Below are 56,226 nucleotides of genomic sequence, written 5' to 3' on the forward strand. Positions count from 1 at the left end.
TGCAGCACCTCGGGCGGCGGCACGGTCGCCGTCGGGTCGTCGGCGACGGAGAGGATCAGGAGGCGGGGGTCGCCGCCCTCGGCGCGGACCCGGCGGACGGTCTCCAGGAAGGCGGTCGAGTCGGGGACGCCGCCGCACTCTGCGGGCGTCGGCACGTGGTAGACGGCGCGGCCGAGCAGCCGGGCCTGCGGCACCCACCACGCCGAGCAGGGCCGGGGCACGAGCACGTCGCCGCCGAGGGCGGCGGTGAGCGCGAGCAGCAGCGGGGCCGCGCCCGGCGCCGCGCCCAGCTGTTCCCGTTCGGCGTCGAGGCCGCGCCGCCGCCAGTACCCGCACGCCGCTTCGAGCAGCGCGGGTGCCCCGCCGGGCGGTTCGCACGTGGCCCGGCCCGCGGCCCCCGCGACCATGGCGGCCAGCTCCGGCAGCACCGGCAGCCCGGCCTCCGGCAACGGTGGCCCGTACCGCACGGGGCCGCGCCCTTCGGGTCTCCGGGTGGTGCCGGGGGTTCGGGCCGTGGGGTCCGACGATGACCGCATGCTGCCTCCGTGCCGTCCGCTCGGTCTGCGCCTTCCTCCAGCGTCACACCTTGCCCGGGATCCGCGCGCGGCGTGCGTGCCACGTGCCGTGTCGCTGCCTCCGACGACGTGCGGTCACCCGTTCCCACGCCTCGGGGCTCTGCCCCGGGCCCCGCGCCTCAATCGCCGGCGGGGCTCGATACGACGAACGGGTCAGTCGGCCAGGGCGGTGAATTCGCGCTCCAGGCCGCGGCCGCGCCGCTGGACGACGGCGGACGCGACGTCCGACAGCTTTCGGTTCGTCGTCTGCGAGATTCGGCGCAGCACGGCGAACGCGTCGTCCGGATCGCACCCCAGCACGTGCATGACGATGCCGCAGGCCTGGTCGACCACGGGACGTGAGCGCAGGGCCGAGCCGAGCTGGTCGACCTCCGTGAGGGCCGCCTCGTAGGAGCGGTCGCGGACCATGCAGCTCGCGGCCAGGTCGCCGAGCGCGCGGACCGGGCCGTGCGAGGCGTCCTCAAGGGAGCCGGGGCGGAAGCTGTAGAGACTGAGCGTGACCGTGAGGTCGGCGCTGCGGAACGGGATGGTGACGCTGGAGCGCACCCCGGAGTCGAGCGCGAGCGCCCGGTAGTCGGGCCAGCGCCGGTCGTTCAGCAGATCGCTGGCGTCGACCGGGTCGCCGCGCTCCTCGGCGGCCGGGATGGGCCCGTCGCCGGAGCTGTCCTGTACGGAGACGAGGGCGGCGAGGTCGGGGTGGGTGACGGCGGTGGGCCGCTCGCCGGTGCCGTCGCTCGCGGTGGCCACGGCGCCGCAGCACTGCGCGGTGCACCGCACGGCCTCCTCGGCGAGTTCGGAGAGCCGCCGGGCAGGCAGCCCCGACTCCGGTGTCCGCGCGGCCAGTTGGGTCGGCATCGCCTGATACCTCCTGACGTGGGCCGCGTCCTTGTCCTGTTCGGCCTGCACGTACTGTCGCATCGGGTTCGAGCCTCCTTGTTGGTCGGCTTCCCGTACCCGGCTCCCGAAAACCGTGGGACGGGATACGTTTCTCAGCATGGCGCAGACGGAGGAATTCGGTGAAGAGCTGGCGGACTTCGTGCGCCGTGTAACGGAGTTGAAGGCGGCGCGCTCCGTCTCGACGGCGGAACTGCCCGCCGTACTCGACGCCGCGCTCTTCGAACTCGACCATGTGGCCGCCAAGTTGTGGCCACAGCCCTCGCGGGGCGCGGAGGCCTCGGGCGGCCCGGGGGTGAGCGCGCGCCGCGGCGCGGCGGCCGACCGACAGGAGCAGCAGTTGCTGCGGGCCGTCTTCCAGCGGCTGCCGCTGCCGGTGGCGCTCGTGGACCGCGAGTCGGTGGTGCGCCGCCTCAACTTCGCGGCGACGATCTTCACGGGGGTCCGCGCCGGATACGCGACGGGCCGCCCGATGACCGGTTTCCTGGCGCACGCCGACCGCGCCGCGTTCCGCTCGCAGGTCGCGGCGGTGGCCCGGGGCGAGGGGGACCGCGGCCTGTCCGTGCACCTGCAGCAGAATCCGCGGATCCCGGTCCGCACGGTCCTCACGGGCCTGCGCCCGGGCAACGAGCCGCGCACCACGGTCCTGGTGGTCCTGCAGCCCGCGGACGACGCCACCGTCACCCCCGCGTCGGCCCGGCCCACGGCGCCGGTCCCCGACCTCACGGAGGCGACCCGGCACGCGGCGCTCACCGACCTGCTGGACGCGATGACGCGGGAGCTGCTGGGTGCCCCCGTGGGCGATCCCGCCGAGTCGCTGCGGCGCGCCGCCCGCGTGCTGCACGGCCGGTTCGCCGACTGGGTGGTGGCCGACATGGGGGCGGCGCGGCTGGAGCGTACGGCGGTGCTCGGCGCGGACGACGAGGCGGTACGGGACATCGCCGCGCAGGACCCGCACGGCAGCCCGCTCGTCGTCGAGGCGGCGCGCGGCGGCGCCCCCACGCTGCTCGTGCGCCCGGAGGACCCGCGGGCCCTGGGCGACGACGCGTCGGGGGCGCCGGTGCTCGTCCGTGCCGATGTCACCTCGCTGCTGTGCGTCCCGTTGATCCCGGCGCCCGGCGAACCGGTGCGGGGTGTGCTCACCCTGTTCCGGTCCGCGGGCCGCCTCGCCTTCTCGATGGCGGAGGCGAAGACGCTGGACATGATGGCCCGTCACATTGCGTTGGCGATGCGGAAATAGCGCCGTTTCCGGGATTTCCTGGGGCTACGCGGCGTCCGAGAGGACCTGGTCGCGCAGCCGGTCGCAGCAGCGGCTGATCAGCCGGGACACGTGCATCTGCGAGATGCCGAGCCGCTCGGCGATCCGGCTCTGTGTCATGTCGCCGAAGAAGCGCATGTAGAGGATCTCCCGCTCCCGCTCGGGCAGGGCCGCTATGCGCGGCTTGACGGCCTCGCGGTCGATGACGACGTCGAGCGCGGGGTCGGCGTCGCCGAGCGCGTCGGACAGCGAGTAGCCGTCCTCGCTGCCGGGCAGCTCGGCGTCGAGGGAGAGCGCGGTGAAGCTCTCCAGCGCCTCGAGGCCGCTGCGGGCCTCGTCCTCGGTCATGTTCGCGTGTTCGGCGATCTCCGCGAGCGTCGGGGCGCGCCCCGAGATGCCCTGGGCGAGCTCGTGCTGGGCGAACCGGACCCGGTTGCGCAGGTCCTGGACGCGGCGCGGCACGTGCAGCGTCCACATGTGGTCGCGGAAGTGCCGCTTGATCTCGCCGGTCACGGTGGGTACGGCGTAGCTCTCGAAGGCGTTGCCGCGCTCCGGGTCGTATCGGTCCACCGCCTTGACCAGGCCGAGCGCGGCGACCTGGCGCAGATCCTCGTAGGACTCTCCGCGGTTGCGGAAGCGGCCGGCGAGGCGTTCGGCCATCGGCAGCCAGGCCTCGACGACGTCCTGGCGCAGTTCGTCGCGCTCGGGACCCTCGGGCATGTCGGACAGCTGGGCGAAGGCCTCGGCGGTGTCGGGGGCGTCGTCGTGCGGGTGGCGCCCACCGGGCTTCACCGGGTTCTCGGGTGAGCTGGTACGCGTGCGCATCTGGATCGCAACTCCCTCAGGGGGTGCCTTGGGTTCGGTGGTCACCGTGGGAGCCGCGCCCGCAAGACGAGTCGGACACACCCGGGGCGATCCTGCGGATCCGGTGGATACGGCGGGGCCGTATCCCTCCCACGGACGTGCCTCCTGTCCGAAGCACTGTTTCCTTCGCCTGCCCCTGGGACAGCGCCGCAAAACACGGCGTTGTCCTTACAAATGATGGGGATTAGCCCCGGTACGTGCGGGTACATGGGCGGGATCACGGTGCACCCGAAGACGAGATGAGGCCGGATTTCGATGGCCGATGTGGTGAGGGACGTCATGACGCCCGGCGTGGTCGCGGTACGCCCAGACGCCTCGCTGGTCGAGGCCGCCCAGTTGATGCGCGCGCAGGACATCGGAGATGTACTGGTGGCGGACGAGTCGCAGGTCGTGGGCGTGCTCACGGATCGTGACATCGCGCTGCGGGCCGTGGCCGACGGAGCCGATCCGCTCACGGTGAGCGCCGAGGCCGTGTGCACGCCGCACCCGGTGGCGATCGGCCCCGAGGACGAGGTGTCCGTCGCGGTGACGCTGATGCGGGAGTACGCGGTGCGGCGGCTGCCGGTGGTGGAGGACGGGCACGCCGTCGGAATGGTCAGCCTGGGCGATCTGGCGCTGACCCAGGACCCGGCGTCCGCGCTGGCCGACATCAGCGGCGCCCGGCCGGACTCCTGGCCGGACGAGTCACCGACGTGACCGCCGCCAACACCAACACCAGGACCAGGACCAAGACCACTGAACGTCATGAACATCCATAGCCAGCAAGGGAGTTGACCGACGATGCGTATCGCGTTCCTGGTGGCGCCGGAAGGGGCCGAGCAGATCGAGCTGACCGACCCCTGGCAGGCGGTGCGGGACGCGGGCGGCGAACCCGTGCTCGTATCGACACGGCAGGGCGAGATCCAGGCCTTCGACCACCTGGACAGGGCCGACAAGTTCCCGGTCGACAAGACGGTGGCGTCGCTCGCCTCGTCGGCGGACGGCTTCGACGCGCTGGCGCTGCCGGGCGGCGTGGCCAATCCGGACCAGTTGCGCACGGATCCCGACGCGGTCGCGTTCGTACGTGACTTCTTCACGCGGGGCCTGCCGGTCGCGGCGATCTGTCACGCGGCGTGGACGCTGGTCGAGGCGGATGTGCTGCGCGGCCGCACGCTGACCTCGTATCCGAGCCTGGCCACCGATATCCGCAATGCGGGCGGCACCTGGGTCGACGAGCAGGTGAAGGTCTGCACGGCCGGGCCGAACGTGCTGGTCAGCAGCCGTCGCCCGGACGACCTCAAGGCCTTCGACGCGGCGCTGCTTGAGCAGGTCAGCGGCGTCTGACGGGGCGGGAGGCGCAGGCCGGCCCGGCGGGGTAGTGCCGGGCCGGTGCGATATGACAGTAGGCCCTCGGGAGCGCCGTCGGCGATCCGCTCGGCGCGGTTGTTGTCCGCTCAACGAGGTAGCTGTCGGCCCAGCGTGTGCGAGGGCACGACGCCGTACTTGGCGCGGTACTGCCCGGCGAACCGCCCCAGATGACCGAAGCCCCAGCGGTACGCGACGTGGCCGACGGTCGTCGTGTCGGGGTCCGCGGCGAGCAGTTCGGCGTGCGCTCGCTCCAGGCGCAGGGTGCGCAGATACGTCATCGGCGGCATGCCCACATAGCGGCCGAACGCCTCCTGCAGCCAGCGCACGCCGACCCGGGCCTCGGCCGCGAGTTCCGTGGTGGTGAAGGGGTGTTCGGGGTGGGAGCGCATGGCGTCCATGGCGCGCTTGACGGGGGCGGGCCTCAACTTCCCCGCGGGTACGTCGAGTTGGTCGCGGTAGCGGTGGCCCGCCGTCAGCAGCAGGCCGTTGAGGACGGCGTCGCGCAACGGCGCGGCCACCATGGGGTGTTGGAGCAGCCGGGCGTCGTCGTGCAGCTCTCCGAGGAGTGTGTCGACGAGTCGGGCCCAGCCGTGGCCGCGGCCCGTCGTCAGGTCCATCTCGGGTTCGAGCGCGAGGGGCCCGCGGGGCGGGCGGCCGGTCAACTCCTCGACGCGGCGCTCCAGAAGGCTGCGTTCGATCTTCAGCGCGACGACCCGCGCGCCGCCCGGCCAGCGGTTCGCGTCGACGGGGCCGACGGGGCCGAGGACGGCGGCCCTGCCGGGGGCGGTGGCGCGGGTGGGCCGGGATGCCTGGCGCCAGCCGATGGCGGCGCCGAACGGGACGTTCACGTGGTACGAGCCCAACTCCTCGCAGCGGACGGCGACATCGACGCCGCACGACAGGTTTCCCACCGTGAGGCCGTCGCCGCAGTCGAGTACGTCGAACTCGGCGTCGAAGCGTTCTGGGCGTTCCAGGACGGCCAGCCGATTCGCGTAGAAGGCGTCCCTGATCGCCTCCATGGCCCGGTCGACATCGCTGGTCCGCAAGAACGTCCTCGCCACGCTCTCTCCTCACGCACGCCTGAACTCCCCAGCGTACAAAGACCGGGGCTCCGGGCGGGCGCAACGGGTCAGCGGGTGCGCTCGACTCGGCGTTCGTCCCAGACCGGGTCCGAGGTCTCGCGAACGTGGCCGTCCGAGCCGAAGACCAGATAGCGGTCGAAGGCGCGGGCGAACCAGCGGTCGTGGGTGACCGCGAGGACCGTGCCGTCGAAGGACTCCAGGCCCTCCTGGAGGGCTTCCGCCGACTCCAGGTCGAGGTTGTCCGTCGGCTCGTCCAGGAGGAGCGCCGTCGCGCCTTCGAGCTCCAGCAGGAGGATCTGGAAGCGGGCCTGCTGGCCACCCGAGAGCCGCTCGAACTTCTGCTCGGCCTGCGCCGTCAGCTCGTACCGGCGGAGCAACGACATCGCCGCCCCGCGGTCCTTCGCGTGGTCGCGCCACAGGATGTCGAGGAGCGGGCGTCCCTGGAGCTCCGGGTGGGCGTGGGTCTGGGCGAAGTGGCCGGGGACGACGCGCGCGCCGAGCTTCCACGCTCCCGTGTGGGACACCGAGTCGTCGCCCGCGAGGAGGCGCAGGAAGTGGGACTTGCCCGAGCCGTTCGAGCCGAGGACCGCGACCCGCTCCCCGTAGAAGACCTCCAGGGAGAAGGGCTTCATGAGGCCGGTGAGTTCGAGGTTCTCGCAGGTGACCGCCCGCACTCCGGTACGGCCGCCCTTCAGGCGCATCGTGATGTCCTGCTCGCGCGGCGGCTCCGGCGGCGGCCCCGCCTCCTCGAATTTACGCAGCCGCGTCTGCGCCGCCGCGTACCGGGAGGCCATTTCGTGGCTGACGCTCGCCGCCTGGCGGAGGTTCACGACCAGCTTCTTGAGCTGCGCGTGCTTCTCGTCCCAGCGGCGCCGCAGCTCCTCGAAGCGCGCGAAGCGCTCGCGGCGCGCCTCGTGGTACGTCGAGAAGCCGCCGCCGTGCACCCACGCGTCCGCCCCGCCGGGGCTCGGCTCCACGCTGACGATCTTCTCCGCGGAGCGGGCGAGCAGCTCCCGGTCGTGGGAGACGAAGAGGACGGTCTTGCGGGTCTCGCGGAGCTTCTCCTCCAGCCAGCGCTTGCCGGGGACGTCGAGGTAGTTGTCCGGCTCGTCGAGGAGAAGGACCTCGTCCGTGCCGCGCAGCAGGGCTTCGAGGACGAGGCGCTTCTGCTCGCCGCCGGAGAGCGTGCGCACCTCGCGGAACTGCGCCTTGTCGTACGGCACACCCAGCGCCGCCGTCGTGCACATGTCCCAGAGCGTCTCCGCCTCGTACCCCTGTGCCTCGGCCCAGTCGGAGAGGGCCTGCGCGTACTTCATCTGCGCGGCCTCGTCGTCGACGGTCATGATCAGGTGCTCGGCCTCGTCGACCGCCTTCGCCGCTTCCTGGATGCGCGGCGGTGACACCGATACGAGGAGGTCGCGGACGGTCGTCCCGTCGCGGACCGAGCCCACGAACTGGCGCATCACGCCGAGACCGCCACCGACCGTGACGGAGCCGCCGTGCGGCTGCAGCTCGCCGGAGATGAGCTTCAGGAGGGTCGTCTTACCCGCTCCGTTCGGCCCGACGAGCGCGACGACCGCGCCCTCGCCGACCCGGAACGACACATCGCCGAGCAGCGCCCTCCCGTCGGGGAGGTAGTACTCGAGGTGTGCCGCTTCCAGATGTCCCATGATCCCGCATTGTGGACGCCCGTGCGGGTGACGGGCAAACGAATTGGCCGGACGGCGTCGGGTGCGAGGCGGGGCGCGGGGTACCTGTCCCCCATGCATTCCCCCATGCCTGCCAACAGGCCATCGCCGAAGTCACCGCCGTCCTTGCGTGCCCGGCTCACCGCCCTCGACCTGCGCGTCTTCGAGTTCGCCGCGGACGCGCACTGGCCGGGCGCCGAGCGGATCCTGCCGCGGCTGAGCCGGTCGGCGAACCACGGTGTGCTGTGGTTCGCGGTGGGCGGGGCGCTCGCCGTGTCCGGGTCGCCGCGCGCCCGCCGGGCCGCCGTGCGCGGAGTGGCCTCGCTCGCGCTCGCCTCGGCCACGATCAACACCCTCGGGAAGCGTTCGGTGCGCAGGGAGCGGCCCGCGCTCGACCCGGTGCCGCTGGTGCGGCGCCTGAAGCGGCAGCCGTTCACGACGTCGTTCCCTTCCGGGCACTCGGCGTCGGCCGCGGCCTTCGCGACGGGTGTGGCCCTGGAGTCGCGGGGCCTCGGCGCGGTGGTCGCCCCCGTGGCGTTCTCGGTGGCGGCCTCCCGCGTCTACACCGGCGCCCACTTCCCCGCCGACGTCCTCGCGGGCGCGGCCCTCGGCGCGGGCGCCGCCTTCGCGGTGCGCGGCCTGGTGCCGACCCGCGACCAGCTGCCGTCGCCGGGCCGGCCCCTGGTGGACGACGTACCGGCGCTGCCGGGCGGCGAGGGCCTGGTGATGGTCGTGAACGAGAAGGCGGGCACCCCGGAGCGGATGCGGGCGCTGCGGGAGGCGCTGCCGCTCGCCGAGTTCGTGTCGTGCACCGGCGACGAGCTCGAACCGGAGCTGGAGAAGGCGGCGGCGCGGGCCCGCGCGCTCGGCATCTCGGGCGGCGACGGCTCCGTGAACACGGCCGCGCGGGTGGCGCTGCGGCACGATCTGCCGCTCGCGGTGCTGCCCGGCGGCACCCTCAACCACTTCGCGTACGACCTCGGCGTCGAGGACACCGGCGATCTGGTGCGCGCCGTCGAGTCCGGCGACGCGGTCGCCGTGGACGTGGGCCGCTTCGCCTCCGGGCACGGCTCCGGGATCTTCCTCAACACCCTCAGCCTGGGCGCCTACCCGGAGCTGGTGCGGGAGCGGCGGCGCTGGTCGGGGCGGATCGGCGGGCGGCTCGCCGATGTCGTGGCGGCGGTGCACGTGCTGCGCCGCGACCATCCGCTGAGCATAGAACTGCACGGCGAGCGGCGGCCGTTGTGGCTGCTGTTCGCCGGGAACTGCACGTACCGGCGAATGGGTCTGACGGCGGGCCGGCGCGCGAATCTCGCCGACGGGCTGCTCGACGTACGCACCGTGGACGGCGGCCGGCTGCCCGGTGTGCGGCTCCTCGCGGCGGCGCTGGCGGGCCCGCTGTCCCGCTCCCCGTTCCACGCCGCGACCCGCCTGACCCGGCTGCGGGTGGACGGCGTAACGCCCGGCACCCCGCTCGCGTTCGACGGTGAAGTGGCCGCGTGCGGCGGCGAGTTGAGGGTGGACAAGGCACACGAGGCGCTGCGCGTGTACCGCCCGTACACACTGCGCTGACCCACCCCTCCCGCTACCCCCTCCCTCCACGCGCGTCCACATTTCAAGACGGGGATCTCATTATGCGGCCGACCGGCGTACGGTGATCATCAAGCCCGAACGAGACGAAGGGAACCGGTCATGCCGCAGGAGACCGCCGTATACACCCACGGCCACCACGAGTCCGTGCTCCGCTCGCACACCTGGCGCACCGCCGCCAACTCGGCGGCCTACCTGCTCGATTCGCTCAAGCCGCACATGAAGATCCTGGACATCGGCTGCGGCCCCGGCACCATCACCGCCGACCTGGCCGAGCTGGTCCCCGACGGGCACGTCACGGGTGCCGACCACGCCGAGGGCATCCTCGACCGGGCGCGCGCCACGGCCGCCGAACGGGGCCTGACCAACGTCGACTTCACGACGGCCGACGTGCACGCGCTCGACTGGCCGGACGACACGTTCTGCGTCGTGCACGCGCACCAGGTGCTGCAGCACGTCGGCGATCCCGTGCAGGCGCTGCGCGAGATGCTGCGGGTGACGAAGCCGGGCGGGTTCGTCGCCGTACGGGAGTCCGACTACGCGGCGTTCTCCTGGTTCCCGCGGCTGCCCGCCATGGACGAGTGGCTGGACCTGTACGAGCGGGTCACCCGCGCCAACGGCGGCGAGCCGGACGCCGGGCGCTACCTCAAGTCGTGGGCGCTGCGGGCCGGTTTCGCGCCGGAGGACATCACCTGCTCCGCCGGTACGTGGTGCTACTCGACGCCCGAGGAGATCGCCTGGTGGAGCGGGCTGTGGGCGGACCGCACGCTCGCGTCCTCCTACGCCGAGCGCGCGACGGGCGGCGGGCACGCGACGCCCGAGCAGCTGAAGGCCGTGTCGGACACGTGGCGGGAGTGGGGAACGCACGAGGACGCGTGGTTCGGGATCCTGCACGGCGAGATCCTGTGCCGCAAGCCCCGTCAGCCGTAGGCGAGTCCAGGCGCAGGCGAGGCTGTAGGCGAGTTCAGCCGCGGGGCAGCAGCGGGCCCAGCGGTCCGAGGTCGATGTTCAGGTCCTCGGGCCGCAGCCCGTAGCGCTCGCGCAGCTGCTCCATGCGGTCCTCCAGGAGCATCAACGTCAGCCCGACCCGCTCCTCCTGCTCCTCCGTCAGGTCGCCGAGGTCGAAGCGGCGGATCGCCTGGCGCTCCATGAGCTGACGGAGCAGCTCGACGAGGGTCAGCACGAGTTTCATCAGGTCGCGCTCGACGGTGTCGGGGTCGAGTTCGATACGGCGTCGCTCGCGTTCACTCATGGTTCTCCATCTCCGGCCAGGGAGAGGGCACTTGGGCGTTGACCGAGCTGATCAGCGCGTTCAGGTCGATGCGCACCAGGTCCACGTCGGCGATCCGCAGGGTGACGTCGCCGGCGAGGACGACGCCGCCCGCGAGCAGCCGGTCGAGGAGGTCGACCAGGGCGATCTCGCGCCGCTCGACGACGGTCACGACGTCTCCCCCTCCCCCGTCTCCTCGTCGGCCGTGAACGAGTAGCCCGCCCACGGGCCGGTCAGCTCGACCCGCAGGTCACGCTCGCGGCCCTTCGTCGCGTCGACCCGCTCCACGAACTCCTCCGCGCCCGAACGCTCCACCAGATACGCGGCGTTGAGCACGTTCTGCCCACCGGCGCGGGAGAGTTCCGGGTTCTGCGGCGGGTGGATCCGGGTGTGCGTGGCGTACCGGGACAGCTCGTCGTGCAGCTCCTGCGCGAAGCGTTCGGCGCGCCGCCACCGGTCGTCGCGCGCGGTGCGCTCGGCGCGGCGGCGGCGAAGATAGTCGCGGCCCGAGGCGGCGGGCGCCGGGGCGGCCGGGGCCTTCGCCTCGGGTTCGGGCTCCTCGACGTACACCTTCACGCCCCACTCCACGCGCCCCGCGAGGCGGTCGAGTCCCCGGCGGAAGCGGAGTTCCTCCTGCTCCAGCATGAGCCGTACGCCGCTGTCGTCGTGGAAGACGGTGGCGAGGCGGAGCGGGAGCGGGCTGGTGACCGTGGCCAGGGCGGCGATCACGCTCTGGTGGGCGCGGGCGGTCTCGGTGAGCCAGTCGAGGTCCTCCAGGTGGGCGCGGAGCGGCGCCTCGGCGAAGTCCCGTTCCGGCACGGAGCCGATGACCGCGACGAGGCCGTGGTGCTCCAACTGCCGTGCCGGGCCCCCGGCCACGCCGGTGAGCTGGGCCTGGAGCGGCGCGCCGAGCGGGTGGCACACGGCGTACACGTAGCGCAGCTCGCGTGGTTCGTCGGTGGTCATGCCGACCCCCTCCGGTTCCGGTTCCGGTTCGCGGCGGGTTCCTCTTCCTCCCGGCCCTCGGTCCCGCCCTCGGTGAGTTCGCCGAGTTCGACGAGGCGTTGCTTCAACTCGGCGTTCTCCCGGGCGAGTTCCTTGCGGCGGGCTCCGGAGGACAGCGCCGGGTCGTCCTCCCACCAGTCGATACCCATCTCCTTCGCCTTGTCGATGGATGCGACGATCAGACGCAGTTTGATGGTGAGCAGTTCGATGTCGAGCAGGTTGATGCGGATGTCGCCCGCGATGACGATGCCCTTGTCGAGGACGCGTTCCAGGATGTCGGCGAGGTTGGCCCCGCCGTCACCCCGGTACGGCTCGGGGAAGCGGCTCGCCGTCGTCATCGGCGGGCTCCGACCGGGGCGCGCCGTCGCGGCCTGGACGGGGGCTCCTCGTCCTCTTCTTCCTCCGCCTCTTCCTCCGCCTCGTCCTCCGCCTCGTCCGCCTGGTCTTCCTCGGCGTACTCGGTGTCCTCGACGTCCTCGGCGTCCTCGGCGTCTTCTGCCTCGACGTCCTCGGCCTCTTCCTCGGTCTCCTCGTCCCCCTCGTAGGGTTCGTCGCCGTACTCCTCGTCCCCCTCCTCCTCTTCGCGCACCGCATCCTCGTGGTCGAGGACGACCTCGCCGTCGCGGATCTCGCCGCGCCAGCCGTCGCTCGCCTCGCCGCGCAGCGTCACGAAGCGGGCGAAGTGCTTGAGGTCGAGGCGGGCCCTGCGGCCCTGCGCGCGCCAGAGGTTGCCGGTCCGCTCGAACAGGCCCTTGGGGTAGTACTCGACGATCAGCAGGACCCGGGTGAGCCGGTCGGCGAGGCGGTGGAAGGAGACGACACCCTTCGTGGTGCCCTTGGCGCCCTCGGACGTCCACGCGATGCGGTCGTCGGGCACCTGGTCGGTCGTGTGCGCCTTCCAACTCCGGTTGGACCAGAAGACCTTGAGCTGCCAGTCCGACGTCGTGTCGTCAGCGCGGCCCGCGTTCTTGACGCCCTTCGCGAACGTGCTGAACTCCTGGTACTGCGTCCACTGGTCGTACGCCGTCCGCAGATCGACGCCCACGTCGACGTACTCCATGATGACGGTCGGCTTCGCGCCCGCGCCGCCCTTGCGCTTGCCCTTGCCCCTTCCGGCGCCGAGGCCCTTGAACACGTCGACGACGTTGTCCTTGAGCCGGCCCGCGCCGAGCTCCACCGCGCTGCGCACCGGCCCCTTGCCCTCGGCGAGCTTGCGGCCGCCGTCCAGTGCCAGCCGGGCGAAGCCGGGGCTGTTGCCCTCGGCGATGTCGTTCAGTTTCACGGTGGCCTCGCCGAGCTTGTGGCCCGCGCCCATCAGCAGCCGCTGGGCCTGGGCGGCGAGGTACTCCTGCAGTTCCGCCTTGAGGTGGTCGGCGGCCTCGCTGCGGGCGAAGCCGCCGAGCGCGGTCTTCGTCGTGTCAGCCACGGCTGCGGCCTCCCTTCGCCACGCGCGAGCCCGCGCCGACGGCCTGCTTGGCGGCCTTCTTCGCGGGAGCCTTCTTGGTGGGCGCCTTCTTGGTGGACGCGTTCCTGGTGGACGCGTTCTTGGTGGGCGCGTTCTCGGTGGGCGCGTTCTCGGCGGGCGCATGGTTCGTGGGCGCGGCCCGCTCGACCACGTCGTCCGCGTCCGGGAGGTCCTCCGGGGTGTCCGGGACGTCCTCCGGGGTGTCCGGCACGACACCTTCCAACTGGTCGCGCACACCCTGTGTACGGTCGTGCAGGCGCCCCGCGAGGCCCTCGACCTGGCGGTCGACCAGCGCGCCCGTCGCAGCCCTGCCGACTCCGCTCAGGTCCTCCCTCAGCTGGTCGCCGATCTCCTTGAACTGCGGGTTCTTGTCGAGCTGTTGGCGGACAAGGTCGGCCACGGCGCGTGGGCTCAGGTTCAGCCGCTTGCCCGCGACCATCGTGCCGACGGCGAGCGCCAGCTTCATCTTCTTCGTACGCCCTAGGACGTAACCGGCCCCTATCGCGAGGCCGAGCGCTGTTCGGTTCAAGGTGGTCCCTCCAGACGGTCGAGGAGCTCGTCCTCGACGCGGTCGAACGTTTCCTGATCGATCTCACCCGACGTCAACTGCCCTTCGAGGCGGGCGAGTTCGGCTCGTATGGCCGCCGGGTCGTAGTACTGGCGTTCCGCTTCGGCGAGCGCCTGCCGCACCGCCCACAAGGACCCGCGCACGGGAGCGAGCGGCAGCAGCAGCACCTCCGAGATCAGGCCCATCGGCGCGGCCCGTCAGTCGGCCGTGGCCGCGGGCTCGGCGGGGCCCGGTTCCACGAAGCTGTACGGGGGCAGGGGGCCGTTGACGGTGATGACGAGGTGCCCGTGGCCGGCGCGGACGTCCTCGACGGCGGCGAGGAAGTGCTCGGCGGCGTCCCGGTCGACGAGGAACGAGACGTTGGCGAGCCAGCCCGTACTCTCGGGCCCCGCGGACACCGCCGCGGCCGCGGCCGCGAGGCGCCGCTCGAGTTCGAGCGCGTCGGCGTGCTCGCGGGCCTGTACGGCGGCCACGACCAGCTCGCCGAGGCGCAGCCGGTCCTCGTAACTGCCGCCGCCCGCACGCCGGTTGGCCTCGGTGAGCGTCCGGATCTCTTCGTTGTCGACCATCACCTGGTGCAGCACGGCTTCCTCGTCGTGCTGCGCCTTGACGTTGTACTCGACCTTGCCGTCGAGCGCCCGCAGCCGTTCCCGGTAGTGGTCCGCGCGCTCGGCGAGCACCGCCGCCACCGAACGCTCGTCGGGGGCGAGGGAGCCGAACCGCATCGGCAGCACCGGTCCCCCGGCGCCCGCCTCGGAGAGCACGCTCTGGTGGGCGAGCAGGTCGCGGCGCTTGGGCCGCAGGTCGTCCGGGGACTCGCTGACGAGCGCCGCGAGCGAGCCCTCCTTCACGACGCGCACCTCGCGGGCCGGTTCACCGATCCCGCCCATGCCCTCGGGCAGGGCGGGGTGTTCGGAGCTCGCGATGCCATAGATGTACGTACTGCTGCTGCTCACTCCTGCTCCTCCTTACGGCGGCCCGCGGTGGCCCTGCGGCTGCCGCCGGATCCGGACGAGGACCGCTTCGACTCCGCCTGGCCCTCGTCGCGCGCCTGGTTGAAGGCGTCGGAGAGGGTCTGGGCGGCGCCGGACAGCGCGCCCTTGGACTTGCCGCGCGCGCCGGACTCGGTGATCTCGCCGACCAGGTCGGGCAGTCCGGGGTCGCGGTGCGGGCCCGCTTCCAGGTCGAGCCGGTTGCAGGCCTCGGCGAAGCGCAGATAGGTGTCGACGCTGGCGACGACCACCCTGACGTCGATCTTCAGGATCTCGATGCCGACCAGCGAGACGCGGACGAACGCGTCGATGACGAGCCCGCGGTCCAGGACGAGTTCGAGTACGTCGTACAGGCCGCTGGTTCCGCCACCGCCGCCTGTCTGTTGTGCGGGGACAACGGTCATGGAGGCCGGTCCTCCCTGTCTGTGTAGTACGCGATTGGGTACGCGAGTGGGTACGCGCGCAGGTGATCGCGTCGGTACGCGACTGGGTACGCGCTTCAGTACGTGACGCGGTGCGAGGCGGGGCGGGACGCCGGGTCTAGCGGCCGCCGGGCCTGTGGGCCGGTTCGGAGCGTCCGCGCTCGTAGCGGCGCAGGCGTCGGTATCCGGTCAGGGCGCCGTGCGGGTCCAGGCTCACCTGGTAGCTCGCCAGCAGGCTCATGGTGTCGGGGACCCGGGCCAGTTCGAGGACCTCGATCTCCAACTCCCAGCCGTCCTCGGTGCGTTCGAAGGACGACACGGTCTCGGCCGCCATGCCGGTGAGCTCCGCCAGCTGGGCGCGTGCCTCGCGCAGTACCTCCATGGGGCGCGGTGCGCCGCCCACCTCGGTGGTCTTGTCGTCGCCGGGCTCGCGCTCCGACGACCCTTGCGTCTTCTTCGTATTCGTCATGGCAGCCTCGGTCACCGGGTCTCCACAGACCCGCCGGACAAACCTCAACTCCCGCCCTCCGAAAGGAGTTTGCGCCACGCGGAGCCGAGCGAACGACCCTTGCCGAGCAGCCCTTCCCACGGGTCGGTGCGGGCCTGCTCGACCGCGTTCGCGACGGTCCAGTGCCGGGCCCCCACGGCGGGGGATCCGAGCTGCCGCCAGGTCAGGGGTGTCGCCACGGGGGCGTCCTGCTTGGCGCGGACCGTGTAGGGCGCGACGGCGGTCTGGGCGTAGGCGTTGCGCATGACGTCCAGGTAGAGGCGGTCGCCGCGGTCCTTCTTGCGGGCGGCCGTGGTGAGGGTGTCGGGGTGTTCGGCGACGAGGGCGTCGGCCACGTGGCGGGCGAAGTCCCGTGTCTCGTCGAAGTCCTGGCTTCTGTCGAGGGGTACGACGACGTGGACGCCGCGGGAGCCGGTGGTCATGGGGGCGCTGGGCAGGCCCAGGTCGTCGAGTTTCGCGTGCAGGAGGCGGGCCGCCTCGCGTACGGACTCGAAGTCGTCGTCGCCGGAGGGGTCGAGGTCGAAGACGAGGCGGTCGGGGTGGTCGATGTCGTCGGCGCGGGACAGCCAGCGGTGCAGGGTGAGGGCGGCCTGGTCGACGAGGAAGATCAGGGTGGCGGTGTCGTCGCACACGGTGTGCGTGACCGTGCCGCCCTCCTTCGGCACCTCTACCCGGTGGATCCAGTCGGGGTAGTGGTCCGGGGTGTCCTTCTGCATGAAACGGGGGCCTCCGGCGATGCCGTCGGGGTGGCGCTCCAGCATGAGGGGGCGTCCGCGCAAGTGTGGGAGCGCGAAGGGGGCGACGGCCTCGTAGTAGTCGGCGAGGTCACGCTTGGTGATCCCCGGGAAGAGGTGTTTACCGGGCCGATGAAGCTCCACGTGTCGCCTCCTCTGTTGCGTGTGCGCCGCACCGCGGTTGCGCCCCCGCGCCTCAATCGCCGGCGAGGCTGATTTTCGCCAGGCCCACTCAACCCCTTGCGGCTATTGAGCGCCGGCCAATCAAGCCCCTGCGGCGATTGAGCAGCGGGGTCCGGGGCGGAGCCCCGGGGGTGTCACCACGGGTGGGCGTAACCGTGGGGGTCAAGACGTCACCGCGTGGCCCACCAGCAAGCCGACCGCCGCCACGATCCCGGCCGCGTCGATACCGGCGGCGGCCAACTGTTCACCCGGCGTCGCAGACCCCGGCATCGTACGTACACCCAACCGTGCCATCCGCGGAGCGGGCTCCGCGTCGGAGAAGGCCTCGGCCACCGCGTCCCCGAGTCCCCCCTGCTCCCGGTGGTCCTCCACGGTGAGCAGACACCCGGTGGCCCGCGCAGCATCCCGCAGGGCACGGCGGTCGACGGGCTTGACGGAGTACAGGTCGATCACGCGGACCGCGATTCCGGCGTCCGCCAGCTCGTCCGCCGCCTTCAGCGCCTCGTGCACGGTGACGCCGGCCGCGACGACCGTCACCCGGTCCCCGTCCCCGGAGCGCAACACCTTGCTGCCGCCGACGGGGAAGTCCTCGTGCGGCGGGTAGATGACGGGGGTCGCGCCACGCGACGTACGGAGGTAGCGGATTCCGGTCAAGTCGGCCATGCGGCCGACGAGTTGGGCGGTCTGGTTGGCATCGCACGGGTACAGGACCGTCGTGTCGTGGATCGCGCGGAACATCGCCAGGTCCTCCAGGCCCATCTGGGACGGACCGTCCTGACCGATGGCGACGCCCGCGTGCGAGCCGACGAGGTTGAGGTCGGCGCCGCTGATGGACGCCATGCGGATGAAGTCGTGCGCGCGGGTGAGGAACGCCGCGAAGGTCGCCGCGTACGGCAGCCAGCCGCGCGCGCTCAACCCGACGCTCGTGGCGACGAGTTGCTGCTCGGCGATGTAGCACTCGCCGTACCGCTCGGGGTGCTCCTTGGCGAACATCTCGGCGCGCGTGGAGTCGCCGACCTCGCCGTCGAGCGCGACGACGTCGCCGCGCGCGGAGCCGAGCGCGGTGAGCGCCCGGCCGTACGCGTCGCGGGTGGCGACCCGCTCGCCGACCTCGAAGCGCGGCAGATCGAGGCGCCCGCTGCGCACCGCGTGCAGGATGCGCGCGGCGGGCGGCGACTTCACCTCGACGCGCAGGCCCCGGTCGCCGCCGAGCTCCTCGATGGCCGCGGCGGCGTCCGGCAGCGGCTTTCCGTGCGCGCCCTCGCGGTCCTCCACGGCCGCGACGCCCTTGCCCTTGAGGGTGCGGGCGAGGATCGCCGTGGGCCGGCCGACGGTCGACGCGGCCTCCGCGTACGCGCGGTCGATGTCGGCCACGTCGTGCCCGTCGACGACGACGGTGTGCCAGTCGAAGGCCTTGAAGCGGCGGGCGTAGGCGTCGACGTCGTGGCCGTGCCGGGTGGGTCCGCGCTGGCCGAGCCGGTTGACGTCGACGATCGCGACGAGGTTGTCGAGCTGTTCGTGCCCGGCGTACTCGGCGCACTCCCACACCGAGCCCTCCGCCATCTCGCTGTCGCCGCACAGCGCGTACACCTGGTATCCGACCCGGTCGAGCCGCTTGCCCGACCAGGCGATGCCGGCCGCGACGGGGAGCCCCTGGCCGAGCGACCCGGTGGCCGTCTCGACCCACGGCAGGGCGCGCGGCGTCGGATGCCCTTCGAGGCGGCTGCCGTGCTTGCGGAAGGTGCGCAGTTCGGTGTCGTTGAGGGCGCCCGCCGCCTTGTACGCCGCGTAGAGCAGCGGTGAGGCATGGCCCTTGGAGAGGACGAGACGGTCGTTGCCTGGGTGGGCGGGGCGGTCGAAGTCGTAGCGGAAGTGACGGCCGAGGAGGACGGCCATCAGGTCGGCGGCGGACATCGAGGACGTGGGGTGTCCGGAGCCCGCGGCGTCCGCGGCGCGGACCGAGTCGACCCTCAACTGCTGCCCGATGGCGTACAGTTCGGCGTCGCTGTATGCGGTGGTCGCCGTGCTGGTCACGGGGCACCTCCTTGGTTGTGCTGTTCCTTCTCGCGGGTGTCGTCGGGTACGCGCGCCAGCTCGGGCGACGAGGTGTCGAGCGGCACCGACCACGACCTGACGAGCCCCAACTGGACGGCCTGGCGCGGCAGTACGGCGTCGAGCAGCCAGTCGGCGGCGACCCGCACCCGGTTCCCCGGCATGGCGGCCAGGTGGTAGCCGCGCGTGACGGCGCCCGCCACCGGGCCGGACAGCGGGACGCCGAGCGGGTTCGCGGCGGCCTTCACGCCGCCGAGGTCGACGGTGAAGCCGAGGTCCTTGTGCCGGTAGTCGCGGCGCTCGCCCTTGCCGAGGGACGCGGCGACGTTCAGGCCCGCGACGCGCCCCTGCCGCCAGGCGTGCTGCGCGGTCATCGGCGTGTACTCGCCCGGTTTCTCCAGGTCGGGCACGGCGGCCGCGTCGCCGCACGCGAACACCTCGGGGTGGCCCGGCACGTTCAGGTACGGGTCGACGAGGAGCCGGCCGCGTTCCAGGGGGCGGCCGAGGTCGGCGACGAGCGGGTCGGGGCGGACGCCGACGCACCACACGAGCGTACGGGTGTCGACGAACTCCCCGTCGTCCAGCAGGACTCCGTCCTTCGTCGCCTCCTTCACGGACGTCCCGGTCCGGATCTCGACGCCGCGCTCGCGCAGCACACTGTGGGCGGTCCGTGACAGGTGTTGGTCGAGTTCCGGCAGGACGCGCGGCGCGACGTCGAGCAGCATCCAGCGCGGCCGGATGCCCTGTCGCAGTGGCTGCTTCTTCACGAGCGCGTCGGTCAACAGCTGCCCCTGCGCGGCGACTTCGGTGCCGGTGTAGCCGGCGCCGACGACGACGAAGGTGCAGCGGGCCCGGCAGTCCTCCGGGTCGTCGGAGGCGGCGGCGAGCTCGATCTGCCGGGTGACGTGGTCGCGCAGGTACAGCGCCTCTGGCATGCCGCGGAAGCCGTGCGCGTGCTCGGCGACGCCCGGCACCGGCAGCAGCTTGTTCACGCTGCCGACGGCCAGGACGAGGCGGTCGTACGCGAGGGTGCCGCGCCCGCCTTCGGGGTCGGTGTACGAGACGACCCGCTCGTCGAGGTCCACGCCGTCCGCCTCGCCGAGCACGAGCCGCGCGTGCGGCAGCGTCCCCGACAGCGACACGGTGACCCGGCGCGGCTCCAGGGAACCCGCCGCCACCTGCGGCAACAGCGGCAGGTACAGAAAGTAGTCGGTGGGATTGAGCAGGGTGACGTCGGCGGTGTCCCGGGCCACCCGCGTCAGCATGCGGGCCGCTCGGTAGCCGGCGAACCCGGCGCCGACGATCACGACTCGGGACCGTCCCACGGCGCTCACGCCCCCGCCTTCGGGGGTTCGCTCGGCATCGGAGGGGCCGTCGGGACGGCGGGCCTGCCGGGTCGCGCGGCGGTGCGCAGCGCGTACGCCACGACGCCGAGCACGACGGCGACCACGAGGGCCGCGCCCCACTCCGGCATGCCGAGGCCGAGGACGAGCCCCAGCGCGAGCGCCACGGCGGCCCCCGCGTACAGGGCGGCGACGCCGGCTCCCGCGTAGAGGGCGGCCTTGCGCCGCTGGGCCCGCACGGACTCGGTGAACTCCTCGCGCAACGTCTCGCGGACGGCCCGCGTGACCTGCACGGTCAGTTGGTCGGTCAGCTGCTCGTCGATGCGGTTCATCATGCGCGCCGGGTACCCGTGCCACCCACCTCGTAACGACGTGACGCGGCTTGTCGGGACCGCCTCCGACTTCCCTGAAACGATCACACGTTCCCGGCCCGGCCTACTAGGCTCCTCCCATGGAGATCCTGGGAACCACGCTGCGCGTCTGCGTCGAGGACCTGGAGGCGCTGGAGTCGACGGTCCACTTCTACGAGAACCTCACGGGCACGAGAGCGATGCGGTTCGAGCGCGGCGGGGTCTCGGTGGCCGCGGTCGGCTGCTTCCTCCTGATGAGCGGGCCGAAGGCGGAGATCGACGTGCTGCGCAAGGTGTCGGCGACGATCGCGGTTCCCGACGTCGACGAGGCGGGCGCCCTCCTCACCGCCTCCGGCGCCAAGGTCATCGCGGGCCCGGTACCGACGCCGGTGGGCCGCAATCTGATCGCGCTGCACCCGGACGGCTCGATCTTCGAGTACGTCGACCGCCAGGCCATGGACCCGGACCAGGCCGAGCGGCCCGAGGCGGCCGAACAGTCCTGACCCGCCGCCCGGCACGTATCCTCGCCCGGAGCACGAGGGTGAAGGACGGTGCACGTGGCGGGCAGCACGACGGGCGGTACGGCGGCCGGTACGGCGGGCGGTACGGCGGGTTCCGACGAAGGGCGTACGTCCCTGAGCGCGCAGGCGCGGGAGGCGGTGCGGCAGCGCATCGTGGACCGGCGCTACCCCATGGGCGCGCGGCTCGTGGAGCGGGAGGTCGCCGAGGAACTGCGGATGTCGCGGGTGCCGGTGCGCGAGGCACTGCGCGCGCTGGTCGCCGAGGGCCTGCTGGAACTGCTGCCGCGCAGCGGTGTGCGGGTGCGCCGCCTGGAGCGGATCGACGTACGGCATCTGTACGAGGTGTGGGAGCCGCTCGCCGTGCAGGCCGCGCGGCTCGCGGCGCGGGCGGTCGCGGGCCAGGACCCGCCCTCCCTCGACGCGCTGCGCGCCTGCCTCGACCGGGCCGAGCGGGCGGCCGCGGCGGACGAGGGCAAGCGGGAGGTGGCCGCGCACACGGCGTTCCACGAGGAGATCGTGGCGCTCGGCGGCAACCCGCTGCTTGCCCGCACCATGGAGCAGCTGAGCTGGCAGTTGCAGCTGCTGTTCGGGCTGCGCGAGGAGCCGGAGCACATGCGGGCGCAGCACGCGGACATCTTCCGGCACATCGCGGCGGGCGACGAGGAGTTGGCGGTGGCGAGCTCGCTGCTGCACGTCAGGGACAGCCGGGCGGTGGCGCTGAGGTCACTGTTCGGAGACGCCGCTTTGTATACCGAAGGCGAGTGACCTGGGCGGGGAACCCGAAAGAAATCAGGCTATTCAGGCTATAAGCCGCCCTGAAGTCGCATTCCCCTTGGGCTCCCTTGTCGCGCGGGGCGCTTTGGTATACAAAAAGGCGGGCCAGTTCTTCCTGGCTGCACCCGTCCCCCACCAGGAGCCCCCATGTGCGTCGAGCCCGCCGAGCCCCCGTCCAGCCGACTGACCCGCCGCGGCGTCCTCGCCGCGTCCGCCGTCCTCGCGGGCACCGCGACCGCCCTCGGCTCCGGTGCGCCGACGGCCTCCGCCGCATCGGGCGCGCGCCGCGGGGCCACGGCCTCCCGCGCCGGTGACCTGGTCGTCGAGGGCGGCACCCTGCTCGACCCGGCGACCGGCGAGGTCACCGAGGACGCGGTCGTCGTGATCCGGGAGGGCGTGGTGCGCGCGGCGGGCGCCCGGAACCGGGTCGACGTGCCGGAGGGCGTCCAGCGGCTCGACGCGCACGGCCGCTGGGTGCTGCCCGGACTCGTCGAGGCGCACATCCACCTCAACACCGCGGAGGAGGCGCGCGACGCCGTCCGCAAGGGCGCCACCAGCGCGCGCAGCGGCTCCACGAACTTCTACCAGGACATCGCCGTACGGGAGTTGGCCCGCCAGGCCCCCGAACTCGCGCCCCGCCTCAAGGCCGCCGGCATCTTCGTGACGCCCGACCTCGGCGACACGGTCCTCGGCGACCCGGACCTCACCCCGCTCGCCCGCCTCAAGGACGGCGTGCGCTCGGCGGAGGCGCTGCGCCGCGTCGTCGAGGTGAACCTGGGGCGCGGCGCGGATGTCATCAAGACGCGCGTCAACGAACGCGCGGGCCTGCCCGAGCAGGACCCGCTCACCCAGGTCTACTCGTACGAGCAGCTGTCGGAGGTCGTCGCGGCCGCGAAGCGCGGCGGCAAGGGCGTCCTCTGCCACAGCTACAGCGAGAAGGGCTGCGACGACGCGGTGCGCGCGGGCATCCGCTCCCTGGAGCACGGCGCGTTCGTCGGCGAGCGCACACTGCACGAAATGCGCCGCAGGGGTACGTACTTCACGCCCACCCTCACCGCGATCGCGGGCCTCGTCGACTCCGACGACCCCGTGCTCGCCGAGCGCGGCCGTACGTACCTGCCGGCGCTGAAGAAAGCGGTGCGGGCCGCGCACGAGCTGGGTGTGCCGCTCGCGGCGGGCACGGACTCCTCCGGCGGTGAGATCGAACCGATCGGCCGCGAGGTCGAGTTGATGGTGTCGGCGGGCCTCCCGGCACTCGACGCGATCCGCACGGCGACGACGGGCGCCGCGCACCTCCTGGGCCTCGACGGCACGGCGGGCCGCCTCACGCGCGGCGCGGCGGGCGATGTGCTGCTGGTGGACGGCGACCCGCTGGAGGACGTGTCGGTGCTCAAGTCGCCGGTGGGCGTGGTGCGTTCGGGCTTCGCGGTCTGATCGACGTACGCACGTAACACGGAGCACGTAACACGTAGCACGGAGTACGCAGCACGTAGCACGTAGCACGCAGGCAGTTCTTGACGTTTCGACGAAGGGCAACGGCATGACTCCTCCTCCCCTGTCCCGGCGCGGTGTTCTCGCGGGCGCGGCTTCACTCGGCGGTGCGGCGCTCGGTGCGACGGCGGCGCCCGCCCAGGCCGCCGAGGACCGGCGGCGTCCCGGCGGGGCCGTGGTGTTCCGCGACGTCCGCCCCTTCGGCGCCCGGGAGTCCGTGGATCTGACCGTGGTGGACGGGAAGTTCACGGAAGGGCCCGCGCCCGCCCACGCGAAGATCGTCGACGGCGGCGGCCGGATCGCGCTTCCGTCGCTGGTGGACGCGCACATCCACCCCGACAAGACGACGTGGGGCAGCGACTGGATCTCGCGCAAGCCGGCCGACGGCATCGCGGACTACTGCGAGCAGGACGTCGAGGTGTTCCGTACGCAGCGCCGCTCGGTCGGCGAGCGGGCGTACGGCCTGATGGCGCACGCCGTGACGCGTGGCACGCGGGCGATGCGGGCGCACGCGGACGTGGCGCCCGCCTATGGTCTGGACGGGGTGGAGGCGGTGGCCGAGGCGCGGGACCGGCTCGCGGACGCCCTCGACGTGCAGATCGTGGCGTTCCCGCAGCACGGTGTGGTGCGTACGCCCGGCACGTCGGAGTTGCTGCGGGCCGCGGCGCGCGACGGGCTCGTCGACATGATCGGCGGCATCGACCCGATCAGCTTCGACCAGGCCATGGACGAACAGCTCGACCTCGTCTTCGACCTCGCGGACCGGTACGGCGTGGGTGTCGACATCCACCTCCACGACCGTGACGAGAAGGGTACGAAGGTGCTGCGCGGCATCGTCGAGCGTACGCGGGCGCTGTCGCTGCGCGGAAAGGTGACGGTGAGTCATGTCTTCTGCCTGCCGATGCTGAAGGATGCCGAACTCGACGCGATGGCCGGGGACTTGGCGGACCTCGACATCGCCCTCACGACCGTCGCGCCGAGCGCGGAGCTGGTGCTGCCGATCGCCAAGTTGAAGGAGCACGGGGTGCGGGTCGGGCTCGGTTCGGACGGGGTCCGCGACTCCTGGAGCCCGTTCGGCAACGCGGACATGCTGCACCGGGCGCATCTTCTCGGCTGGGTCACCGATGTCCGGCTCGACGAGGAGCTGGCCGCGTGTTATTCGGCGGGGGCGCACGGTGGGGCGGACGTCATGGCGCTTCCTCGCGTCGAGTTCGAGGCGGGGGATCCGGCGGACTTCGTGCTGTTGCGCGGCGAGTGCGTTCCGCAGGTTGTGGTCGATATGCCGCAACGGGATGTGGTGGTGCACGCCGGCCAAGTGGTCGCCCGCAACGGCGACTTGGTATAACCCCTCCGTCCCCCTACGCCTCGGGGCTCCGCCCCGGCCCCCGCTGCTCAATCGCCGCAGGGGCTCGATGTGCCCACCCGGCCCCCTTCCACCAACGCCTCGGGGCTCTGCCCCGGGCCCCGCTGCTCAATCGCCGCAGGGGCTTGATGTGCGCCCACCCGTGGGGACCGGGCCCGGATGGCCCGACCGTGGCGATCGGGACCGGAGGGGCCGCTCACGGTGATTGGGCCCGGATGGCCCGCTCACGGTGATCGGGACCGGAGGGGCCGCCCACGGTGATCGGGACCGGATGGCCGCTCACGGTGGTTGGGCCCGGATGGGCCGCTCGCGGTGATCGGGCCCGGAGGGGCCGCTCACGGTGATTGGGCCCGGAGCGGTCACTTGTGGTGATCGGCGCCCGCGGGCCTCGGGGCCGCCGCCCGCCCATCTCCCACCCACCCGCCCCCTCCGGGGGCGTCGGCCCGACGGGGTGCCGCGCCCCAACCTCGGCCAGCCGCCCCCGCCCACGGCTCCCGACCCGTCGCGGTCGACGCCACCCGCCTTGGGCAATCTGCCGCCTGGGGCGGCAGGGTGGGCAAGGCGGCGCACGGTGCCGCGTGCACAGGACGGCCGGCGCCGACCCCGGTACGGGTGGGGCAAGGGCCCCGTTACCGGCGCACCGGTGGCAGGCGTCGACCCCAGTACGGGACGAGGCCCCCGGTACCGGCCGCGCCGGTGACCGGCGCCGACCCCGGCACAGGCCAAAGACCCCGGTGCCGCCCGCACAGGACGACAGGCGCCGACCCCGGCACACGTCAAAAGCCCCGGCACAGGCCGCCCCCGCGGCACGCGCCGACCCCGGCACAGGTAGAAACCCCGTGGCAGGCGTCACCCCCGGCCCAGACCCCGCCGGAGAGGCTACGGCTCGCCGTCAGGGCGCATCCGGAACTCGTACCGCGCGGGGAGCGGCTCCCCGGGGGCGGCTACCTGTTCCCAGACCTCGCCGATCGTCTCGGCGCCCTCACGGAGGTCCGCCACCTCGAACCCGGCGTCGAACACCGCCCGGGCCGCCACCAAGTCACCTTCCGCACACAGGAGTTGCGCCTCGATCAAGCGGTAGCGCCCCCGCTCCCGGGTGGCCGGGGACAGCCGGGTCCACACCGCGCGGGCCGCCGCCACCCGCCCCGCCGCCAACAGCACACCGATCGCCTCGCGCCCCAGCGCCGCACTCGCCGCCCGCCACGGCTCACCGTCATCGCGGCGCTCCACGCACAAGTCGTCGAAGGCCTCGGCGTAACGGTCCGCGGCGCGCTCCGTGTTGCCGTCCTCGGCGTCGGCGACGGCCAGGCACCGCAGCAACGGCCAACGCGAGGGCGCCAGTTCGAGCCCACGCTCCCAACTGCGTACGGCCTGCGCCCGATCCCCCGCGTGCCACTGCGCGACACCCAGGTGGAACTCGGACAGCGGCCTCGCCGGAGCCGTTTCCAGCATGTCCCGCCACGCGGCGGAGACGAGCGTGGGCCCGGGCGGGCCGACCTTGCGCTGCTCCGGGAAGGCCCCGGTCTCCAGCAGCTCGCGCCACGGCGCCTGCGCCGCACCCAATGTCGACTCGTCGAACGGCGTCCCCGCCAACTTCCACCCCGTACGCAGCACTTCGAGCGCGCCCCACCCCGACCCGACCGCGAGCCGCTCCCCCGGCTCCACATCCGCGCAGGCCCGCCACGCCTCGTACGCGGCGTCGACCTCCGCGCGCGGGAGGACAGCCTCCAGGCGCCGCTCGGCCTCGTCGACCGCGCCGGCCCAGTCCTCACCCGAGTGCACCGCTCCCGGCTCCGCCGCCAGCGGCCCGTACGCCTCCAGCCAGCTGAACTCGCCCTCCGCCTCCAGGCGTACGTGTTCCAACTGGGTGCGCGCGAGGCCCGCCTGGATCTCGCAGTAGCCTCCCGTGCCGGGCTCGGTCAGCCACTCCTGCCAGCGCCGCCCACCGGTCCCCGAACCCCACAGGAACAGCTTCCGGCCGCGCGGCAGATCGGTCGACGTCTGCACGAGGCCCCGCCCGGCGTCGTCGAGCGCCGCGACCCAGCGCCGCCGCCCGTCCTCGACCTCGTAGAAGTAGTCGGCGGGGAACTCGCTGTTGAGCGGGTACGTACGGTCGACCCCCGCCGCCTCTGGCACCGGTACGCGGCTCAGCTTGCGCTCGTACCCGAAGTGCCACGCCTCCTCGGCCGGCGCCAGCACCCGCCGCTCCTCCGGCACCGCGATGTTCGACCACCAGTAGGCGGGCGCCGGCCTCTCGTGCGGATTGCGGACGCGTACTCCTACGTACAGGAAGTCGGAGCCGTCCGGGAGCCACAGGTCGACCTGGAACGGCAGGTCGCGCAGCCGTTCCCACTCCCACAGGCGCAGCATCTGCCCGCCGTCGGGCGCCGTCACGCGCGCGGCGTGCAGGGGCGCGCAGGACAGCGCGGTGTGGCCGGTCGCGCCGATGTTCCACTCGATGCCGCCGGAGAACCAGGCGCCGTTGAGCGCGAAGTCGGCGGGCTGGAACACCGGGTTGCGGTAGAGGAGTTCGCGTTCCGTCGGCTTGTGGAACAGGGACGCGACGCGGCCGCCGAGGCCCGGAAGGACCGTCGCCCGGAGGCGGTCGTTCTCGATCACGATCGTGTCGAGGTCGACCGGCTCGCGCTCGCGCCCGTAACCGTCGCGGATCCGCTCGGGCAGCACGCTGCGCAGCGGCCGGTAGCCGACCTGTCGGGCCATGTCGAGCGGCATGTCGTCCTTGGCGCGCTCGTCGACCTCGTGCATCTCGTCGAGGGGCCGCAGCGGCGGCAGCGGATTGTCGGGGCCCAGGGGCACGCCCGGCAGAGTCAGTACCGCACGGCGGATCTCGGTCACGTGTGCCTCCCGTCGCCACGGGGCGCGGCCCGCCCCGATGACCATGGAACAGGGTCCCGAGGGAGCTGACCAGGGTGGCCTCCGGTCAGAATTAAGCAAAGGCGCTCGCGGCACACCCCACGTACGCTGACGCCTTCAGCGCACTGCGCGTCGCACTGCGCGCATGACGTCCGTACAAGGAGCGAGCACCACCATGGCCGAGAGCCAGACGACCCACACCTACCGAGTCATCGTCCGCGCCACCTTCGAGGACCTCACCGACGCGGCGCGGGAGCGGCTGCTCGCCGAGGTCGCCGAGCACGAGGGCATCGCGGGCATGAGGTTCGGCCCGGAGGGTTCGCTCGCGTACGACCGCACGCTCAAGCACTTCTCCATGCGTTACGTCGTCGAGTCCGACCCGGACGACGGCGACGAGATGGCGGGCGCGCTCGCCGAGGAGAAGGCGGAGGCGTATCTGAAGGAGCGCGGGTACGGGCACGGGGAGCTGCGCTCGACCGTCACCGACATGGACACCATGAAGATCAATCGGAAGCGGTGAGCGCCCAGCGTTCGTGATCGCGCCAGGCCCCGTCGATGAAGAGGAAGTCCGGCGAGAACCCTTCGCGGCGGAATCCGGCGCGGCGGGCGAGCGCGATCGACGCCGCGTTGCCGGGCTGCACATTGATCTCCAGGCGGTGCAGCCCGAGCGGCCCGAACGCCTGCCGTACGACGAGGCCGAGCGCCTCGGACATCAGCCCGCGCCCGGCGGCGTGCGCGAAGGCGCCGTAGCCGAGGACGCCGCAGCGGAACGCGCCGAGCACCACGTTGTTGATGTTGATGAATCCGGCGAGGGCCGCGCCTTCGGCCGCGCCGCCATCCCGTTCGTACACCAGGAAGCCGTGCCGGGTCGGGTCCTCGATGAGCCGCCCCGCGTACCGCGCGTAGGCCCTGGCCGTGGTCGGCGGGAACAGCCAGGGCCGGTGCAGCTCGACGCTCTCGCGCGCCCGCGCGGTGAACTCGCCGATGTCGGCCTCGTCGAGGGAGTAGGGGCGAAGGCCCACCCGGGCGCCCGTGGAGAGGTAGTCGTCGGCCATCGGGCCAGCCTAAGAGCCGCGCGAATGGCACGTGGCAGTGGCTAGACGGACGCTCCCTTGGGGCACTTCTCGTTGTTCTTGACGACACCGATGCGCACGGTCCTGTCGCCGATCTCCTTGCCCTCGTCCGGGGACTGGGCACACACCTTCCAGCTCAGCGGCCACAGCACATTGCGGTGGTCGCCGCCGACGTCGCGCACCTCGACCTTGGTGCGGTAGTCGACCCCGGAGAACACGTGGATCAGTCCGCGTCCCCGGAAGTCCGGCATCTTCGGCCCGTCGGCGACCCCGGCGCCACCGGCCGCCCCGGCGGCGACCGCCGATGTCGCCGATCCCATCGACGCCGTCAGGGCGAGCAGCGCCCCTGCCGTGACTGTCGCCAGTCGCCTCGTGTCTCGCCTTGCGTATCGTCTCGCTTGCCTCATTTGCGTCTCCTCGCCACGAAGTAGCCCCCGCAGATCGCGCCGATGACCGCCGTGGCCAGCAGCGCCAGGTACAGCGGCACGGTGACCTCGGGGATCAGCAGCCGGATCTTCACGTGTCGGGTGTTCTCGAAGATGAAGATCAGGCCGAGCACGGCCAGGACGAGCACGCCGATCCTGGCCGGCGTGAACGTGCCGTAGCCGCCGTTCTTCGAGGAGCTCGCACTGTCCTTGGGGCTCATCGATGGACCCTTCCGTCGGTCCCCCGGAGGCCATTGCCGCCTCCCCGCTCAGCATGTCCGGGGAGGCGGCACGAACGCACAGGTCAGGGGCCCGTACGGGTGACGCCTGCGGGGGCGCTAGGGCCCTTCTGACGGATCAGGCTGGACGGCGGGAGGCCGTTCCATTCGGCTCCGCGAGCGGGGGCTGGTGCGTGCAGCTGCAAGGCGGAGGAGGGCGTCAACGCGGAGCGTTGGCAACCGACGACAACGCCGCAGATGCGCGCACCAGGGCCCGCGACTCCGGCAAGATCCGTCAGAAGGGCCCTAGGGCACCACGGGCAGCTGTACGGTGCCGGTGTCGGCCGGGGAGCTGGTGACGGTGACCGGTTTGACCCCCTTGTTGCCGCCGTACGCGTCGTCGCTCGCGGCGATCACGAAGCGGATCCGGTGGCCCTTCTCGTAGCGGTGCACGATGCCGGGGAGCGAGACCGTGAAGGGGCGGGTGACATCGGGCACGCGGACCGGGGCGACGAGCCGGTGCACCAGCGTCTTCGTACCGTCGGGCGCCACGTCGTACAGCTTCGCGAAGAGCACCAGCTTGTCGGCGGCGTCGCCGGAGCCCTGGGTGCGCTCCGCCTTCGGCGAGACCACCTTGAGCGTCGCCTTCGGGGCGCCGACGACGTCGGTGGCGGCGGTCAGCGGCTCGGTGGTCCAGTCGAGATACGTGCCCTTCGTGTCGTACGGGGCGGGGTCGGGGATTCCGATCAGGCCCGCGAGCGAGGACTCGGAGTGGCTGGTCGGGACGGGCCAGTTCCGGTACTCACGGCTGCCCCGGGCCACCTTCTTCCGGTTGTCGACGAGCTTCCCGTCACCGGACAGGTACAGGGTGCGGTTGAGGGCGGGGACGGCGGGCGCGGTCGCGTACGTCCGGTTGGGATCGGTGGTCCAGTCGCGGTAGTAGGCGAAGGCGGGGCCGGTGTCGGTGCCGTCCTGCTTGTGCAGGTAGCGGTCGAACCAGGACAGGATCCGCTGCCCTACGTAGCTGGTCTCCAAGTTGCCCTTGGACAGGTCGAGTTCTCCGGACGCCGGGTCGGTGAGGCCGCCGCTGTGGCCCCACGACTGCCAGATCATCTTGGCGGGCGTGCCCTGCGCGGTGAGCGTCTCGTACGTCGCCTGCGCCTCGTTCAGGTTGAACAGCGAGTCGGCCTGCCCCTGCACGAGCAGCGTCGGCGCCTTCACCTGCTTCAGGTACGACACCGGGGACACGCCGCGGGCGTAGTCGAGGAGGCGCTTGGTCTCGGCGGCCGGGTAGCGGCCCGAGTTGAGTGTGCGGACGGTGGCGCAGGCGTCGTCGACGAAGTGCAGGCAGCTGAGCTTGTTGATGCGGGACGGGTCGAGGGACGGGGAGAGCAGGGGCTGGCCCTCTCCCATGAGGTAGAAGCCGTTCGTCCACTGCCACTTGAAGGCGCCGGGGACGTCGGCGGCCTCGGGGCCGCGTGCGTTCTGCGGGTCGAGGGAGTACGCGAGGTCGTTCCAGGTGATCAGCGGGACGAGCGCGTCGACGCGGTCGTCGACGGCGGCCGTCGCCAGTTGGATGGCCCCGCCGTACGAGCCGCCGATCATGCCGACGCGTGGATCGCCCTTCTTGTCGGCGGTGACGTAGTCGATCGTGGTGCCGTCGTCGGCGGCGCGGGTGCCGGCGAGGAGGTCGACGAGGGCGGAGGCGGCCTTGCCGTCGATGCGGGGGTCGTCGAGGGAGATCAGGCAGCCGGAGCGGCCGAAGCCGAGGCCGGAGTAGGCGAGGGCGACGTAGCCGCGCTGTGCGAAGGCCCGCGCGGTGGCGTCGGTGGAGCCGTCGGCCTTGCTGCCGCCGAAGCCGTTCGTGGTGAGGACGGCGGGGGCGGGGTGGGCGGCGTCGACGCCGGCGGGGCGGTAGAGGTCGGCGTCCACGGTGCAGGTTCGCTCTGCGGTGTGGACGGTGATTTTCAGGGGGGTGGGGGTGACTTGGGGGGTGGTGTCTGCGGCGTGGGCGGGGGCGGTGAGGGTGGCGGCCGCGAGGGCGGGTAGGGCGGCGGCGAGTGCGAGGCGGGATCTGGGCACGGTGACCTCCACGGTGAGCGCGGAGTCATCGTGTGGCACGTGTCATCAGGTGGCAATGACCGTGCCGGGGGATTTCGCGTCGCACCCCGCCGTGCCCGACGCCTCGGGGCTCCGCCCCGGACCCCGCGCCTCAAACGCCGGCGGGGCTTGATTGTGGTCATCCGCCGCCGAAACTCCAAAGGATCGGGGCTCTGCCCCGGACCCCGCTGCTCAATCGCCGCAGGGGCTTGGCTGCCCTCGCCTTGGGCGGCAGGGTGGGCAAGGCGGCGCACGGTGCCGCGTGCACAGTGATACGGGCCCCGGCCACGGGTTAGGTCAGCGCGGGAGCGGCCAGCGTCAACGTGCCCGCGTCCGCGTCCAGTTCACCCGGTACCCCGAGCGGCAGCGTCAGCGCTCCGGCGCAGTGGCCGAAGCCGAAATCCTCGGCTACCGGAACGCCGAGCCCGCCGAGGCGGTCCAGGAGCAGGTCGCGGAGCGGGTCGCATTCCGACCAGGAGCCGAGCAGAATGCCGGAGACTCCGTCCAGCCAGCCGCCGCGCAGGAGTTGGGTCAGGTAGCGGTCGATCCGGTACGCCTCCTCGCCGACGTCCTCGAGGCAGAGCAGCCCACCCCGTGCCGACCCCCGCGCCCCCACCGCGCCGAGGTCCGCCGCGAGCAGCGACAGGCAGCCGCCGAGGGTGACACCGCGCGCGGTGCCGGGGACCAGCGCGCCGGAGCTCTCCCCGACGGCCTCGATCACCCGTACCGTCTCCGGCTCGAAGAGCGTCGCCCGCAGATGGTCCTGGGCCCGCGGGTTCTTGAGGAAGTCGGCCGTGGCGACCATCGGCCCGTGCAGCGTGCTCACCCCGAGCCGCACCGCGAACGCCTCGTGCAGCGCGGTGATGTCGCTGTACCCGACGAACGCCTTCGGCGGCGCCGCGCGCATCGCGTCCCAGTCGAGGAGGTCGACCATCCGCTGCGCGCCGTAGCCGCCCCGGGCGCACAGCACGGCGTCGACGTCCGGGTCGCACCAGGCCCGCTGGAGGTCGGCGGCGCGGTCGGCGTCGGTGCCCGCGAGGTAGTCGAACTCCCGGTGTACGTCCAGGACATGGGGTGCCACGACCGGGTCCAGGTCCCAGCCGCGCAGGATGTCGAGGCCGGCCTGGAGGCGGTCATCGGGGACCGGTCCGCTGGGCGCGACGACGGCGACCCTGGCGCCCGGCGCGAGCCGTCGCGGCCTGCGCGTCGGCTCCGCCCCTGACGTCACTTGGTCAGCTCCAGGGTGGGGATGCCGGTGGCCTGGAGGCCGAACACCTGGGCGTACAGGGAGAGTTCCGCCTCCAGGGCGCGGATCATCGTGTCCGCCCGGCGGAAGCCGTGGCCCTCACCCTCGAAGGCGATGTACGCGTGCGGCACGCGCCGCCCCTCGCTCTCCACCCGTTCGAGGAACCGCTCGCACTGCACGGGCGGGCAGATCACGTCGTCCAGTCCCTGGAGGAGCAGGAACGGCGCCGAGAGCCGGTCGGCGTGCTCGGCCGGTGAGCGCTCCGCGTAGCGCGCGGGCACCTCGGCGAGCGGGCCGACGAGCGACTCCAGGTACTGGGACTCGAAGTCGTGGGTCTCGCCCTCGGCCCAGCCGGAGAGGTCGAGGATGGGGTAGATGATGGTTCCGCACGCGTAGACGTCCGTGCTGGTCAGGGATGCCGCGCTGGTCCAGCCTCCGGCGCTGCCGCCGCGGATGGCGAGCCGCTCGCGGTCGGCGGTGCCCTCGTCGGCGAGCGCGAGGGCGACGGCCGCGCAGTCCTCGACGTCGACCACGCCCCACTGCTCGCGCAGCCGGCCCCGGTACTCGCGGCCGTATCCGGTGGAGCCGCCGTAGTTGACCTCGGCGACGCCGATGCCGCGCGAGGTGAAGTAGGCGATCTCCAGGTCGAGTACGAGGGGTGCGTGGCCGGTGGGGCCGCCGTGTGCCCACACGACGTAGGGCGGGAGCTCGTCGTCGGGGGCGATGTGGGTGGGGCTGTGCGGCGGGTAGATGTGGGCGTGGATGTCCCGGCCGTCGGGGCCGCTGAAGGTGCGGATCTGCGGTTCGGGGTAGTACGCGGGGTCGACCGGGTCGTCGTGCGCGGCGCCGATCACGCGGGTGTGCCCGGTGCCGGTGTCGAGTTCGACGACCTCGTGCGCGGTGCGGGGGCTCGCGGCGACGCCGACGACGCGGCTGCCGTGCACGGCGAGCGTGGACGACCACTCCGTCCACGGCCCGGCCGTGTCGACGACCTCGCCGGTCTCCGGGTCGAGGATGCCGAGCGCGGTGGCGCCGACGCCGTGCACGACGGCGATGAGCCCGCCCTCCAGGGGCTTGAACCAGCTGAGCCCCACCTTCCACATCGGCCCGCCGAACTCCTCCTCGCGGTCGCACAGGGGCCGCGCGACGGCGAGCGTCGGCCGGGCGAAGGGCTGCTGCGGGGTGGTGGGGACGGAGAGGGCGGGGGCGCCGCGGAGGTCGGCGCCCCGGGCGGCCGGCTGTCCCGTGGTGGGCGGGACCTCCCAGCCGCCGCGCGCGTCGAGCCGGTACAGGTTCCACCAGCCGCTGCGGTCGCTGGAGAACAGCAGCCCGCCGTCCGGGGCCCACTCGACCTGGCAGACGGATTCCTCGGCGCCGCCCGCCACGGTCTGCGCCGGTCCGAACGTGCCGTCCTCGGCGACCTCCGCGAGCAGCAGCTCCGTGCCGTCCCACGGCATCCGCGGGTGGTCCCAGGCGATCCACGCGGCGCGCCGCCCGTCGGGCGAGAGCCGGGCGGCCGTGACGAACCGGTGGGCGTCGTCGCTGAGTTCGCGCACCGCGGCCCGGTCCTCGGCGGCCGAACCGTCGAGCGGGACCGCGGCGACCAGGCGCCGCAGCTCGCCCGCGCCGTCGCCGGTGAACTCTTCGAGGACGCACCACACTTCGCCGCGCTCGACGTGCAACTGCGGGTCGACCCAGCGCAGTCCGCCGCCGGTCTCCAACATGGGCGTGAGCGGGCGCGGCTCGGCCCCGGGGGCGTCGGGTTCGTACGCGTACAGGCGCTGGTCGGTGAAGTTCACGAAGACGACGAGGGGGCCGCGCGGGTCTTCGGGGCGCTCGGCGCCCGCCCAGGGGCGGCCGCCGTACTCGATGACGCGGCTGCGTACGTTCCACGGCGCGGGCAGCACCGAACGCTCCGTGCCGTCGGCGAGGCGGCGCACCAGGGCGCGGCGGCCCGCCTCGGTGGGCCGCGGCTCGGTCCACCAGGCCTCGGCGCCGACGAAGCCGACGTACTCGGGCCTGCCGTCGTGCGCGGCGGCCAGTTCGGCGTCGATCGGCGACGGCCAGGATCCGTACTCTCGCGTGTGCAGCATGTCGTCCCCGCCCCGCATTTGTCCGGTGCCCCCCATGTTCTTCGCGTCCGCCATCTTTTCCTAGTCCGTGTCCTACGGGTGCTTGTTCAGGCCGTGCGCAGGAATCTGTCGAGCACTCGCACGCCGAAGTGCAGCGCTTCCACCGGAACCCGCTCGTCCACGCCGTGGAACAGCGCCTGGTAGTCGAAGCCCTCGGGGAGCTTGAGCGGGGCGAAGCCGTAGCCGGTGATGCCGAGCCGGGAGAACTGCTTGGCGTCGGTGCCGCCCGACATGCAGTACGGGACGACGTGCCCTTCCGGCGCGAACTCCTCGACGGCCGCCCGCATCCGCGCGTACGTGGGCGAGTCGACCGGGGCCTGGAGGGCGACCTCGCGGTGGTGGTACTCCCACGCCACGTCGGGCCCGGTGAGCCTGTCGAGGGTGGTCTTGAACTCGTCCTCGCCGCCCGGCAGATAGCGGCCGTCGACGTACGCGACGGCCTCCCCCGGAATCACGTTGATCTTGTAACCGGCGGACAGCATCGTCGGGTTGGCGCTGCCCCTGACCGTCGGCTCGACCAGGGCGGCGGCCGGGCCGAGGGCCGCGAGCAGCGCGTCGACGTCGAAGTCCGGCGCGTCCACGTCCGCCGGGATCCCGTACAGCGCGGCCATCTCGGTGAGCGCGGCGCGCACGGTCGGGGTGAGCCGCACCGGCCACTCGTGCGCGTCGATGCGGGCGACGGCGGCGGCGAGCCTGCCGACCGCGTTGGCCTTGTTGACCTTCGAGCCGTGGCCGGCCCTGCCGCGCGCGGTGAGCTTCAGCCAGCCGGTGCCGCGCTCCCCCGCCGCGATCGGGTACAGCTGCCTGCCGCCGCCGTCGTGGAAGGTGAAGGCGCCCGACTCGCTGATGCCCTCCGTGCAGCCCTCGAAGAGGCCGGGGTGCTCGTCGGCGAGGAAACCGGAACCGTCCTCGGCGCTGGCCTCCTCGTCGGCGGTGAAGGCGATGACGATGTCGCGCCGCGGCCGGAATCCGACGCGCGCCCACTGGCGTACGGTCGCGAGGATCATCGCGTCCATGTTCTTCATGTCGACCGCGCCGCGCCCCCATACGACGCCGTCGCGCACCTCGCCGGAGAACGGGTGCACGCTCCAGTCGGCGGCCTCGGCCGGCACGACGTCCAGGTGTCCGTGGACGAGCAGGGCGTCGGCGGTGGGGTCGGTGCCCTCGATGCGGGCGACGACATTGCCGCGGCCCGGGGTGCGCTCCAGGATCGTCGGCTTCAGGCCCGCCTCGGACAGCTTCTCCGCCGCGTACTCGGCGGCGGGCCGCTCCTTGCAGTCGCCGCCGCCGCGGTTGGTGGTGTCGATGCGGATCAGCTCGGAGGTGAAGGTCACGACCTCGTCGAGCGCCTGCTGGTCGACGGTCCCGAGGGGACCCACGGTCTGCTCAGCCATACTGTTCCTCCACCGCGGCCGAGGCGATCGTGGTGACCGCCTTGAAGGTGCGGATGCCCTCGTACATGGTTTCGTGCGTGTACGCGATCCTGCGCTCGCCGATCCTGGTCACGCCCGGCACGACGGTCGACGCCATGGCGAGGTGCTCGGCGTCGAACTCCACCTGGACCGTGAACGGGCCCGCCTGCACCGGCTCGTGCCGCACCGCGATCGACGCGGCGTCCTTGGCGGCGGCCCGGATGTCGGCGGCGGTGCGCGCGGGGGTGCGGCACACGGCCGCGTACCGCGAGACGTGGTCCTTGACGGCGACCTTGCGGGCCTCGGGCGCGTACCCGAGCGCGTCGTCGCACGCGTGGTCGTCGCCGGTGACGAGGACGACGGGGACGCCGTACTCCGCCACCACGTGCGCGTTCAGAAGGCCCTCGCTCGCGCGCACATCGTTGATCCAGACGCCCGTGATCTGGTTCGCCAGGTAGGTGTGCGCGAGTACACCCTCCATTCCGGCGCCCGCGTGATAGCCGATGAACGCTATGCCGTCGACGTCGCCGTGCTGGACGCCCTCCACCATGGACAGCGACTTATGGCGTCCGGTGAGCATCTCCACCCGCTCGTCGAGCTGTTCGAGCAGGAGGTTGCGCATCGTCCAGTGCGCCTCGTTGATCAGCACCTCGTCGGCGCCGCCGTCGAAGAAGCCGAGCGCCGCCGCGTTCACGTCCGACGTGAACATGGAACGGCAGCGCTCCCACTGCGGGGTGCCGGGAAGGACGTCCGCGGGCCAGGTGACACCGGTCGCGCCTTCCATGTCGGCGCTGATGAGGATCTTCATGGCCAGAACCGTACGCGGATCCGGCCACGCGGCACCAGAGCTGTGGATAACTCCCAGTGGCGTAGACCAATTTCACACCCGGCTGGGCGAGTTCTCGCTCGTCAGCGCGTTGCGGCGGCCTCCGGAGCCGGTATGACCGGAGCCAGCATGGCCGCGAGCGCGTCGAGCAGCGCGCCGTGCCAGCACGCGTAGTCGTGGCCGCCGTTGAACTCCCGCAGGGTCACCGGGTGTCCGGCGGCGCGCAGCGTCTCGTGCATGGCGCGGCTGTAGCCGACCATCGGGCCCTCGTGGAGCCCCACGTCGAGATGCACGTTCAGCTCGCGCGGCCCGGCCTGCGCGTACCGCCCGACCAGCCAGGGCTCGCCGACGACCGGGGTCTGCGGCACGCCGCCCACAGGCAGTCCGGGGTGCCACCACAGGGAAGGCGACTGCGCGAGTACGTTGCCGAACCGCTCGGCCCGCACCAGGCCCGCGTACAGCGCGGTGAGCCCGCCGAGGCTCTGACCGGCGACGACCGTGCGGCGCGGGTCGGTGGTGAGCGGCCAGCGACCCGCGGCCCACGGCAGTACGTCGTCCGCGAGGAACGAGACGTAGGAGTCGCGGGCGCCCATCTCGCGCCAGCGGGTGGCGTTGTCGACGGAGTCGGGGGCGAGCACGATCAGCGGCGGGAGCGTCCCGTCGGCGATCAGCGCGTCCAGGGTGTCCTGGAGACCCATGCCGCCGAGCCACATGTCGCCGTCGCCGAGGACGAGGACGGGCAGGTCGCGGTGGCCCGCGGCCGTTCCCGGGGGGAGGTACACCCAGACGTCGCGTGCCGTGCCGAGGGCGGGGCTGTCCACGCGATGGCGTTCCACTCGGCCGTGGGGTGCCTCGGCGGTGCGCCCTTCCCAGGGCTGCGGGGGCGCGTCCGGGAGCGCGAACACCGAGCAGTCGGGGCCGCCCCAACGGGTGGGTATGGTGCGGGAGTTGAGCGGGTCGGGTGCGGCGTACCGCTGGAGGGTGCGCAGGAATTCCTGGAGCCGGGCGGGGTCCGCCGGGGGTTCACCGGTGGAGATGTCGGCGGCGATGCGGTACGCGCCGCGGTGGTCGGCGCGCAGCCGGAAGCCGAGGTGCCAGATGTCGGTGCCGGGGATGTGGCGCAGGAGGGCGTCGGCGAGGCGGGCGCGGTCGGTGAGGCGGTTGGAGAAGAGGAGGACGTGGCGGGTGGTGCGGTGGCCGCGGTAGAGGAAGGTGAGCGTGTGGTAGCCGGGGGCGTCCTCGACGGGTTCGACGAGGGGGGCTCCGAGGCGGGTGGCGTCCGCCCAGAACGCGTTGACCAGCGCCTCGCGGTGGGGTGCGTCCGCGTCTGCCAGGTCGGCGAGGAGGCGGGTGACGCGGGGGCCGGTGGTGGGGTGTGGGCGGACGGCCTCCGACACCCAGGACAGGTCGGACGACACCGTTGGGGCCTGCATCGCCCACCACTTCCCTACGTCGCGCTCGGCTTACGGTTGACTTAGCTTAGCCTAAGCTAAGTCAACCGGAGATTGGTGTCACCGGCGCCGGGGTTGACGCCTCGGGGCTCTGCCCCGGACCCCGCTGCTCAATCGCCGCAGGGGCTCAATATGCCCGCACATCCTCAGATGCCCGTCCCACCACCAGCCACCTCGACGGCAGCTCGATACGCATGCCGTCCGGGGAGAAGTCCGTCGTCACCAGGGGGAGCTCGCCGGACGCGAGGACGGTGAGGCCGGCCGTCGCCGCGTACTCGGGGATCGCCTCGTCGGAGACCTCGCCGGGGGCGATGCCGTGCGAGAAGACCTCGCCCAGTTTGGGTGGCGGTCCGGCCGGGGCCGTCGCGAGTTCTTCCAGGATGGGGCGCGCCCGCTCCGACAGTTCGACGACGAAGCCCCGGCCGCGCTCGCCGACGAGGACCGCTATCGCGTCGAGGAGCGACTGCCGGTCGACGGGCTCGCACTGGTGCAGCACGCCCCGCATATAGACGTTCACGTCACCCAACTCGGCGTGCAGCGAACCCATTTGGTCCTTGTCGGTGGCGTCGAGCTCCCGGTAGTCGGCCTGCCCGGCGAGGTCGGCCGCGCGGGCCCGGCCGATGGCGGCGGCCGACAGGTCGGCGCCGACGACTCTCGGGTAGCGGTCGGCGATGAAGCGGGTCTGTGTGCCGTTGCCGCAGCCCAGGTCGACGACCGGCAGCCCCGGCGCCGCCAACTCCGGTTCGTACAGGGCGAGGTGGAGCCCCGCGGTGAGCGCGGGCTCGGAGTCCCAGAAGACTCCGCCCTGCTCCGTCGAGGCGTCCTCCCAGAAGCTCTCCCACGCTTCTTTGTAGCGTTCGCTGACGCTCATGGAACCCTCCCCAGGGTGCGGCGACCGAGATGTCAGATCGGTCTACCGCGCCAGGGTGTGCCCCACAAGCACGCCGCCCACACCTTCACCGGGGCGACGCGCTCAGTTCGAACCAGACCGTCTTGCCCGTCGCGGTGCGGCTCGTCCCCCACGCGCGCGCGAGGCGCGCCACGACGCGCAGACCGCGCCCGAACTCGTCGCCCGGCCCCGCGTTGAGCAGCGTCGGCAGCGCGTGCTCGGTGTCCTCGACCTCGCACAGCAGCGTCCCTGAGCGCACCAGGCGCAGCTGTACGGGGCCGCCACTCGCATGCCGTACGGCATTGCCGACGAGTTCGCTCACGATCAGCTCGGCGGTGTCCGCGATACCCAACAGGCCCCACCGGCCCAGCTGTTCGCGGACGAGGGCACGCGCGCGTGGCACCTCGGTGGGCTCCGGGGCGAGCGTCCAGTGGGCGACGTCGTCGCTCTCGAATCCGTTGAGCCGGGCCAGCAGCAGCGCCACGTCGTCCTTGCGGCCGCCGCGGGTCGCGAGGGAGCGGATGATGGTGTCGCAGGCGTCGTCCATGGAGGCGGCCGGGTGGGCGGCGGACTCGCAGAGCGTCGCGAGGCCCACGCCGATGTCCTCGCCGCGCACCTCGACGAGGCCGTCCGTGCACATCACCAGGCGGTCGCCGGGCGCGACCGGGATCCGTACGGACTCGAAGGGCACGCCGCCGACTCCGATGGGGGCGCCCGTGGGCAGTTCGAGGAGTTCGCTGCCGCCGTCGGCGGCCCGTACGAGCACCGGCGGGATGTGTCCGGCGTTGGCGAGGTGCAGTTCGCCCTCGATGGGGTCGTAGACCGCGTAGAGGCAGGTGGCGAGGTAGTTGTCGCCGAGGCGCTGCGCCAAGTCGTCCAGATTGCGCAGGAGTTGGGCCGGGGGCAGATCGAGGGCCGCCATCGTCTGGACGGCGGTGCGCAACTGGCCCATCATCGCCGCCGAGTTGAGGCCGTGCCCCATGACGTCGCCGACGACGAGCGCCGTACGCGCGCCGGGCAGCTTGATGGAGTCGAACCAGTCGCCGCCGACCCGCCCCAGCAAGGTCCCCGGCAGGTACCGGGTGGCGATGTCGCAGCCCGGCATGTGCGGCTCGATCTGCGGCAGCATGCTGTCCTGGAGCGTCTCCGCGACGGCCTCCTGGTACGTGTACATGCGCGCGTTGTCGAGTACGAGGCCTGCGCGCGCCGCGAGTTCGGCGCCGGTCGCGCGGTCCATGTCGTTGAAGACGGGGCGCTCCTGGTGGCGGAGCAGGATCATGAAGCCGAGGACAACGTTCCGTGCCTTGAGGGGCACGACCAGCATCGAGCGGTGGTTGATCAGCGGGCGGATGTCGCGCTTCTCGAACTGCGAGGCGATCGCGTTCCCCATCTCCTCCGAGATGTACGGCACGAGGACCGGGTCGCCGCTGGTCATGCACTGGAAGAACGGGGTGTGCACCGGGAACGGCATGGACTCGCCGACCGGTACGACATCGTCCCAGCGGCCCGGTTCGTCGGTGTGCTCCAGCGCGACGCGGTGCCACATGGTGGTGGCGTCGGGGGCGCCCTCCGGGAAACCCTCGCCCGCGACGACCTGCTCGCGCAGATACGTGCCCGCCACGTCGGTGAAGCGGGGGACGACGGCGCGGCTCACCTCGACGATGGTGCGGGAGAGGTCGAGGGACGAACCGATGCGGCCGCTCACCTCGTTGAGGAATTCGAGGCGGTCACGGACGGCGGCGTATTCGAGGTCCTCTGCGGTGTCGCCGGTGTCGCCGGTGTCGACGGTGTCGACGGTGTCGGTGATGGCGGCGGCGTCCGAGTCGTCGAGGGGTGCGCGTGGGGACGGTACGCCGAGCGCGGTGGCGCGGGCGGCCTCGGCGCGGCGGGCCTTGCGTTCCGTACGCCGGGACACGCCCCAGTCGGCGGTGACGGGGACGCGGTCGTGCTGGCTGAACTCCAGGACCGGGTAGCCGAGTTCGAGCACCTGAGAGACGATGCGGGCACTTTCGGCGACGCTCATGCTCGGCAGGATCTCGGGGAGCCGGTGGGCGAGTTCCTCGGCGGCCGGGAAGTCCGTGTGCAGGGCGAAGGCGGGGGTGATGCGCTCCGTTTCCGGCGATTCCCCGTCGCTGCCGCTGTCCATGCCGGTGTCGGTGTCGGTGCCGCTGGTCAGCTTGCGGGCGTCTGCCGCCAGTACGAGCAGGCGTTCCGGGCCCGGTCCTACGAGGGGGTACGCCCACCAGAGCACGTCGATGCGGTCGCGGGGGCCCGCACTGGTGTCGAGGCGGGCGCGGCCCGAGGCCGGGTAGGAGAGCCGGCCGTCGAGCGACTCCTCCAAGTCGTGCGGGGCGGGGTCCTCTTCGGGCAGGGCGCCGGTTACGGGGAGCAGGTCGGCGGCGGGGCGGCCCACCGCGTCTTCCTTGGGCGGGCCGAAGAGGCGGCGGGCGCCGCTGCTCCAGTGCGAGACGCGGCCGGTGTGGTCGACCACCACGACCGCGAGCGGGACGCGGCCCTGCGGGGCTTGACCGGTGCCGTGCATCGCCGCGTTCCTTTCCTCCGGCGCGACCGGGGGTGTGCGCCGCCTCTCTCCACGGTACGGCTCCGCCGGATTGCGGGTGGCGGCTTACGGTGAATTGGCGTGCGCCCCTTGACGTCCACCGTTCCTACGCCTCGGGGCTCCGCCCCGGACCCCGCTCCTCAATCGCCGGAGGGGCTCAATGAATCGGGGGTCAGTCCTCGTGGCCGAGTTGGAGGTCGCGTTCGGTGCGGCCGCCTCCGGCGACCTGGAGGACGGTGGCCACCGGAGGGTAGCCCGCCGCGATCACCGTGTATTCGCCGGAGGCCAGGTCGACGAAGCGGAAGGTGCCGTCGGGGCCTGTGGTCAGGGTGTCGACGACATTGCCCGCTACGTCGAGGAGGGTGACGCGTGCGTCCTCGACCGGGCGGCCGCCACCCGCCCGCACCGTGCCGCGCAGCACCGCGCCGCCCGCGAGCTCCACGTCCTGGCGGGTCTCACGGGAGGCCATCACCGTGACCGGGAGCGCGGCGGGCCGGAACGCCGGGGCGCTGGCGGCGAGGGTGTACTCGCCGGCCACCAACTCCGTGATGACGTACGTGCCTTCGCGGCCGCTGCGGGTCGTCGCGACGACTTCGCCGTGCACGTTCGTGAGCGTGACGATCGCTTCGCGTACGGGTGTTCCGTCCGCCGTGACGACCGAACCGGCCAGGCGGCCCGCGCCGCCGAGCACCACGTCGAGGTCGACCGGGCGCTCGCCCACCGTGACCGTCACGGCCTGCGGCTGGTGGCCGCCCGCCGCCGCGATCAGGACGTACGAGCCGGTGCCGGGCGTCGCGAGCGCGTACCGCCCGTCGTCGCCGCTCGCGCCCCGGCCGATCTGGGAGCCGCCGACATCGATGAGGGTGAGGGCCGCGCGCGGCACCGGCGTGCCGTCGGAGTGCCGTACGGTCCCGCAGACCGGGACCCCGGCGCCGTACGCGGCGGTGCCGGGGCGCTCCTGGGACGGGATGGCGTGGGTCTCGGAGGCGGCGGAACTGGACAAGAGGGGTGTCTCCTTGAGGAAGAAGGCGAGGAGCAGGCCGAGGACGAGGACCGGCACCAGGTAGAGGAAGATCCGGGGCATCGCGTCGGCGTACGCCTCGATGTACGGGGTGCGCAGCGCCTGTGGCATCGCGTGCACGAGCTGCGGGGTGATGGATTCGGCGTCCGGTACGTCCGCACCGGTCGGAACCCGGTCGGCGAGCGCGTCCGTGAGGCGGTTCGCGAAGAGCGTGCCGAAGATCGCGGCGCCGACGCTGCCGCCGATCTGCCGGAAGTAGTTGTTGGCGCTGGTGGCGGTGCCGAGGTCGGATGCGCGTACGGAGTTCTGCACGGCGAGGACGAGGACCGGCATGATGAGGCCGATGCCCGCGCCCAACACCGCCATGTAGACGCTGTATTCGAGGCGCGGAGTGTCTGCTTCGAGGCGGGAGAGCAAGTACATGCCTGCCGTCGAGAGCGCGCCGCCGAGGATCGGGTAGATCTTGTACTTGCCTGTGTGGCTGATGAGTTGGCCGGAGACGATCGACGCTCCGACGACGCCGCCCATCATGGGCAGCATCAGCAGGCCCGATTCCGTGGCCGACGCGCCGTCGACCATCTGGAGGAACGTCGGCAGATAGCTCGCCGCGCCGAACAGCGCCACACCCACGACCATGCCGACGAGCCCGCTGACGTTGAAGACGGAGTCGCGGAACAGGCGCAGCGGGATGAGGGGTTCGGCGGCGAAGCGTTCCGCGAGGAGGAAGAGGAGGGTCGAGGCGAGGGCGCCCGCGCCGAGGGCGATGATGACGCGGTCGTTCCATTCGTATTCGGTGCCGCCCCAACTGGTCAGCAGGACCAGGCAGGTTGAGGCCGCCGTCAGCAACAGGGCGCCCAGGACGTCGAGTCGGGGCTTGCGCGTCGGCTTGGGGAGTTTGAGGACGACCGCCGTCACGGCCAGCGTCACCAGGCCGAACGGGACGTTGAAGTAGAAGCACCAGCGCCACGACAGGTGGTCGGTGAAGTAGCCGCCGAGCAGCGGGCCCGCGACCGAGGCGAGGCCGAACGCGGCGCCGATCAGGCCCATGTAGCGGCCTCGTTCGCGCGGCGGCACGATGTCGCCGATGATGGCCTGTACGCCGATCATGAGGCCGCCCGCGCCGACGCCCTGGAGGGCGCGGAACGCGATGAGTTGGTCCATCGTCTGCGCGCGGCCCGCGAGCGCGGAGCCGATGACGAAGACGACGATGGCGAACTGGAAGACGCCCTTGCGGCCGAAGAGGTCACCGAGCTTTCCGTAGATCGGCAGGCCGACGGTGGAGGTCAGCAGGTAGGCGGTGATCGCCCAGGACATCTTGTCGAGTCCGTGCAGCTCACCGACGATCTTCGGGAGCGCGGTGGCGACGATCATCTGCTCGAGCGCGGCGAGCAGCAGCGCCAGCATCAGGCCGAGGAAGACCATGCGGACGCGGCGCGGGCTGAGCCCGTGGTCGGGCAACGGGGGTGGCTCGGCGGCCTGTTGGGGTTCGGGCGCGGAGTCGGGGTCCGGCGCGGGGGCCTGCACCGGCCCCTCGTCCGACTCGACCGACTCGACCGACTCGATCGACCTGACCGACTCGGTCACCAGCGTCGTCGTGCCCACCTGCAGCTCCCCTCGTCACCCTTGCGCCGCACATTTCTCGCATTACGCGACAACAGGGGGCAAGCGGGACGAGGCGCCTCTCAGGTGGGCTTGATCGACGTATTGGCCGGTAGGAGCCCTACGGCGTACAACGACGCCGGAACGAGAACCACTCGAAACGGTGAGCGGTGCGGTGGTGACGCTTCGTCACTTCTCGACTTCGGCGGCCAGCTTGGCGAGTACGGCGTCGTAGATGCGGCCAAGTCCCTTGGGGGCGAAGGTCTTCTCGAAGAAGCCGCCGATGCCGCCCGCGCCGTTCCAGACCGTCGAGACGACGACGCGCGACTGGCCTTCGCCGGCGGGCGTCACGCGCCACGTCGTGACCATCGACGAGTTGCGGTCCTTCTCGACGAGTTCGCCGTCGGTCGGCTCGGTCACGTCGAGCAGGCAGTCGCGCACGCGCTTGCTGGTGGCCTGGAGCTTCCAGTGCACGAGCGTGCCCTCGCCGTCGCCGCCCTCGCGCACCTCGTACTCGCTGAAGTGCTCCGGCAGCACCTTCGCGCGCGTGCCGCTGTAGTCGGCGAGGGCGTCGAACACATCGTCCGGCTTGGCTGCGACGACCCGCTCCGTGGTGGCCTCGACCTGCGCCATGGCTCTTCCTCCAGCACTTGGTTCCTCAGGGGCTCGCCCAAGCCAACCACCCGCCGTAGCGGCCACCAAATCCGGGACGGGTGGGGTTCGCACGGGGTTCGCACGGGGTTCGCACGATCAAGGGAACATGTGTTCTATTCTGTGGTCAGTGCTACCGAGGAGGCGTCATGCGCTGGGAGAACCTCACGGACGAGCCCGCCGACCACGGGCGGGCCCGGGATGCCGCGCTGTTCGGCGCGGAAGCGGTGGTGAGCCGCACGTTCGACACCCCTGAATTCGCGGGAGTGACGTTCCACGAGATCCGGGCCCGGTCGATCGTGAACCGGGTCCCTGGGGCGTCCCGGATGCCGTTCGAGTGGACCGTCAACCCGTATCGCGGCTGCACTCACGCGTGCGTCTACTGTTTCGCCCGCAACACGCACCGCTATCTCGACCTCGACACCGGACTCGGCTTCGACAGCCAGATCGTGGTGAAGGTGAACGCGCCGCGGCTGCTGCGCCACCACCTCGCCTCGCGGCGCTGGCACGGCGAGCACATCGCCATGGGCACGAACGTCGACTGCTATCAACGGGCCGAGGGGCGTTACCGGTTGATGCCCGGCATCATCGAGGCGCTGCGCGACCACGCGAACCCGTTCAGCATCCTTACGAAAGGCACGCTGATCCTGCGTGACCTGCCGCTGCTCCGGCAGGCGGCCGAGGTGACCGACGTCGGGATCTCGGTGTCCGTCGGCTTCGTCGACCAGGAGTTGTGGCGCACCGTCGAGCCGGGCACGCCCGCGCCCGAGCGCCGCCTCGACGTCGTACGCGCCCTCACCGACGCGGGGATCGGGTGCGGCGTGCTCATGGCCCCGGTGATCCCCTTCCTCGGCGACCACCCCGACCAACTGCGGGCCACGGTCCGCGCCATCGCCCGCGCGGGCGCGACATCCGTGACCCCGCTCGTACTGCATCTGCGGCCCGGCGCCCGCGAGTGGTTCATGGGGTGGCTGGCCCAGCACCACCCGCACCTGGTGCGACGTTACGAGCGGCTGTACGCGGAGGGGGCCTACGCCCCGAAGTGGTACCAGCGCCGAGTGACCCGCCAGGTCCACGAGCTCGCCGAGGAGTTCGGCATCGGGCCGAGCCGCGCGGCCGTGGCGCGGCGCGTTCCCGTACGGGAGGAGGAGCCGGCGGCCGAGGCGCCGACCCAGCTCACCCTGCTGTGACGGTGAGGCTGCGAGCTGTGAGCTGTGAGCTGTGATCGTGGGGCTGTGAGCTGTGATCGTGGGGCTGTGATGATGGATGCATGACACACCTCACTCACATCCCCGGCCCCGACGGCGTCGCCCCCTCCCCTGCCTACAGCCACGTGGTCATGGGCAGCGGCCGGTTCATCGCCGTGGCCGGTCAGCTCGCGCTCGACGAGAAGGGGGAACTCGTCGGCGCGGGCGATCCGTTGGCGCAGGCGCGGCAGGTGTTCGAGAACCTCCGGCGGTGCCTCGCTGCGGCGGGGGCGTCCTTCGACGACGTGGTGAAGATGACGTACTTCGTGACGGACATGACCCATATGCCCGCGGTGCGGCAGGCCCGCGACGAGTTCCTCGACCCGGCGCGGCTGCCCGCGGCCTCGGCGGTGCGGGTCGCCGGGCTGGTCGGCCCCGACTTCCTGATGGAGATCGAGGCGTTCGCCGTCGCACCGGAGTGACGGCCAACCTCCGCCGCGCCCCTCAGCCCTGCTGCAGCCGCGCCAGCGCCGCCTCCGCCGCCATCGCCAGGCGCGGATGCGCCGCCGCCTCCTTGAGAACCTCGCGGGCCCGCGGATCGGCCAGGCTGCCCAGGCCCTCCACGCAGGCGAGCGCCACCTTCCGGTACGGGTCGTGCGGGACGAGACGGCGACGGAGCGTGGCGATCAGGGCCGGGGCCGACTCCGGGGCGCGGAGCTGGGTGAGGAGGCGGACGGGGTGCAGGGCGTAGGCGACGCGCAGTTCGTTCGTCGCCAGGGCCGCCGCCGCACGCGCGGTGCGCGGGTCGCCGAGCGCGGCGAGGGCCTGCGCGGCGGCGGCGCAGCGCTGCGGGTCACGGTGGTTGAGCAGCAGGACGAGGGATTCGAAGGCGCGGCCGTCGCCCGCCATGCCGAGCCGGTACGCCGCCAATTCACGCGCCCACAGCGGCTGTTCGGGCGCGATCAGCACACCCGCAAGCTCGTCCCTGTCGTGGGTGGCCGCCAGCTGCTCGAAGACGGGCGTGCCGCCGGATTCCCTCCGGATGCGTTCCGTGACCGTTCGCGACTCTTCGTCCATGACGTCGAGGGTAGACGCGCACGGCCTGCGGCGACGTAGATCACACCGACCTTTCAACGGCGAACACTGGCGCGCTCGTTACTCGCTGGTTAAGCTCAGGTGAGCGGGGCATACTTCCCGCAGCACCGCTCGCGGCGGCCTGGTGACGCAGCCGTCGTGAGTGTCGGTCGGTTCGGTACCTGTGTGTACCGCAGTACGGCTCGGCCCCGGGACAGGGCCGCCGGTTCTACGCAACTCCCGTACGGCGCAGGCGTATTGAGCGCTTCGAGTGCTCAGAGCGCTCCGAGTGCTCCGAGTGCTTAGAGCGTCTTTCAACGCCCGCCGTGCGCGGCTTCTTGCGCTCACCCTCAGGTCGTCACCCCTCATTCCTGGAGTTCCCGGATGGACGCTCCCCTGTCCCGTATCTCGACTGTGGCCGTCGTCGGCCTCGGCACGATGGGCACCGGCATCGCCGAAGTCCTCGCCCGTGCCGGGCGCGAGGTCATCGGCATCGACATCAGCGAGGCCGCCACCGCCCAGGCCGTGGCGGCCCTGGAAGCCTCTACGGCGCGTGCGGTGCGCCGCGAGCACCTCGACGAGCGGCAGCGGGCCGAGCTGCTCGCGCGCTTCCGTACGTTCACGGATCTGCGGGCCGCCGCGGAGGCCGATCTCGTCATCGAGGTGGCCCCGGAGTCGTACGAGATCAAGCAGCAGATCTTCCGCGACCTCGACGGCATCGTGCGCCCCGACACGGTCCTCGCGACCGGCACCAACGCGCTGTCGGTGACCCGGCTCGCCGCCGATTCGGCGCGGCCCGAACGCGTCATCGGCCTGCACTTCTTCAACCCCGCCCCGGCGATGAAGCTGGTCGAGGTCGTCTCGTCCGTGCTGACCGCGCCGGCCGCCGTGGCCGCCGTCACCGATCTCGCCCTCGAACTGGGCAAGGACCCGGTGGCGGTCGGCGACCGGCCCGGATTCGTCGCCGACGGGCTGCTGTTCGGCTACCTCAACCAGGCCGCCGCGATGTACGAGGCCAAGTACGCCTCGCGCGAGGACATCGACGCCGCGATGAAGCTCGGCTGCGGCCTCCCGATGGGCCCGCTGGCGCTGCTCGACCTGATCGGCGTGGACACCGCGCGTACCGTCCTCGACGCCATGTACGCCGAGTCGCACGACCGGCTGCACGCCCCCGCCCCGATCCTCAAGCAGCTCAGCGAGGCGGGTCTGACCGGGCGGAAGGCGGGCCGTGGCTTCTACACGTACGAGGAGGCGGGCAGTTCCGTCGTCGTCCGGGACGCGCTGACGCCGCTGAGCGACGCGCTCGCCGGGCCGACGCGGGCAATCCGCTCCGTCGGTGTCGCGGGCTCCGGGACGATGGCGTCCGGGATCGCCGAGGTGTTCGCCAAGGCCGGGTACAAGGTGGTGCTCGCGGCCCGCAGCGAGGAGAAGGCGGAGGCCGCCAAGTCCCGTATCGGCAAGTCGCTGAAGCGATCCGTCGACAAGGGGCGGATGACCGAGGAGGCCGCTTCGGCCACCCTCGCGCGGATCTCCCCCGCCGGTTCCTACGACGCGTTCGCCGAGGTCGACCTGGCGCTTGAGGCCGTCGCCGAGGACCTGGACGTGAAGCGGCAGCTGTTCGCGGCGTTCGACAAGGTCTGCAAGCCGGGCGCGATCCTCGCGACCACGACCTCCTCGCTGCCCGTCGTCGCCTGCGCCCGCGCCACCTCGCGCCCGCAGGACGTCATCGGGATGCACTTCTTCAACCCGGCGCCCGCGATGAAGCTGGTGGAGGTCGTGCGCACGGTCCTCACCTCGGACGACGTGCACGCCACAGTCCGCGAGCTGACCCTCAAGGTCCGCAAGCACCCCGTGGACTGCGGCGACCGCGCCGGTTTCATCGTGAACGCGCTGCTGTTTCCGTACCTGAACAACGCGATCAAGATGGTCCAGGAGCACTACGCCTCGCTCGACGACATCGACGCCGCGATGAAGCTCGGCGGCGGCTACCCGATGGGCCCCTTCGAACTCCTCGACGTGGTCGGCCTCGACGTCTCCCTCGCCATCGAGCAGGTGCTGCACCGCGAGTTCCGCGACCCTGGCCTCGCGCCCGCACCGCTCCTGGAGCACCTGGTGGCCGCGGGCTGCCTCGGCCGCAAGACGGGCCGTGGTTTCCGCGAGTATGCCAAGCGCTGATTCGGCCGGGGAGGCCGAAACCGGTTGGGGCGGGCTGCTCGGAGAGCCGGGCGGCCCGCTGACCGGGGCGCAAGGGGGAACGTACATGCAGTACGTTCGGTTCATGTCCAAGGCCGACCAGTCCTCTCGTACCTCCGCCACGCCCGACGCTCCGGAGAGCGCCGCGGGCAATCGAGCCGCCGCTCAGCGGCTCAAGATGCGCCGCGAACTCGCGGCCGCGGCGATGGAGCTCTTCGCCACGAAGGGGTACGAGGCGACGACGGTCGACGAGATCGCCGCGACCGCGGGCGTCGCCCGGCGCACCTTCTTCCGCCACTTCCGCTCCAAGGAAGAGGCGATCTTCCCCGACCACGACGACACGCTCGTGCGCGCCGAGGCCGTGCTCAACGCGGCGCCCGCCATGGAGCACCCGCTCGACACGGTCTGCCGCGGCATCAAGGAAGTCATGAAGATGTACGCGGCCCAGCCCGCGGTCTCCGTGGAGCGCTACCGCCTCACCCGCAAGGTGCCGACGCTGCGCGAGCGCGAGATCGCCTCGGTGGCCCGCTACGAGCGCCTCTTCACGCGCTACCTCCTCGGCCACTTCGACGAGCAGGCCCACCACGACGGCAACGACGACCCGCTGCTCGCCGAGGTCGCCGCCTCCGCCGTCGTCACGGCCCACAACCACGTGCTGCGCCGCTGGCTGCGCGCCGGCGGCCAGGGCGACGTGGAGACCCAGCTCGACCACGCCTTCGCGATCGTCCGCCGCACCTTCGGCACCGGCATCGGCGCGGGCCGCACCCCCGCGACGCCCGAGGCCCCGGCCCAGGTCTCCAGCAACGGCGAGGTCCTGGTGACGGTGGCGCGCACGGACGCGCCGCTGCCGGAGGTCATGCGGACGATCGAGGAGGCGCTGAAGAACCGGTAGGCAGCAGCCGGCGGGTGCGTCCGGGTCCAGCCCCTTCAGCCCTTGTACGCACGGGGGTTCAGCCCCTGAACACGCACTCCGCCAGCGTCGCGTGGCGCTTCCACCCCAGCGTCTCGTACGGCGCCCGCCCCTCGGGGGCCGCGCCCAACACCCCGTACGCGGCCCCCCCTCTTCGCACGCCCGGTCGGCGAGGCGGCGCATCACGAACGCGCCGAGGTCGCGGCGCGACAGCCGGGCGGGAATCGGTGCATCGAGCGGCACCTCCCACCCGGAACCCCAGGTGGCACCCCGTGCCACGTCAGACTCCCTTTCGGTAACCTCCGAGCCCCCGCCAACGCATCAGTGATCGATCATCGATCTCTTCCAGCGCCCGATAACCGGCCCTGACCTCGCCTGATCGATCATCGCTCACCTGAACGGCGAAAATGACACCTGAGCGAAATTGATGGCACGCAGTGCCTTGTCAGGCGTCACGGCGTGCCATACGTTGAAGGTGTCCGGGCGGCCGGAGCGCAGAGAACTTCCGCGCGCCGGCTGTCCCCGCGAGGCACGAACGACCGTGATTCGCGCGCCCGGACGCCTGCGTCACAGGCAACCTTCCGCGCCACACCAAGCGCTGCCAACAGCACCACCCGCCGAACCGACGGCACACCCTCATCGCACCACCGCAGCCATCAGCCACACCCGACTCAGCGTTCCCCTCAAACGCGAATTGCCGGAGGCACCACCGTGAAGGACATCCTGGACGCGATTCAGTCGCAGACCGCCACGTCTGCCGACTTCGCCGCCCTGCCGCTCCCCGACTCGTACCGCGCGATCACCGTGCACAAGGACGAGACGGACATGTTCGCGGGGCTCGAGACCCGCGACAAGGACCCCCGCAAGTCGATCCACCTCGACGACGTGCCGGTCCCCGAGCTCGGCCCCGGCGAGGCCCTCGTCGCCGTGATGGCCTCCTCGGTCAACTACAACTCGGTCTGGACCTCGATCTTCGAGCCGATGGCGACCTTCGGATTCCTGGAGCGCTACGGCAAGTTGAGCGAGCTGACGAAGCGTCACGACCTGCCGTACCACATCATCGGCTCCGACCTCGCGGGCGTCGTGCTGCGCACCGGCCCCGGGGTCAACGCCTGGAACCCGGGCGACGAGGTCGTCGCGCACTGCCTCTCCGTCGAACTGGAGTCCTCCGACGGGCACAACGACACGATGCTCGACCCCGAGCAGCGCATCTGGGGCTTCGAGACGAACTTCGGCGGCCTCGCCGAGATCGCCCTCGTGAAGTCCAACCAGCTGATGCCGAAGCCGGACCACCTCAGCTGGGAGGAGGCCGCGGCGCCCGGGCTCGTGAACTCCACCGCGTACCGGCAGTTGGTGTCCCGGAACGGCGCCGGCATGAAGCAGGGCGACAACGTGCTCATCTGGGGCGCGAGCGGTGGACTCGGCTCGTACGCCACGCAGTTCGCGATCGCCGGCGGCGCCAACCCCATCTGTGTCGTCAGCAGCGAGCAGAAGGCCGACATCTGCCGGGCCATGGGCGCCGAGGCGATCATCGACCGCAGCGCCGAGGGGTACAAGTTCTGGAAGGACGAGCACAGCCAGGACCCGCGCGAGTGGAAGCGGTTCGGGAAGCGGATCCGGGAACTCACCGGCGGCGAGGACGTCGACATCGTCTTCGAGCACCCAGGCCGCGAGACCTTCGGCGCCTCCGTCTACGTCACGCGCAAGGGCGGCACCATCGTCACCTGCGCGTCCACGTCGGGCTACCACCACGAGTACGACAACCGCTACCTGTGGATGTCCCTGAAGCGCATCATCGGCTCGCACTTCGCCAACTACCGCGAGGCGTGGGAGGCCAACCGGCTCATCGCCAAGGGCAAGATCCACCCGACCCTGTCGAAGGTCTACTCGCTGGAGGAGACCGGCCAGGCCGCGCACGACGTGCACCGCAACGCCCACCAGGGCAAGGTCGGCGTCCTCGCACTCTCTCCGAAGGAGGGCCTCGGCGTGCGCGACCACGAGAAGCGGGCGCAGCACATCGACGCCATCAACCGGTTCCGGAACGTCTGAAGTCCTTTCAGAGAGGCTGATGATGACTGAGCGCCAGAAGGACCGGCCGTGGCTCATGCGCACGTACGCCGGTCACTCCACGGCCGAGGCGTCCAACGAGCTGTACCGGCGCAACCTCGCCAAGGGGCAGACGGGTCTGTCGGTCGCCTTCGACCTGCCGACCCAGACCGGGTACGACCCCGATCACATCCTCGCGCGGGGTGAGGTCGGCCGCGTGGGCGTCCCGGTGTCCCACCTCGGTGACATGCGGCGGCTGTTCCAGGACATCCCCCTGGAGCGGATGAACACCTCGATGACCATCAACGCCACCGCCATGTGGACCCTGGCGCTCTACCAGGTCGTCGCGGAGGAGCAGGGCGCGGACCTCGCCGCGCTCCAGGGCACGACGCAGAACGACATCGTCAAGGAGTACCTGTCGCGGGGCACCCATGTGTTCCCGCCGGGGCCCTCCCTCCGCCTGACCACCGACATGATCACGTACACCGTCGCGAACATGCCGAAGTGGAACCCGATCAACATCTGCTCGTACCACCTCCAGGAGGCGGGGGCCACACCGGTCCAGGAGATCGCGTACGCGATGTCCACCGCCATCGCTGTTCTCGATGCCGTACGCGACTCAGGGCAGGTCCCCGAGGAGAAGTTCGGGGACGTCGTGGCCCGCATCTCCTTCTTCGTGAACGCGGGTGTCCGGTTCATCGAGGAGATGTGCAAGATGCGGGCGTTCGGGCGGATCTGGGACCAGATCACGCGCGAGCGGTACGGCATCGAGAACGCGAAGCAGCGCCGCTTCCGGTACGGGGTGCAGGTCAACTCCCTTGGCCTTACGGAGGCGCAGCCGGAGAACAACGTCCAGCGGATCGTCCTTGAGATGCTGGCCGTGACGCTGAGCAAGGACGCACGCGCGCGTGCCGTGCAACTTCCCGCCTGGAACGAGGCGTTGGGGCTGCCGCGGCCCTGGGACCAGCAGTGGTCGCTCCGTATCCAGCAGGTGCTCGCCCACGAGAGCGACCTGTTGGAGTACGAGGACATCTTCGCGGGCTCGCACGTCATCGAGAAGAAGGTCGACGAGCTCGTCAACGACGCCTTCGCCGAGATCGAGCGGATCCAGGAGATGGGCGGCGCCATGGCCGCCGTCGAGTCGGGCTATCTGAAGTCGCAGCTCGTGTCGTCGCACGCCGAGCGGCGGGCCCGGATCGAGGCCGGCCAGGAGAAGATCGTCGGCGTCAACTGCTACGAGGGCACCGAGCCGAACCCGCTCACCGCCGACCTGGACACCGCCATCATGACGGTCGACCACGACGTCGAGGCGCGCGTCGTGCGGGCCATCGGCGACTGGCGTACGACGCGTGAGGAGTCCACCGACCGGCAGGGCATGGGCGATCCGTTCCTGTACCCGACCGCCCGGCAGGCCGTCGACCGTCTCAAGGAGGCCGCGGCGGGTACGGAGAACCTCATGGAGGCCACCCTCGAATGCGCCCGCGCCGGTGTCACGACCGGCGAGTGGGCGGCGGCGCTGCGCGAGGTGTTCGGCGAGTTCCGGGCGCCCACGGGTGTCTCGTCGGCGCCCGTCGCGGTCGCCGCCGAGGAGGGCACGCCGCTCGCCGAGGTCCGCGAGAAGGTCCGCCGCACCGGTGACGAACTGGGCGGCAAGCTCCGCCTGCTGGTCGGCAAGCCGGGCCTTGACGGGCACTCCAACGGCGCCGAGCAGATCGCCGTACGGGCCCGTGACGCCGGGTTCGAGGTGGTCTACCAGGGCATCCGGCTCACCCCGGAGCAGATCGTGTCCGCCGCGCTCGCCGAGGACGTCTCCTGCGTCGGCCTGTCGATCCTGTCCGGGTCGCACGCCGAGCTGGTGCCCGACGTACTCGCCCGGCTGCGCGAGGCGGGCGCCACCGACATCCCCGTGATCGTCGGCGGCATCATCCCCAACGCCGATGCCGAGGAACTGAAGCGGGCGGGTGTGGCCGCCGTCTTCACCCCCAAGGACTTCGGCATCACGGAGATCATCGGCCGTATCGTCGACGAGATCCGCACAGCGAACCACCTCGACCCCCTGGAGGTCCCCGCATGACCAGCCCTGTCAACCGCCTTCGGCCGCGCCGCTCCTGCCTCGCGGTGCCGGGAAGCAACCCCCGCTTCCTGGAGAAGGCCCAGGGGCTCGCCGCCGACCAGGTCTTCCTCGACCTGGAGGACGCCTGCGCGCCGCTCGCCAAGCCGGAGGCCCGGCACACCATCGTCAAGTTCCTCAACGAGGGCGACTGGACGGGCAAGACGCGCGTCGTGCGGGTCAACGACTGGACGACCGAGTGGACGTACCGGGACGTCGTGACCGTCGTCGAGGGCGCGGGCCAGAACATCGACTGCATCATGCTGCCGAAGGTGCAGAGCGCCGAGCAGGTCGTCGCCCTTGATCTGCTGCTTACGCAGATCGAGAAGACGATGGGCTTCGAGGTCGGGAAGATCGGCATCGAGGCGCAGATCGAGAACGCGGCGGGCCTCAACAATGTGAACGCCATCGCCGAGGCCTCGCCGCGCACCGAGACCATCATCTTCGGCCCGGCCGACTTCATGGCGTCCATCAACATGAAGTCCCTCGTCGTCGGCGAGCAGCCGCCCGGCTACGGCGCCGACGCGTACCACTACATCCTGATGAAGATCCTGATGGCGGCCCGCGCCAACGACCTCCAGGCGATCGACGGCCCGTACCTCCAGATCAAGAACGTCGACGGCTACCGCGAGGTCGCGGGGCGCGCCGCGGCGCTCGGCTTCGACGGCAAGTGGGTGCTGCACCCGGGTCAGGTGGAGGCCGCCAACGAGGTGTTCTCGCCGTCCCAGGAGGACTTCGACCACGCCGAGCTGATCCTCGACGCGTACGACTACTGCACGTCCGAGGCCGGCGGCAAGAAGGGCTCGGCGATGCTCGGCGACGAGATGATCGACGAGGCCAGCCGGAAGATGGCGCTGGTCATCTCCGGGAAGGGGCGTGCGGCCGGTATGACGCGTACGTCGAAGTTCGAGATCCCGGAGGCGTAGCGACACCATGCAGTTCGGCCGCACTTACGAAGAGTTCACCGTCGGGGACGTCTACAAGCACTGGCCGGGAAAGACGGTCACCGAGTACGACGACCACCTCTTCTGCCTCCTGACGATGAACCACCACCCGCTCCACATGGACACGAACTATGCGGAGGAGACGACGGACTTCGGCAAGAACGTCGTCGTCGGGAACTACATCTACTCGCTTCTCCTCGGGATGTCCGTGCCGGATGTGTCGGGCAAGGCGATCGCCAACCTGGAGATCGAGTCCCTCAAGCACGTGGCTCCGACCTTCCATGGCGACACCATCTACGGAGAGACCGCCGTCCTGGACAAGACTCCGTCCAAGTCGAAATCGGACCGGGGAATCGTCTACGTAGAGACCAAGGGTTACAAGCAGGACGGCACGCTCGTGTGCGTCTTTCGCCGCAAGGTGATGGTGCCCACCGAGACGTACATCAAGGAGCGCGGCGGCGAGCAGCCGGGCCGCCCCACTCTCAAGGCGCAGGAGAAGAAGTAACCATGAGCCGACTCGCCCAGACCCACGGCCTGACCGATGTGCAGCGGGAAATCCTCGCCACGGTCAGGGACTTCGTCGACAAGGAGATCCTTCCGGTCGCGACCGAACTGGAGCACCGCGACGAGTACCCGCAGCAGATCGTCGACGGGCTCAAGGAGTTGGGCCTGTTCGGGCTGATGATTCCCGAGGAGTACGGGGGCCTGGGCGAGTCGCTGCTCACGTATGCGCTGTGCGTGGAGGAGATAGCGCGCGGCTGGATGTCGGTCTCCGGCATCATCAACACCCACTTCATCGTGGCCTACATGCTCAAGCAGCACGGCACGCGGGAGCAGAAGGAGCACTTCCTTCCGCGCATGGCGCTCGGCGAGGTGCGCGGCGCATTCTCCATGTCGGAACCGGGACTTGGGTCCGACGTGTCGGCCATCACGTCAAAGGCGGTTA

53 protein-coding genes (2 of these 53 running past the window's edge) are annotated in these 56,226 nt (G+C 71.8%); 19 read left to right on the top strand and 34 right to left on the bottom strand.

Going from position 1 to position 56,226, the window contains the following annotated elements; genetic code table 11:
- Positions 1–536: the 5' end (the start) of an aminotransferase class I/II-fold pyridoxal phosphate-dependent enzyme gene (locus RBJ65_RS07850; protein ID WP_306316379.1), read on the bottom strand. 760 nt of this gene lie to the left of the window's left edge; the window shows 536 of its 1,296 coding nt (coding positions 1–536); the start codon lies at positions 534–536; the stop codon falls past the left edge of the window.
- 192 nt (positions 537–728) lie between these two features.
- A complete protein-coding gene (locus RBJ65_RS07855; protein ID WP_306316378.1) occupies positions 729–1,493 on the bottom strand; it encodes an ANTAR domain-containing response regulator in 765 nt (254 codons plus the stop codon).
- A gap of 76 nt (positions 1,494–1,569) precedes the next feature.
- On the opposite strand from RBJ65_RS07855, the gene RBJ65_RS07860 reads away from it, so the two are divergent.
- Positions 1,570–2,709: a PAS domain-containing protein gene (locus RBJ65_RS07860; RefSeq protein WP_306316377.1), complete on the top strand. Its 1,140-nt coding sequence runs from the start codon at positions 1,570–1,572 to the stop codon at positions 2,707–2,709.
- A 24-nt stretch (positions 2,710–2,733) separates the two neighbouring features.
- Here RBJ65_RS07860 and RBJ65_RS07865 read toward each other — a convergent pair whose 3' ends face one another.
- Entirely contained in the window at positions 2,734–3,552 is an 819-nt protein-coding gene (locus RBJ65_RS07865; RefSeq protein ID WP_306316376.1) for an RNA polymerase sigma factor SigF, read from the bottom strand.
- Between the two features lie 294 nt (positions 3,553–3,846).
- On the opposite strand from RBJ65_RS07865, the gene RBJ65_RS07870 reads away from it, so the two are divergent.
- Together RBJ65_RS07870 and RBJ65_RS07875 are read left to right on the top strand one after the other, a co-directional pair.
- Positions 3,847–4,287: a CBS domain-containing protein gene (locus RBJ65_RS07870; protein ID WP_306316375.1), complete on the top strand. Its 441-nt coding sequence runs from the start codon at positions 3,847–3,849 to the stop codon at positions 4,285–4,287.
- Positions 4,288–4,371: 84 nt separating this feature from the next.
- Positions 4,372–4,914 carry a type 1 glutamine amidotransferase domain-containing protein gene (locus RBJ65_RS07875; protein WP_306316374.1) on the top strand — a complete coding sequence of 181 codons (543 nt, stop codon included), beginning with the start codon at positions 4,372–4,374 and terminating at the stop codon, positions 4,912–4,914.
- Positions 4,915–5,024: 110 nt separating this feature from the next.
- Here RBJ65_RS07875 and RBJ65_RS07880 read toward each other — a convergent pair whose 3' ends face one another.
- Entirely contained in the window at positions 5,025–5,999 is a 975-nt protein-coding gene (locus RBJ65_RS07880) for an AraC family transcriptional regulator (protein WP_306316373.1), read from the bottom strand.
- Positions 6,000–6,067: 68 nt separating this feature from the next.
- Positions 6,068–7,690: an ABC-F family ATP-binding cassette domain-containing protein gene (locus RBJ65_RS07885; RefSeq protein WP_306316372.1), complete on the bottom strand. Its 1,623-nt coding sequence runs from the start codon at positions 7,688–7,690 to the stop codon at positions 6,068–6,070.
- A gap of 105 nt (positions 7,691–7,795) precedes the next feature.
- On the opposite strand from RBJ65_RS07885, the gene RBJ65_RS07890 reads away from it, so the two are divergent.
- Positions 7,796–9,280: a bifunctional phosphatase PAP2/diacylglycerol kinase family protein gene (locus RBJ65_RS07890; RefSeq protein WP_306316371.1), complete on the top strand. Its 1,485-nt coding sequence runs from the start codon at positions 7,796–7,798 to the stop codon at positions 9,278–9,280.
- Positions 9,281–9,400: 120 nt separating this feature from the next.
- The gene (locus RBJ65_RS07895) at positions 9,401–10,228 is read left to right on the top strand and encodes a class I SAM-dependent methyltransferase (RefSeq protein ID WP_306316370.1); all 828 of its coding nucleotides are present in this window, start codon (positions 9,401–9,403) and stop codon (positions 10,226–10,228) included.
- Positions 10,229–10,262: 34 nt separating this feature from the next.
- On the opposite strand, the gene RBJ65_RS07900 is transcribed toward RBJ65_RS07895, so the two are convergent.
- The 14 genes from RBJ65_RS07900 to RBJ65_RS07965 all read right to left on the bottom strand — a co-directional run bounded on the left by RBJ65_RS07900 (position 10,263) and on the right by RBJ65_RS07965 (position 20,175).
- On the bottom strand, positions 10,263–10,550 hold the full coding sequence (locus RBJ65_RS07900) for a gas vesicle protein K (RefSeq protein WP_306316369.1): 288 nt from the start codon (positions 10,548–10,550) through the stop codon (positions 10,263–10,265).
- Positions 10,543–10,740 carry a gas vesicle protein gene (locus tag RBJ65_RS07905; RefSeq protein ID WP_306316368.1) on the bottom strand — a complete coding sequence of 66 codons (198 nt, stop codon included), beginning with the start codon at positions 10,738–10,740 and terminating at the stop codon, positions 10,543–10,545. Before RBJ65_RS07905 ends, RBJ65_RS07900 begins: the two co-directional genes overlap by 8 nt.
- Positions 10,737–11,534, bottom strand: coding sequence for a GvpL/GvpF family gas vesicle protein (locus RBJ65_RS07910; protein WP_306316367.1), 798 nt, complete (start codon positions 11,532–11,534; stop codon positions 10,737–10,739). Before RBJ65_RS07910 ends, RBJ65_RS07905 begins: the two co-directional genes overlap by 4 nt.
- The gene (locus tag RBJ65_RS07915) at positions 11,531–11,911 is read right to left on the bottom strand and encodes a gas vesicle protein (protein ID WP_306316366.1); all 381 of its coding nucleotides are present in this window, start codon (positions 11,909–11,911) and stop codon (positions 11,531–11,533) included. Before RBJ65_RS07915 ends, RBJ65_RS07910 begins: the two co-directional genes overlap by 4 nt.
- Positions 11,908–12,999, bottom strand: coding sequence for an SRPBCC family protein (locus RBJ65_RS07920; RefSeq protein ID WP_306316365.1), 1,092 nt, complete (start codon positions 12,997–12,999; stop codon positions 11,908–11,910). Before RBJ65_RS07920 ends, RBJ65_RS07915 begins: the two co-directional genes overlap by 4 nt.
- The gene (locus tag RBJ65_RS07925) at positions 12,992–13,567 is read right to left on the bottom strand and encodes a DNA primase (protein WP_306316364.1); all 576 of its coding nucleotides are present in this window, start codon (positions 13,565–13,567) and stop codon (positions 12,992–12,994) included. The genes RBJ65_RS07920 and RBJ65_RS07925 overlap by 8 nt, the downstream gene beginning before the upstream one ends.
- On the bottom strand, positions 13,564–13,791 hold the full coding sequence (locus RBJ65_RS07930) for a gas vesicle protein GvpG (protein ID WP_306316363.1): 228 nt from the start codon (positions 13,789–13,791) through the stop codon (positions 13,564–13,566). Before RBJ65_RS07930 ends, RBJ65_RS07925 begins: the two co-directional genes overlap by 4 nt.
- 12 nt (positions 13,792–13,803) lie before the next feature.
- Positions 13,804–14,562: a GvpL/GvpF family gas vesicle protein gene (locus RBJ65_RS07935; protein WP_306316362.1), complete on the bottom strand. Its 759-nt coding sequence runs from the start codon at positions 14,560–14,562 to the stop codon at positions 13,804–13,806.
- Entirely contained in the window at positions 14,559–15,002 is a 444-nt protein-coding gene (locus RBJ65_RS07940; RefSeq protein ID WP_306316361.1) for a gas vesicle structural protein GvpA, read from the bottom strand. Before RBJ65_RS07940 ends, RBJ65_RS07935 begins: the two co-directional genes overlap by 4 nt.
- Before the next feature lie 136 nt (positions 15,003–15,138).
- Positions 15,139–15,489 carry a gas vesicle protein gene (locus RBJ65_RS07945; RefSeq protein ID WP_372341178.1) on the bottom strand — a complete coding sequence of 117 codons (351 nt, stop codon included), beginning with the start codon at positions 15,487–15,489 and terminating at the stop codon, positions 15,139–15,141.
- A gap of 44 nt (positions 15,490–15,533) precedes the next feature.
- Positions 15,534–16,406 (bottom strand): non-homologous end-joining DNA ligase, encoded by an 873-nt coding sequence (gene ligD, locus RBJ65_RS07950; RefSeq protein ID WP_306316359.1) that lies wholly within the window; start codon positions 16,404–16,406, stop codon positions 15,534–15,536.
- Positions 16,407–16,607: 201 nt separating this feature from the next.
- On the bottom strand, positions 16,608–18,479 hold the full coding sequence (locus RBJ65_RS07955; RefSeq protein WP_306316358.1) for a transketolase: 1,872 nt from the start codon (positions 18,477–18,479) through the stop codon (positions 16,608–16,610).
- Positions 18,476–19,822, bottom strand: a complete 1,347-nt coding sequence (locus tag RBJ65_RS07960) for an NAD(P)/FAD-dependent oxidoreductase (protein ID WP_306316706.1) — start codon at positions 19,820–19,822, stop codon at positions 18,476–18,478. Before RBJ65_RS07960 ends, RBJ65_RS07955 begins: the two co-directional genes overlap by 4 nt.
- Positions 19,823–19,827: 5 nt before the next feature.
- Positions 19,828–20,175 carry a phage holin family protein gene (locus RBJ65_RS07965; protein WP_306316357.1) on the bottom strand — a complete coding sequence of 116 codons (348 nt, stop codon included), beginning with the start codon at positions 20,173–20,175 and terminating at the stop codon, positions 19,828–19,830.
- Positions 20,176–20,291: 116 nt separating this feature from the next.
- On the opposite strand from RBJ65_RS07965, the gene RBJ65_RS07970 reads away from it, so the two are divergent.
- The 4 genes from RBJ65_RS07970 to RBJ65_RS07985 all read left to right on the top strand — a co-directional run bounded on the left by RBJ65_RS07970 (position 20,292) and on the right by RBJ65_RS07985 (position 24,321).
- Positions 20,292–20,693, top strand: a complete 402-nt coding sequence (locus tag RBJ65_RS07970; protein ID WP_306316356.1) for a VOC family protein — start codon at positions 20,292–20,294, stop codon at positions 20,691–20,693.
- 54 nt (positions 20,694–20,747) lie between these two features.
- Positions 20,748–21,476: a GntR family transcriptional regulator gene (locus RBJ65_RS07975; RefSeq protein ID WP_372341164.1), complete on the top strand. Its 729-nt coding sequence runs from the start codon at positions 20,748–20,750 to the stop codon at positions 21,474–21,476.
- 156 nt (positions 21,477–21,632) lie between these two features.
- Positions 21,633–22,919, top strand: coding sequence for an amidohydrolase family protein (locus RBJ65_RS07980; RefSeq protein ID WP_306316355.1), 1,287 nt, complete (start codon positions 21,633–21,635; stop codon positions 22,917–22,919).
- A gap of 106 nt (positions 22,920–23,025) precedes the next feature.
- Positions 23,026–24,321 (top strand): amidohydrolase, encoded by a 1,296-nt coding sequence (locus RBJ65_RS07985; RefSeq protein WP_306316354.1) that lies wholly within the window; start codon positions 23,026–23,028, stop codon positions 24,319–24,321.
- A gap of 897 nt (positions 24,322–25,218) precedes the next feature.
- Here RBJ65_RS07985 and RBJ65_RS07990 read toward each other — a convergent pair.
- A complete protein-coding gene (locus RBJ65_RS07990; RefSeq protein ID WP_306316353.1) occupies positions 25,219–27,240 on the bottom strand; it encodes a DUF5107 domain-containing protein in 2,022 nt (673 codons plus the stop codon).
- A 148-nt stretch (positions 27,241–27,388) separates the two neighbouring features.
- Between RBJ65_RS07990 and RBJ65_RS07995 the strand changes: the two genes are divergently transcribed.
- On the top strand, positions 27,389–27,733 hold the full coding sequence (locus tag RBJ65_RS07995) for a DUF6204 family protein (RefSeq protein WP_306316352.1): 345 nt from the start codon (positions 27,389–27,391) through the stop codon (positions 27,731–27,733).
- Here the strand turns inward: RBJ65_RS07995 and RBJ65_RS08000 are convergent.
- The 13 genes from RBJ65_RS08000 to RBJ65_RS08060 all read right to left on the bottom strand — a co-directional run bounded on the left by RBJ65_RS08000 (position 27,717) and on the right by RBJ65_RS08060 (position 44,798).
- Complete coding sequence (locus RBJ65_RS08000) at positions 27,717–28,268, bottom strand: GNAT family N-acetyltransferase (RefSeq protein WP_306316351.1); 552 nt, start codon at positions 28,266–28,268, stop codon at positions 27,717–27,719. The genes RBJ65_RS07995 and RBJ65_RS08000 overlap by 17 nt on opposite strands.
- Before the next feature lie 41 nt (positions 28,269–28,309).
- Positions 28,310–28,693 (bottom strand): hypothetical protein, encoded by a 384-nt coding sequence (locus RBJ65_RS08005; RefSeq protein WP_306316350.1) that lies wholly within the window; start codon positions 28,691–28,693, stop codon positions 28,310–28,312.
- Positions 28,690–28,932: a LapA family protein gene (locus RBJ65_RS08010; protein ID WP_306316349.1), complete on the bottom strand. Its 243-nt coding sequence runs from the start codon at positions 28,930–28,932 to the stop codon at positions 28,690–28,692. The genes RBJ65_RS08005 and RBJ65_RS08010 overlap by 4 nt, the downstream gene beginning before the upstream one ends.
- 303 nt (positions 28,933–29,235) lie before the next feature.
- Positions 29,236–31,023: a CocE/NonD family hydrolase gene (locus RBJ65_RS08015; RefSeq protein ID WP_372341177.1), complete on the bottom strand. Its 1,788-nt coding sequence runs from the start codon at positions 31,021–31,023 to the stop codon at positions 29,236–29,238.
- Positions 31,024–31,321: 298 nt separating this feature from the next.
- A complete protein-coding gene (locus RBJ65_RS08020) occupies positions 31,322–32,257 on the bottom strand; it encodes an LD-carboxypeptidase (protein ID WP_306316348.1) in 936 nt (311 codons plus the stop codon).
- Positions 32,254–34,368 carry an LpqB family beta-propeller domain-containing protein gene (locus RBJ65_RS08025; RefSeq protein WP_306316347.1) on the bottom strand — a complete coding sequence of 705 codons (2,115 nt, stop codon included), beginning with the start codon at positions 34,366–34,368 and terminating at the stop codon, positions 32,254–32,256. The genes RBJ65_RS08020 and RBJ65_RS08025 overlap by 4 nt, the downstream gene beginning before the upstream one ends.
- Positions 34,369–34,454: 86 nt before the next feature.
- Positions 34,455–35,801, bottom strand: coding sequence for a M20/M25/M40 family metallo-hydrolase (locus RBJ65_RS08030; protein ID WP_306316346.1), 1,347 nt, complete (start codon positions 35,799–35,801; stop codon positions 34,455–34,457).
- Positions 35,794–36,627 carry a M55 family metallopeptidase gene (locus tag RBJ65_RS08035; protein WP_306316345.1) on the bottom strand — a complete coding sequence of 278 codons (834 nt, stop codon included), beginning with the start codon at positions 36,625–36,627 and terminating at the stop codon, positions 35,794–35,796. The genes RBJ65_RS08030 and RBJ65_RS08035 overlap by 8 nt, the downstream gene beginning before the upstream one ends.
- A gap of 101 nt (positions 36,628–36,728) precedes the next feature.
- On the bottom strand, positions 36,729–38,078 hold the full coding sequence (gene fes / locus RBJ65_RS08040; RefSeq protein ID WP_306316344.1) for an enterochelin esterase: 1,350 nt from the start codon (positions 38,076–38,078) through the stop codon (positions 36,729–36,731).
- Positions 38,079–38,223: 145 nt separating this feature from the next.
- On the bottom strand, positions 38,224–38,967 hold the full coding sequence (locus RBJ65_RS08045; RefSeq protein ID WP_306316343.1) for a class I SAM-dependent methyltransferase: 744 nt from the start codon (positions 38,965–38,967) through the stop codon (positions 38,224–38,226).
- A gap of 85 nt (positions 38,968–39,052) precedes the next feature.
- The gene (locus tag RBJ65_RS08050; RefSeq protein ID WP_306316342.1) at positions 39,053–41,527 is read right to left on the bottom strand and encodes a SpoIIE family protein phosphatase; all 2,475 of its coding nucleotides are present in this window, start codon (positions 41,525–41,527) and stop codon (positions 39,053–39,055) included.
- A gap of 190 nt (positions 41,528–41,717) precedes the next feature.
- Entirely contained in the window at positions 41,718–44,168 is a 2,451-nt protein-coding gene (locus RBJ65_RS08055; protein ID WP_306316341.1) for an MFS transporter, read from the bottom strand.
- A gap of 186 nt (positions 44,169–44,354) precedes the next feature.
- Entirely contained in the window at positions 44,355–44,798 is a 444-nt protein-coding gene (locus RBJ65_RS08060) for an SRPBCC family protein (protein WP_306316340.1), read from the bottom strand.
- Positions 44,799–44,965: 167 nt separating this feature from the next.
- On the opposite strand from RBJ65_RS08060, the gene RBJ65_RS08065 reads away from it, so the two are divergent.
- Entirely contained in the window at positions 44,966–46,006 is a 1,041-nt protein-coding gene (locus RBJ65_RS08065) for an Rv2578c family radical SAM protein (protein WP_306316339.1), read from the top strand.
- Between the two features lie 80 nt (positions 46,007–46,086).
- Positions 46,087–46,485 (top strand): RidA family protein, encoded by a 399-nt coding sequence (locus tag RBJ65_RS08070; protein WP_306316338.1) that lies wholly within the window; start codon positions 46,087–46,089, stop codon positions 46,483–46,485.
- Positions 46,486–46,507: 22 nt separating this feature from the next.
- Here the strand turns inward: RBJ65_RS08070 and RBJ65_RS08075 are convergent, their stop codons facing one another.
- Entirely contained in the window at positions 46,508–47,080 is a 573-nt protein-coding gene (locus tag RBJ65_RS08075; protein ID WP_306316337.1) for an adenylosuccinate lyase, read from the bottom strand.
- Between the two features lie 381 nt (positions 47,081–47,461).
- On the opposite strand from RBJ65_RS08075, the gene RBJ65_RS08080 reads away from it, so the two are divergent.
- The 7 genes from RBJ65_RS08080 to RBJ65_RS08110 all read left to right on the top strand — a co-directional run.
- On the top strand, positions 47,462–49,252 hold the full coding sequence (locus RBJ65_RS08080; RefSeq protein WP_306316336.1) for a 3-hydroxyacyl-CoA dehydrogenase family protein: 1,791 nt from the start codon (positions 47,462–47,464) through the stop codon (positions 49,250–49,252).
- Positions 49,253–49,355: 103 nt separating this feature from the next.
- Positions 49,356–50,162, top strand: a complete 807-nt coding sequence (locus tag RBJ65_RS08085) for a TetR family transcriptional regulator (RefSeq protein WP_306316335.1) — start codon at positions 49,356–49,358, stop codon at positions 50,160–50,162.
- Between the two features lie 729 nt (positions 50,163–50,891).
- The gene (gene ccrA, locus RBJ65_RS08090; protein WP_306316334.1) at positions 50,892–52,229 is read left to right on the top strand and encodes a crotonyl-CoA carboxylase/reductase; all 1,338 of its coding nucleotides are present in this window, start codon (positions 50,892–50,894) and stop codon (positions 52,227–52,229) included.
- A gap of 22 nt (positions 52,230–52,251) precedes the next feature.
- A complete protein-coding gene (locus RBJ65_RS08095; protein WP_306316333.1) occupies positions 52,252–54,300 on the top strand; it encodes a protein meaA in 2,049 nt (682 codons plus the stop codon).
- Positions 54,297–55,262 carry a CoA ester lyase gene (locus RBJ65_RS08100; RefSeq protein ID WP_306316332.1) on the top strand — a complete coding sequence of 322 codons (966 nt, stop codon included), beginning with the start codon at positions 54,297–54,299 and terminating at the stop codon, positions 55,260–55,262. The genes RBJ65_RS08095 and RBJ65_RS08100 overlap by 4 nt, the downstream gene beginning before the upstream one ends.
- Before the next feature lie 7 nt (positions 55,263–55,269).
- Positions 55,270–55,785 carry a MaoC family dehydratase gene (locus RBJ65_RS08105; RefSeq protein WP_306316331.1) on the top strand — a complete coding sequence of 172 codons (516 nt, stop codon included), beginning with the start codon at positions 55,270–55,272 and terminating at the stop codon, positions 55,783–55,785.
- 2 nt (positions 55,786–55,787) lie between these two features.
- Positions 55,788–56,226, top strand: the start of a protein-coding gene (locus tag RBJ65_RS08110) for an acyl-CoA dehydrogenase family protein (RefSeq protein WP_306316330.1). Its footprint extends 767 nt past the window's final position; the window shows 439 of its 1,206 coding nt (coding positions 1–439); the start codon lies at positions 55,788–55,790; its stop codon lies off the right edge, out of view.

The organism is Streptomyces sp. KL109B, from assembly GCF_030766935.1.
GTDB lineage: Bacteria > Actinomycetota > Actinomycetes > Streptomycetales > Streptomycetaceae > Streptomyces.

What these genes read in the sequence shown, in the direction of transcription:
- RBJ65_RS07875 (WP_306316374.1), top strand. Translation starts at nt 4,372, where the DNA reads ATGCGTATCGCGTTCCTGGTGGCGCCGGAAGGGGCCGAGCAGATCGAG.
- RBJ65_RS07930 (WP_306316363.1), bottom strand. Translation starts at nt 13,791, where the DNA reads ATGGGCCTGATCTCGGAGGTGCTGCTGCTGCCGCTCGCTCCCGTGCGC.
- RBJ65_RS08005 (WP_306316350.1), bottom strand. Translation starts at nt 28,693, where the DNA reads ATGAGGCAAGCGAGACGATACGCAAGGCGAGACACGAGGCGACTGGCG.
- RBJ65_RS07895 (WP_306316370.1), top strand. Translation starts at nt 9,401, where the DNA reads ATGCCGCAGGAGACCGCCGTATACACCCACGGCCACCACGAGTCCGTG.
- RBJ65_RS08045 (WP_306316343.1), bottom strand. Translation starts at nt 38,967, where the DNA reads ATGAGCGTCAGCGAACGCTACAAAGAAGCGTGGGAGAGCTTCTGGGAG.
- RBJ65_RS07990 (WP_306316353.1), bottom strand. Translation starts at nt 27,240, where the DNA reads ATGGTCATCGGGGCGGGCCGCGCCCCGTGGCGACGGGAGGCACACGTG.
- RBJ65_RS07970 (WP_306316356.1), top strand. Translation starts at nt 20,292, where the DNA reads ATGGAGATCCTGGGAACCACGCTGCGCGTCTGCGTCGAGGACCTGGAG.
- RBJ65_RS07985 (WP_306316354.1), top strand. Translation starts at nt 23,026, where the DNA reads ATGACTCCTCCTCCCCTGTCCCGGCGCGGTGTTCTCGCGGGCGCGGCT.
- RBJ65_RS07915 (WP_306316366.1), bottom strand. Translation starts at nt 11,911, where the DNA reads ATGACGACGGCGAGCCGCTTCCCCGAGCCGTACCGGGGTGACGGCGGG.
- RBJ65_RS07865 (WP_306316376.1), bottom strand. Translation starts at nt 3,552, where the DNA reads ATGCGCACGCGTACCAGCTCACCCGAGAACCCGGTGAAGCCCGGTGGG.
- RBJ65_RS07870 (WP_306316375.1), top strand. Translation starts at nt 3,847, where the DNA reads ATGGCCGATGTGGTGAGGGACGTCATGACGCCCGGCGTGGTCGCGGTA.
- RBJ65_RS08010 (WP_306316349.1), bottom strand. Translation starts at nt 28,932, where the DNA reads ATGAGCCCCAAGGACAGTGCGAGCTCCTCGAAGAACGGCGGCTACGGC.
- RBJ65_RS07860 (WP_306316377.1), top strand. Translation starts at nt 1,570, where the DNA reads ATGGCGCAGACGGAGGAATTCGGTGAAGAGCTGGCGGACTTCGTGCGC.
- RBJ65_RS07945 (WP_372341178.1), bottom strand. Translation starts at nt 15,489, where the DNA reads ATGACGAATACGAAGAAGACGCAAGGGTCGTCGGAGCGCGAGCCCGGC.
- RBJ65_RS07995 (WP_306316352.1), top strand. Translation starts at nt 27,389, where the DNA reads ATGGCCGAGAGCCAGACGACCCACACCTACCGAGTCATCGTCCGCGCC.
- RBJ65_RS07900 (WP_306316369.1), bottom strand. Translation starts at nt 10,550, where the DNA reads ATGAGTGAACGCGAGCGACGCCGTATCGAACTCGACCCCGACACCGTC.
- RBJ65_RS07890 (WP_306316371.1), top strand. Translation starts at nt 7,796, where the DNA reads ATGCCTGCCAACAGGCCATCGCCGAAGTCACCGCCGTCCTTGCGTGCC.
- RBJ65_RS08075 (WP_306316337.1), bottom strand. Translation starts at nt 47,080, where the DNA reads ATGGACGAAGAGTCGCGAACGGTCACGGAACGCATCCGGAGGGAATCC.
- RBJ65_RS08100 (WP_306316332.1), top strand. Translation starts at nt 54,297, where the DNA reads ATGACCAGCCCTGTCAACCGCCTTCGGCCGCGCCGCTCCTGCCTCGCG.
- RBJ65_RS07910 (WP_306316367.1), bottom strand. Translation starts at nt 11,534, where the DNA reads ATGACCACCGACGAACCACGCGAGCTGCGCTACGTGTACGCCGTGTGC.
- RBJ65_RS07940 (WP_306316361.1), bottom strand. Translation starts at nt 15,002, where the DNA reads ATGACCGTTGTCCCCGCACAACAGACAGGCGGCGGTGGCGGAACCAGC.
- RBJ65_RS08030 (WP_306316346.1), bottom strand. Translation starts at nt 35,801, where the DNA reads ATGGCTGAGCAGACCGTGGGTCCCCTCGGGACCGTCGACCAGCAGGCG.
- RBJ65_RS08050 (WP_306316342.1), bottom strand. Translation starts at nt 41,527, where the DNA reads ATGCACGGCACCGGTCAAGCCCCGCAGGGCCGCGTCCCGCTCGCGGTC.
- RBJ65_RS08105 (WP_306316331.1), top strand. Translation starts at nt 55,270, where the DNA reads ATGCAGTTCGGCCGCACTTACGAAGAGTTCACCGTCGGGGACGTCTAC.
- RBJ65_RS08025 (WP_306316347.1), bottom strand. Translation starts at nt 34,368, where the DNA reads ATGCTGCACACGCGAGAGTACGGATCCTGGCCGTCGCCGATCGACGCC.
- RBJ65_RS07980 (WP_306316355.1), top strand. Translation starts at nt 21,633, where the DNA reads ATGTGCGTCGAGCCCGCCGAGCCCCCGTCCAGCCGACTGACCCGCCGC.
- RBJ65_RS08070 (WP_306316338.1), top strand. Translation starts at nt 46,087, where the DNA reads ATGACACACCTCACTCACATCCCCGGCCCCGACGGCGTCGCCCCCTCC.
- RBJ65_RS08080 (WP_306316336.1), top strand. Translation starts at nt 47,462, where the DNA reads ATGGACGCTCCCCTGTCCCGTATCTCGACTGTGGCCGTCGTCGGCCTC.
- RBJ65_RS07885 (WP_306316372.1), bottom strand. Translation starts at nt 7,690, where the DNA reads ATGGGACATCTGGAAGCGGCACACCTCGAGTACTACCTCCCCGACGGG.
- RBJ65_RS08060 (WP_306316340.1), bottom strand. Translation starts at nt 44,798, where the DNA reads ATGGCGCAGGTCGAGGCCACCACGGAGCGGGTCGTCGCAGCCAAGCCG.
- RBJ65_RS08065 (WP_306316339.1), top strand. Translation starts at nt 44,966, where the DNA reads ATGCGCTGGGAGAACCTCACGGACGAGCCCGCCGACCACGGGCGGGCC.
- RBJ65_RS08085 (WP_306316335.1), top strand. Translation starts at nt 49,356, where the DNA reads ATGTCCAAGGCCGACCAGTCCTCTCGTACCTCCGCCACGCCCGACGCT.
- RBJ65_RS08000 (WP_306316351.1), bottom strand. Translation starts at nt 28,268, where the DNA reads ATGGCCGACGACTACCTCTCCACGGGCGCCCGGGTGGGCCTTCGCCCC.
- RBJ65_RS08035 (WP_306316345.1), bottom strand. Translation starts at nt 36,627, where the DNA reads ATGAAGATCCTCATCAGCGCCGACATGGAAGGCGCGACCGGTGTCACC.
- RBJ65_RS07965 (WP_306316357.1), bottom strand. Translation starts at nt 20,175, where the DNA reads ATGATGAACCGCATCGACGAGCAGCTGACCGACCAACTGACCGTGCAG.
- fes (WP_306316344.1), bottom strand. Translation starts at nt 38,078, where the DNA reads ATGCAGGCCCCAACGGTGTCGTCCGACCTGTCCTGGGTGTCGGAGGCC.
- RBJ65_RS08095 (WP_306316333.1), top strand. Translation starts at nt 52,252, where the DNA reads ATGACTGAGCGCCAGAAGGACCGGCCGTGGCTCATGCGCACGTACGCC.
- RBJ65_RS07855 (WP_306316378.1), bottom strand. Translation starts at nt 1,493, where the DNA reads ATGCGACAGTACGTGCAGGCCGAACAGGACAAGGACGCGGCCCACGTC.